Annotated in this window: 52 protein-coding genes, 2 tRNA genes and 1 rRNA gene (1 of these 55 running past the window's edge); 29 read left to right on the top strand and 26 right to left on the bottom strand. The window is 38.4% G+C overall.

The window, feature by feature from the left end; translation table 11 throughout:
• From LIX50_RS07155 to LIX50_RS07135, 6 genes are all read left to right on the top strand, one after another.
• A protein-coding gene (locus LIX50_RS07155; RefSeq protein ID WP_048952986.1) for a hypothetical protein crosses the window boundary here: on the top strand, positions 1-109 show its 3' portion. 344 nt of this gene lie to the left of the window's left edge; 109 of the gene's 453 nt are visible here — the last part of the coding sequence; the start codon falls outside the window, past its left edge; it ends in the stop codon at positions 107-109.
• Positions 110-111: 2 nt separating this feature from the next.
• Positions 112-234, top strand: a complete 123-nt coding sequence (locus LIX50_RS09510) for a hypothetical protein (protein WP_264177125.1) — start codon at positions 112-114, stop codon at positions 232-234.
• Between the two features lie 144 nt (positions 235-378).
• Entirely contained in the window at positions 379-846 is a 468-nt protein-coding gene (locus LIX50_RS07150) for a DUF551 domain-containing protein (RefSeq protein ID WP_048952985.1), read from the top strand.
• 57 nt (positions 847-903) lie between these two features.
• A complete protein-coding gene (locus LIX50_RS07145; protein ID WP_048952984.1) occupies positions 904-1,149 on the top strand; it encodes a DUF551 domain-containing protein in 246 nt (81 codons plus the stop codon).
• A gap of 50 nt (positions 1,150-1,199) precedes the next feature.
• Positions 1,200-1,442, top strand: coding sequence for a hypothetical protein (locus LIX50_RS07140; RefSeq protein WP_048952983.1), 243 nt, complete (start codon positions 1,200-1,202; stop codon positions 1,440-1,442).
• 13 nt (positions 1,443-1,455) lie between these two features.
• The gene (locus LIX50_RS07135) at positions 1,456-2,487 is read left to right on the top strand and encodes a tyrosine-type recombinase/integrase (protein ID WP_048952982.1); all 1,032 of its coding nucleotides are present in this window, start codon (positions 1,456-1,458) and stop codon (positions 2,485-2,487) included.
• A 150-nt stretch (positions 2,488-2,637) separates the two neighbouring features.
• Here the strand turns inward: LIX50_RS07135 and rplY are convergent, their stop codons facing one another.
• Positions 2,638-2,925 carry a 50S ribosomal protein L25 gene (rplY, locus tag LIX50_RS07130; RefSeq protein WP_005633680.1) on the bottom strand — a complete coding sequence of 96 codons (288 nt, stop codon included), beginning with the start codon at positions 2,923-2,925 and terminating at the stop codon, positions 2,638-2,640.
• Positions 2,926-3,149: 224 nt separating this feature from the next.
• On the opposite strand from rplY, the gene LIX50_RS07125 reads away from it, so the two are divergent.
• Positions 3,150-3,746 carry a DedA family protein gene (locus tag LIX50_RS07125; protein WP_048953044.1) on the top strand — a complete coding sequence of 199 codons (597 nt, stop codon included), beginning with the start codon at positions 3,150-3,152 and terminating at the stop codon, positions 3,744-3,746.
• 70 nt (positions 3,747-3,816) lie between these two features.
• On the opposite strand, the gene ribE is transcribed toward LIX50_RS07125, so the two are convergent.
• Positions 3,817-4,431, bottom strand: a complete 615-nt coding sequence (gene ribE, locus LIX50_RS07120) for a riboflavin synthase (protein WP_048953045.1) — start codon at positions 4,429-4,431, stop codon at positions 3,817-3,819.
• 42 nt (positions 4,432-4,473) lie between these two features.
• Here ribE and hmrM point away from each other — a divergent pair, with 42 nt between their 5' ends.
• The 5 genes from hmrM (at position 4,474) to LIX50_RS07095 (ending at position 10,535) form a co-directional block, all read left to right on the top strand.
• Positions 4,474-5,868: a sodium-coupled multidrug efflux MATE transporter HmrM gene (gene hmrM / locus LIX50_RS07115; RefSeq protein ID WP_048953046.1), complete on the top strand. Its 1,395-nt coding sequence runs from the start codon at positions 4,474-4,476 to the stop codon at positions 5,866-5,868.
• An 8-nt stretch (positions 5,869-5,876) separates the two neighbouring features.
• Positions 5,877-6,593 (top strand): DNA/RNA nuclease SfsA, encoded by a 717-nt coding sequence (gene sfsA / locus LIX50_RS07110; RefSeq protein WP_048953047.1) that lies wholly within the window; start codon positions 5,877-5,879, stop codon positions 6,591-6,593.
• A 225-nt stretch (positions 6,594-6,818) separates the two neighbouring features.
• Positions 6,819-8,006 carry a tyrosine--tRNA ligase gene (gene tyrS, locus LIX50_RS07105; protein ID WP_048953048.1) on the top strand — a complete coding sequence of 396 codons (1,188 nt, stop codon included), beginning with the start codon at positions 6,819-6,821 and terminating at the stop codon, positions 8,004-8,006.
• 69 nt (positions 8,007-8,075) lie between these two features.
• Positions 8,076-9,002, top strand: a complete 927-nt coding sequence (locus LIX50_RS07100) for an aminoimidazole riboside kinase (RefSeq protein WP_048953049.1) — start codon at positions 8,076-8,078, stop codon at positions 9,000-9,002.
• Positions 9,003-9,080: 78 nt separating this feature from the next.
• Positions 9,081-10,535, top strand: a complete 1,455-nt coding sequence (locus tag LIX50_RS07095) for a glycoside hydrolase family 32 protein (RefSeq protein ID WP_048953050.1) — start codon at positions 9,081-9,083, stop codon at positions 10,533-10,535.
• Positions 10,536-10,638: 103 nt separating this feature from the next.
• Here LIX50_RS07095 and hemA read toward each other — a convergent pair whose 3' ends face one another.
• Positions 10,639-11,955 (bottom strand): glutamyl-tRNA reductase, encoded by a 1,317-nt coding sequence (hemA, locus tag LIX50_RS07090; RefSeq protein WP_048953051.1) that lies wholly within the window; start codon positions 11,953-11,955, stop codon positions 10,639-10,641.
• A 186-nt stretch (positions 11,956-12,141) separates the two neighbouring features.
• Positions 12,142-12,858 (bottom strand): hydroxyacylglutathione hydrolase, encoded by a 717-nt coding sequence (gloB, locus tag LIX50_RS07085; protein ID WP_048953052.1) that lies wholly within the window; start codon positions 12,856-12,858, stop codon positions 12,142-12,144.
• 33 nt (positions 12,859-12,891) lie between these two features.
• On the opposite strand from gloB, the gene LIX50_RS07080 reads away from it, so the two are divergent.
• Complete coding sequence (locus tag LIX50_RS07080; RefSeq protein ID WP_048953053.1) at positions 12,892-13,590, top strand: methyltransferase domain-containing protein; 699 nt, start codon at positions 12,892-12,894, stop codon at positions 13,588-13,590.
• Here the strand turns inward: LIX50_RS07080 and LIX50_RS07075 are convergent.
• On the bottom strand, positions 13,587-14,393 hold the full coding sequence (locus LIX50_RS07075; protein WP_226385922.1) for a class I SAM-dependent methyltransferase: 807 nt from the start codon (positions 14,391-14,393) through the stop codon (positions 13,587-13,589). The two genes, LIX50_RS07080 and LIX50_RS07075, sit on opposite strands and share 4 nt — an antisense overlap.
• Positions 14,394-14,615: 222 nt before the next feature.
• Between LIX50_RS07075 and LIX50_RS07070 the strand changes: the two genes are divergently transcribed.
• The 3 genes from LIX50_RS07070 (at position 14,616) to gyrA (ending at position 20,203) form a co-directional block, all read left to right on the top strand.
• Positions 14,616-15,092, top strand: coding sequence for a hypothetical protein (locus LIX50_RS07070; RefSeq protein WP_048953055.1), 477 nt, complete (start codon positions 14,616-14,618; stop codon positions 15,090-15,092).
• Between the two features lie 136 nt (positions 15,093-15,228).
• Complete coding sequence (gene ycaO, locus LIX50_RS07065; protein ID WP_048953056.1) at positions 15,229-16,992, top strand: 30S ribosomal protein S12 methylthiotransferase accessory factor YcaO; 1,764 nt, start codon at positions 15,229-15,231, stop codon at positions 16,990-16,992.
• 568 nt (positions 16,993-17,560) lie between these two features.
• Positions 17,561-20,203 carry a DNA topoisomerase (ATP-hydrolyzing) subunit A gene (gene gyrA, locus LIX50_RS07060; protein ID WP_048953057.1) on the top strand — a complete coding sequence of 881 codons (2,643 nt, stop codon included), beginning with the start codon at positions 17,561-17,563 and terminating at the stop codon, positions 20,201-20,203.
• A 54-nt stretch (positions 20,204-20,257) separates the two neighbouring features.
• Here the strand turns inward: gyrA and metX are convergent, their stop codons facing one another.
• On the bottom strand, positions 20,258-21,334 hold the full coding sequence (gene metX, locus LIX50_RS07055) for a homoserine O-acetyltransferase MetX (protein WP_048953058.1): 1,077 nt from the start codon (positions 21,332-21,334) through the stop codon (positions 20,258-20,260).
• 157 nt (positions 21,335-21,491) lie between these two features.
• Between metX and LIX50_RS07050 the strand changes: the two genes are divergently transcribed.
• Positions 21,492-22,178: a vancomycin high temperature exclusion protein gene (locus tag LIX50_RS07050; protein WP_046950031.1), complete on the top strand. Its 687-nt coding sequence runs from the start codon at positions 21,492-21,494 to the stop codon at positions 22,176-22,178.
• 3 nt (positions 22,179-22,181) lie between these two features.
• Here LIX50_RS07050 and folC read toward each other — a convergent pair whose 3' ends face one another.
• Together folC and accD are read right to left on the bottom strand one after the other, a co-directional pair.
• On the bottom strand, positions 22,182-23,486 hold the full coding sequence (gene folC / locus LIX50_RS07045; protein WP_048953059.1) for a bifunctional tetrahydrofolate synthase/dihydrofolate synthase: 1,305 nt from the start codon (positions 23,484-23,486) through the stop codon (positions 22,182-22,184).
• 1 nt (position 23,487) lies between these two features.
• Positions 23,488-24,378, bottom strand: coding sequence for an acetyl-CoA carboxylase, carboxyltransferase subunit beta (accD, locus tag LIX50_RS07040; RefSeq protein ID WP_048953060.1), 891 nt, complete (start codon positions 24,376-24,378; stop codon positions 23,488-23,490).
• Between the two features lie 202 nt (positions 24,379-24,580).
• On the opposite strand from accD, the gene LIX50_RS07035 reads away from it, so the two are divergent.
• Complete coding sequence (locus LIX50_RS07035; RefSeq protein WP_048953061.1) at positions 24,581-25,972, top strand: DegQ family serine endoprotease; 1,392 nt, start codon at positions 24,581-24,583, stop codon at positions 25,970-25,972.
• Positions 25,973-26,026: 54 nt separating this feature from the next.
• Here LIX50_RS07035 and mfd read toward each other — a convergent pair whose 3' ends face one another.
• Positions 26,027-29,467: a transcription-repair coupling factor gene (gene mfd / locus LIX50_RS07030; protein ID WP_048953062.1), complete on the bottom strand. Its 3,441-nt coding sequence runs from the start codon at positions 29,465-29,467 to the stop codon at positions 26,027-26,029.
• Positions 29,468-29,658: 191 nt separating this feature from the next.
• On the opposite strand from mfd, the gene LIX50_RS07025 reads away from it, so the two are divergent.
• The gene (locus tag LIX50_RS07025) at positions 29,659-30,426 is read left to right on the top strand and encodes a TOBE domain-containing protein (RefSeq protein WP_048953063.1); all 768 of its coding nucleotides are present in this window, start codon (positions 29,659-29,661) and stop codon (positions 30,424-30,426) included.
• 95 nt (positions 30,427-30,521) lie between these two features.
• Here LIX50_RS07025 and LIX50_RS07020 read toward each other — a convergent pair whose 3' ends face one another.
• The 7 genes from LIX50_RS07020 to rsgA form a co-directional block, all read right to left on the bottom strand.
• Positions 30,522-30,977: an NfeD family protein gene (locus LIX50_RS07020; protein WP_048953064.1), complete on the bottom strand. Its 456-nt coding sequence runs from the start codon at positions 30,975-30,977 to the stop codon at positions 30,522-30,524.
• A gap of 83 nt (positions 30,978-31,060) precedes the next feature.
• On the bottom strand, positions 31,061-31,978 hold the full coding sequence (locus LIX50_RS07015; protein WP_005628412.1) for an SPFH domain-containing protein: 918 nt from the start codon (positions 31,976-31,978) through the stop codon (positions 31,061-31,063).
• Between the two features lie 79 nt (positions 31,979-32,057).
• On the bottom strand, positions 32,058-33,257 hold the full coding sequence (gene manA, locus LIX50_RS07010) for a mannose-6-phosphate isomerase, class I (protein WP_048953065.1): 1,200 nt from the start codon (positions 33,255-33,257) through the stop codon (positions 32,058-32,060).
• Between the two features lie 94 nt (positions 33,258-33,351).
• Positions 33,352-33,852, bottom strand: a complete 501-nt coding sequence (crr, locus tag LIX50_RS07005) for a PTS glucose transporter subunit IIA (RefSeq protein ID WP_048953066.1) — start codon at positions 33,850-33,852, stop codon at positions 33,352-33,354.
• 61 nt (positions 33,853-33,913) lie between these two features.
• Positions 33,914-35,641 (bottom strand): phosphoenolpyruvate-protein phosphotransferase PtsI, encoded by a 1,728-nt coding sequence (ptsI, locus tag LIX50_RS07000; protein WP_048953067.1) that lies wholly within the window; start codon positions 35,639-35,641, stop codon positions 33,914-33,916.
• Between the two features lie 79 nt (positions 35,642-35,720).
• Positions 35,721-35,978, bottom strand: a complete 258-nt coding sequence (ptsH, locus tag LIX50_RS06995; protein WP_005635899.1) for a phosphocarrier protein Hpr — start codon at positions 35,976-35,978, stop codon at positions 35,721-35,723.
• A 159-nt stretch (positions 35,979-36,137) separates the two neighbouring features.
• Positions 36,138-37,178 carry a small ribosomal subunit biogenesis GTPase RsgA gene (gene rsgA / locus LIX50_RS06990; RefSeq protein WP_048953068.1) on the bottom strand — a complete coding sequence of 347 codons (1,041 nt, stop codon included), beginning with the start codon at positions 37,176-37,178 and terminating at the stop codon, positions 36,138-36,140.
• Between the two features lie 70 nt (positions 37,179-37,248).
• Between rsgA and orn the strand changes: the two genes are divergently transcribed.
• The 3 genes from orn to LIX50_RS06975 all read left to right on the top strand — a co-directional run bounded on the left by orn (position 37,249) and on the right by LIX50_RS06975 (position 38,067).
• A complete protein-coding gene (gene orn / locus LIX50_RS06985; RefSeq protein ID WP_009500975.1) occupies positions 37,249-37,797 on the top strand; it encodes an oligoribonuclease in 549 nt (182 codons plus the stop codon).
• Positions 37,798-37,890: 93 nt separating this feature from the next.
• Positions 37,891-37,966, top strand: a tRNA-Gly gene (locus LIX50_RS06980).
• Positions 37,967-37,991: 25 nt separating this feature from the next.
• A tRNA-Gly gene (locus LIX50_RS06975) sits at positions 37,992-38,067 on the top strand.
• 129 nt (positions 38,068-38,196) lie between these two features.
• Here the strand turns inward: LIX50_RS06975 and wecA are convergent.
• Positions 38,197-39,264, bottom strand: a complete 1,068-nt coding sequence (gene wecA, locus LIX50_RS06970; protein ID WP_048952663.1) for a UDP-N-acetylglucosamine--undecaprenyl-phosphate N-acetylglucosaminephosphotransferase — start codon at positions 39,262-39,264, stop codon at positions 38,197-38,199.
• 122 nt (positions 39,265-39,386) lie between these two features.
• Between wecA and hemL the strand changes: the two genes are divergently transcribed.
• Positions 39,387-40,670, top strand: coding sequence for a glutamate-1-semialdehyde 2,1-aminomutase (gene hemL / locus LIX50_RS06965; protein WP_048952662.1), 1,284 nt, complete (start codon positions 39,387-39,389; stop codon positions 40,668-40,670).
• Positions 40,671-40,706: 36 nt separating this feature from the next.
• On the opposite strand, the gene glnD is transcribed toward hemL, so the two are convergent.
• Both glnD and map read right to left on the bottom strand, forming a co-directional pair.
• On the bottom strand, positions 40,707-43,301 hold the full coding sequence (glnD, locus tag LIX50_RS06960) for a bifunctional uridylyltransferase/uridylyl-removing protein GlnD (protein ID WP_048952661.1): 2,595 nt from the start codon (positions 43,299-43,301) through the stop codon (positions 40,707-40,709).
• A 93-nt stretch (positions 43,302-43,394) separates the two neighbouring features.
• A complete protein-coding gene (gene map / locus LIX50_RS06955; protein WP_005632605.1) occupies positions 43,395-44,201 on the bottom strand; it encodes a type I methionyl aminopeptidase in 807 nt (268 codons plus the stop codon).
• Positions 44,202-44,337: 136 nt separating this feature from the next.
• Here map and erpA point away from each other — a divergent pair, with 136 nt between their 5' ends.
• The 5 genes from erpA (at position 44,338) to argG (ending at position 49,952) form a co-directional block, all read left to right on the top strand.
• Positions 44,338-44,682, top strand: coding sequence for an iron-sulfur cluster insertion protein ErpA (gene erpA, locus LIX50_RS06950; RefSeq protein WP_005632606.1), 345 nt, complete (start codon positions 44,338-44,340; stop codon positions 44,680-44,682).
• A gap of 1 nt (position 44,683) precedes the next feature.
• A complete protein-coding gene (locus tag LIX50_RS06945; protein WP_048952660.1) occupies positions 44,684-45,037 on the top strand; it encodes a YacL family protein in 354 nt (117 codons plus the stop codon).
• A 6-nt stretch (positions 45,038-45,043) separates the two neighbouring features.
• Positions 45,044-47,401, top strand: coding sequence for a penicillin-binding protein 1B (gene mrcB / locus LIX50_RS06940; RefSeq protein WP_048952659.1), 2,358 nt, complete (start codon positions 45,044-45,046; stop codon positions 47,399-47,401).
• Positions 47,402-47,568: 167 nt separating this feature from the next.
• Positions 47,569-48,441 carry a phosphoribosylaminoimidazolesuccinocarboxamide synthase gene (locus LIX50_RS06935; protein ID WP_048952658.1) on the top strand — a complete coding sequence of 291 codons (873 nt, stop codon included), beginning with the start codon at positions 47,569-47,571 and terminating at the stop codon, positions 48,439-48,441.
• 176 nt (positions 48,442-48,617) lie between these two features.
• Positions 48,618-49,952: an argininosuccinate synthase gene (argG, locus tag LIX50_RS06930; RefSeq protein WP_048952657.1), complete on the top strand. Its 1,335-nt coding sequence runs from the start codon at positions 48,618-48,620 to the stop codon at positions 49,950-49,952.
• A 64-nt stretch (positions 49,953-50,016) separates the two neighbouring features.
• On the opposite strand, the gene rnb is transcribed toward argG, so the two are convergent.
• A complete protein-coding gene (rnb, locus tag LIX50_RS06925) occupies positions 50,017-51,996 on the bottom strand; it encodes an exoribonuclease II (RefSeq protein WP_048952656.1) in 1,980 nt (659 codons plus the stop codon).
• 66 nt (positions 51,997-52,062) lie between these two features.
• Complete coding sequence (locus LIX50_RS06920) at positions 52,063-52,851, bottom strand: SDR family oxidoreductase (RefSeq protein WP_048952655.1); 789 nt, start codon at positions 52,849-52,851, stop codon at positions 52,063-52,065.
• Between the two features lie 178 nt (positions 52,852-53,029).
• Here LIX50_RS06920 and prfC point away from each other — a divergent pair, with 178 nt between their 5' ends.
• Positions 53,030-54,613, top strand: a complete 1,584-nt coding sequence (gene prfC, locus LIX50_RS06915; protein ID WP_048952654.1) for a peptide chain release factor 3 — start codon at positions 53,030-53,032, stop codon at positions 54,611-54,613.
• Positions 54,614-54,689: 76 nt separating this feature from the next.
• Here the strand turns inward: prfC and LIX50_RS06910 are convergent, their stop codons facing one another.
• From LIX50_RS06910 to rrf, 5 genes are all read right to left on the bottom strand, one after another.
• Positions 54,690-54,923 carry a YgjV family protein gene (locus LIX50_RS06910; protein WP_005628380.1) on the bottom strand — a complete coding sequence of 78 codons (234 nt, stop codon included), beginning with the start codon at positions 54,921-54,923 and terminating at the stop codon, positions 54,690-54,692.
• A gap of 436 nt (positions 54,924-55,359) precedes the next feature.
• Complete coding sequence (locus LIX50_RS06905; RefSeq protein ID WP_046942776.1) at positions 55,360-55,689, bottom strand: branched-chain amino acid transporter permease; 330 nt, start codon at positions 55,687-55,689, stop codon at positions 55,360-55,362.
• Positions 55,686-56,420, bottom strand: a complete 735-nt coding sequence (gene azlC, locus LIX50_RS06900; RefSeq protein ID WP_048952653.1) for an azaleucine resistance protein AzlC — start codon at positions 56,418-56,420, stop codon at positions 55,686-55,688. The genes LIX50_RS06905 and azlC overlap by 4 nt, the downstream gene beginning before the upstream one ends.
• A gap of 9 nt (positions 56,421-56,429) precedes the next feature.
• Positions 56,430-57,359: a LysR family transcriptional regulator gene (locus tag LIX50_RS06895; RefSeq protein ID WP_005635860.1), complete on the bottom strand. Its 930-nt coding sequence runs from the start codon at positions 57,357-57,359 to the stop codon at positions 56,430-56,432.
• Between the two features lie 154 nt (positions 57,360-57,513).
• Positions 57,514-57,629, bottom strand: a 5S ribosomal RNA gene (gene rrf, locus LIX50_RS06890).
• Positions 57,630-57,671 lie beyond the last annotated feature (42 nt).

Here is a 57,671-nt window from a genome sequence, read left to right as displayed (position 1 = left end):
TTGTAATAACAACATTATTTCACGACAAAGAGCAATCAATGGGCAATGTTTTCGCACAAAAGAAGATGCTCAAAAATGGCTTGATTTTATGAAGAATATGATGGAGTGAGTATGAAAGCATTTATAGAATGCCTATTCTATCTATTGACTGGCGCTTTCATCATTGCGATGGCTGGAGCAGGAATAGGATTATTTCTTGGCGTTGCGTGGAAAATTATTCGATTGGTGGTGTGATATGAGCGAATGGATTAAATGTTCGGAGCGGTTGTCAGGGATAAGAATGAGATTGGGGAAGATATGAAAGTGCTAGATGAACATATCCTTGAGTATATTTGGGACGAAACATTAGACCGCATCTTACTAAGTAAGGATTAAAAAATGAAAAAATATTTTGCTTATGACGCGTTAGAGCGCGAATTTACAACACACGACACACTACAAGAAGCTAAATCACAAGCGCAAGACTGTGTTGATGAAATTTTTGATATTGGTGCTGATAATGGTTTCGAGGATGAAATCGAAGACGGCATAAAAGAAACGTATTTTGGGGTTGTATTAGGTGGGTTTGATTTACTGACCAGACCGCTCACCGAAGAGGAAAAAGAGCTCTATGCAGATAAGTTCACTCACATGGTTGAAAATCCAGTGCTTGTTGAGTATCCACAAAATGAGTGGATTAAGTGTTCGGAGAGATTGCCTAAACCAAATACAAGAGTATTGATTTGTAACCGAGACAAAGAAATTAGGTGCGCTTTATATCAAGAATTAATTGGGTTTGGTTACATCCCTCTTTATGGCGAAGTTACACATTGGCAACCACTTCCACGACCGCCAGAAGATTTATAATTAACGAGATTATTAAAGCATTGTGCTATCATATTCAAAAATTTTAAGGCGGTGAATATGAAAGATATAGAGATTAAAACAAATCACCCTCCATTATCTGCTTTACATGAAAGTAAATGGATTAGATGCGAGGATATGTTGCCGAGAGACAATAATGATGTATTGGTTGTAGTTATGGATAATGGCAACCAGGAAATCAGGATTGGTTTCTTAACCAATATTTGTTGGTATACATATACAGACGATGATAAGCTTGCGAAGGTAACTCATTGGATGCACTTGCCTGACTTACCAAAAGATTAAATGATAAATAACAAATAACCGCCTACGGGCGGTTTTTTATTGGAGTAAATATGGGAAGAGAATTTTTTGATGAATACTGCAGTCCAGAATTATTAGCGTTAATAACTGGATATGTTTGTCCTAAATATCAGATGAAAAGCTTAAATGAATTCGGAATTCCTTTCCTGCATCCAAAAGGAAATAGAAAATTCCCGCTTGTGTTACGATCTGATGGTGACAAAATTTTGAAAGGTGAGAAAGTGCAGCCGATTACACAAACAAAGGAAAGACGGCGGTCTGCAGTATTAAGTTAGTAAGGGGGATATTATGGCACGTCCAAGAAAACGAATTAATCAAGGATTGCCACAAGGTTTAGTGTGTCGGAATCGAAAAAGAGCGGATGGCTCAATCGTGGTTTATTATTACTACACGATGGCAGATAAAAAAGAAGTTGCTTTAGGTAAAGATAAGCACATTGCTATTCTGGAAGCAGCAAAGCTGAATATGCAGTATCTGACTAAAAAAGATAATATCCTTTTTATTGAAGTGCTTGAGCGATATGAAAAAGAAGTTGTGCCGCTTAAAAAAGCGAAGAACACTCGAAACTCAAACATTCAGGCAATAAAGAAATTACGCCAATACTTCCAAGATCCACCATTTACCCTTGATGAAATACAGCCTATACACATCCGTGAATATTTAGATTGGAGAAAAGACGTTAAACCAACCGCAAATATCGAAGTTGGGTTATTTGGCCACATTTGGAGCATGGCGAGAGAATGGGGTTACACTGAAAAGATCAGCCCATCAACAGGGGTTAAAAAATTCAAAGTGAATTACCGTGATGTGTACATTGAAGATTATATCTTGGATAAAATCTACGACTGCGCCACAGGTGATATGAAGGACATTATGGATGTGATGTATTTAACCGGACAACGCCCAATAGACGTGGTAAAAATCCATAGTTCACACATCTACAACGATTTACTGCATATTACACAGCAAAAAACAGGTAAACGTGTTTCGATTAAAGTTATAGGTAAACTAAAAGAGATTATCGATAAGCGGATCACTGAAGAAAATCAGTTCCTATTTACGAATAAATGGGGGCGAAAGCTCGAGCGTAGATCACTTACAGATTATTTCAAGGATACACGTAATGCGGCATCAAGAAAATATAAAGAGCTAGCCGAAGAGATCAACCAAGTGCAATTGAGAGATCTTCGCGCGAAAGCAGCAACAGACCTTTCATTAATGATTGATGATGAACGAGCAAGAAAACAACTTGGCCATACTTCTGCACGTACCACTCAACATTACATCAGAAAAGAAAAACCACTCAATCCAACCAAATAAAAAAGGCCCTTCATTTGAAGAGCCTTTTTTTTTGTCACAAATCACGTTCCGAAACGTTTTTAAAACCCATTGATTTTATTAAAGTTTAAAACCTAAAAATAAGAAAAGGTTTCGGAATTAAAATTGACTTTAGATAGCGTAAATACTGGATTATGCTCTTTTGAAGTCAATATGAACCAATTTTGGTTTGAATGGGTGACGTTGCATTGCTTGTACTTTAACTGCAACCTCTTTACCACCGATCACTAAAGTGATCACTTCAGAATAGAAAGATTCGTGTGCTTGCGCGTTGTTTAACTCATCATGGTTTAAGATGATTGAAACTGGCTCTTCGCTGCCACCATAAACGATTGCAGGGATTTGACCATTGTGACGCAGGCGGCGGCTCGCACCCTTACCTTGCGCTGTACGAACTTCAGCGTTAAATTTAAATGCCATTTTAATGTTCTCTTTAAATTAATGTTAAAAGAAAAAAATTGCAGGCGACCCAGCAATTTTCCAAATATTGCTCTCAAAGACAAGCATTGAGCTATGCTTTGAGACGGCGAATTATAGAATATCCCTCTTTTCAAAGCAAACTTTTTCTAGGCTTTTTACCCTGAAAAGATTAGAATGCTTAACAGTTTTTTACGATATTCATTAAAAAATAAAGTAGGAAGATTATGGAATTTCTGATTGGATTTTTTACTGAGTACGGCTATTGGGCTGTTCTTTTTGTTTTAATTATTTGTGGATTTGGTGTACCGATTCCTGAAGATATTACGTTAGTTTCTGGTGGTGTGATTGCGGGGCTTTATCCTGAAAGTGTTAATTCACATTTAATGTTGCTCGTCAGTATGATTGGTGTACTTGCGGGAGATTCGACCATGTATTGGCTTGGTCGTATTTATGGTACAAAAATTTTACGTTTCCGCCCAATGCGTAAAATCGTGACATTACAACGTTTAAGAATGGTGCGTGAAAAATTCAGCCAATATGGCAACCGTGTGTTATTTGTCGCACGTTTTTTACCCGGCTTGCGTGCTCCAATTTATATGGTCTCTGGCATTACTCGCCGTGTAAGTTACACACGTTTTGTCTTAATTGATTTCTGTGCTGCTATTATTTCTGTGCCAATTTGGGTTTATTTAGGCGAACTTGGTGCAAAAAATTTAGACTGGTTACATGCTCAAATCCAAAAAGGTCAAATGGTGATTTATATGCTCATCGCTTTACTTGCCCTATTTCTGTTCTGGAAATGGAAAAAATCGAAAAAATAAGCGAAGTCATCAAACAAAAGAGCGGTTAAAAAATTCTGTGTTTTTTAACCGCTCTTTTTATTTCAATAGACTATAAATTTCTCGCTTTTAAATAATTTTCCACGGTATCTACAATGGCCTGCGTTTGAGGATCGATTTCGATATTCACAATATCGCCCACTTTACGTTGCCCCATTAAGGTTCGTTGCAAAGTTTCGGGGATTAAATTCACACAAAATTGCGTGCCTTTTACTTCGCCAATAGTCAGGCTAATGCCATCTACCGCAACAAATCCTTTCGTTAAAATGTATTTCATTACATCTGCACTAGGCAGCTCAAACCAAATTTGTCGGTTATTTTCACTGGCGAGAATGTTTGAAATTTTTGCCGTACAATAGACATGACCAGATAATAAATGCCCGCCAATTTCTGTTCCCATTTGCATGGCTCGTTCGATATTGACATTATCGCCTACTTTCAACAAGCCAAGATTCGTAATTCTTAAAGTTTCTTGCATGAGATCAAAGCTAACGAGATCACCATTGACTTCAGTCACGGTTAAACATACACCGTTATTTGCCACCGATGCGCCAATTTCTAGGTCTTTACGCATTTCAGGTGGTAATTTTACCACTTGTGTTCTAAAATTAGCCTTTTCTGTAATTGAATGAATAAGCGCCGTGCCTTGTACAATTCCGGTAAACATATTTTCTCCTTTTCTAAAAATTTTTCTTAGTATATCAAATTTATGAATTTTCGTCTTTTGTCCCAATATCACGCTGATATTAAAAAATTAATTAAAATCTCTTTACCCATTTTATTAGCGCAAATCGCACAAAACTCAATGGGATTAGCGGATACCATTATGGCTGGTCGAGTGAGTTCCACTGATATGGCAGCGATTTCTGTTGGCGCATCGATTTGGATGCCGTTGGTGCTTTTCGGTCAAGGCTTATTATTGGCGCTACCACCGACTATTTCTTACCTAAACGGTTCAGGCCAACGCCATCGCATTGCCCATCAAGTTCGCCAAGGCATTTGGCTTGTGTTAGGCGTGAGTATTCCTTTAGGTTTGCTGATTTATTTCTGTGAAATTCCGCTGCAATATATGCAAATGGAAAGCAAAATGTCAGATTTAGCACGCGATTATTTACATGCGATGTTGTGGGGATTGCCTGCTTATTTGATCCTAATTAATTTTCGTTGTTTAAATGATGGGATTGCCAAAACTAAGCCAGCGATGGTCATTACCTTTTTAGGTTTACTGCTGAATATTCCGCTTAATTACATTTTTATTTATGGAAAATTTGGCATGCCTGCTTTTGGTGCGGTGGGCTGTGGCATTGCGACAGCTATTGTGAACTGGGCAATGTGCTTAATGATGATGTTCTATTCCTACACGAATGCTCAAGAACGCTCGCTAAAAGTATTTAGCCAATTAATTGAAATGCCGAATCCCAAAACGCTTAAAAAACTACTGCGTTTAGGCTTGCCAATTGCTATTGCACTTTGTTGTGAAGTGGCGTTATTTGCCCTCACTTCGTTAATGCTTTCTCCGCTAGGCTCAACCATTGTTGCGAGCCATCAAATTACATTGAATACCAGCTCTTTCATTTTTATGTTCCCTATGTCAATTGGTATGGCAACAACGATTTTAGTCGGACAAGCATTGGGAGCTGGCTCACCACAAAATGCGAAAAAAATGAGCTATGCCGCATTATTATTAGGGCTAACGGTGACAATCATTACCGCATTAATTACGATTTTTTTCCGTTATGAAATTGCCTCTATTTTCGTAACCGATGAAATTGTCATCGCTATGGCGGCAAATTTATTATTATTTGCCGCACTTTATCAATTTTCAGATACCATCCAAATGGTGGTTGGCGGCATTTTACGGGGCTATAAAGATACCAAAGTCATTTTATATATTACCCTTTTCTCTTATTGGGTAATTGGTGTGCCACTTGGTTATATACTGGGTCGTACAGATTGGCTTGTGCCACACATTGATGCGAAAGGTTTCTGGATTGCCTTTGTGGTCTCACTCACTTTCGCAGCGATCTTACTTTCTTTGAGAATGAAAAAAATGCAAGCTATGAGCGATAACGCCATTTTACAACGTTTAGAAAAACTCAAATAAGGAACTTTATGCAACTTCCAGCTTTACAATCAGCAAAGTTGATTCGTCGTTACAAACGCTTTCTTGCGGATATTGAACTACCCACGGGTGATATGATGACAATTCATTGCGCCAATACAGGCGCGATGACGGGGTGCGGTGAAAAAGGCGACACAATTTGGTATTCACATTCCGATAGCCAAACCCGCAAATATCCTCATACTTGGGAACTCACTCAACTTGAAAACGGGCAACTTTGCTGTATCAATACCCATCGTTCTAATCAACTTGTCTTTGAAGCACTGCAAAATAAGCAAATCAAAGAACTAGCAATGTATCACGAAATTTATCCTGAAGTGAAATACGGTGAAGAAAATAGCCGAATTGATTTCTTACTGAAAGCTGAAGGCTTACCCGATTGCTATGTGGAAGTAAAATCCATCACCTTAGTCAAAGGAAATTTAGGTATGTTTCCTGATGCGGTTACTACGCGTGGACAAAAACATGTCCGTGAATTACTCGTAATGAAAAAACAAGGTTATCGTTCAGTAGTGCTATTTGCTGGGTTACACAATGGTTTTGATCGTTTCAAGATCGCAGAATATATCGATCCCGAATATGATCGCTTATTAAAAGAAGCAATGGAACAAGGCGTTGAAGCCTATGCTTATGCGGGCAAATTTGAAATTTCTAATGGAATTCCTACCGCACTTTCCTTAACAGAATCGGTGCCTTATATAAAATAATATTTTTTGAGAATTATTTTCATTTTCTTGTTGACAAGATTATTGATAACGATTATCATCTAGTCATTCCAACAATAACAGAGCGTTTTCTTAATTTGAAGCGTTCAACAGATAATCACTCCAACATTCCCGCCTATTTCCCCACAAATAGGCGTTTTTTTTATTCACAAATCGCTAAGAATCCCTATAATAAAACCTTTCAAAAAACATAATTAGGAAATAATAATGACTGACATTAATACCGTTCTCGCGGAACTAAAGCGCGGTACTGATGAAATCCTTTCAGAAGCGGATTTAATCGAAAAACTGAAAGAAAATCGCCCATTAAAAGTAAAATTAGGCGCAGATCCAACCGCACCAGATATTCATTTAGGGCATACCGTTGTATTAAACAAACTACGTCAATTTCAACAACTCGGTCATGAAGTCTATTTCTTAATTGGTGATTTTACTGGAATGGTAGGCGATCCATCAGGTAAAAATGCCACACGTCCTCCACTCAGCCGTGAAGATGTATTGCGCAATGCTGAAACCTATAAAGAGCAAATTTATAAAATTCTCGATCCACAAAAAACCAAAATCGTCTTCAACTCTGAATGGTTAAGCAAACTTGGAACAGAAGGTATGATTCGTCTTGCAAGCAACTACACCGTTGCGCGTATGCTTGAACGCGATGACTTCAAAAAACGCTTTGGCAACAATCAACCTATTGCCATCCATGAATTTATTTATCCATTACTACAAGGCTATGATTCTGTTGCATTAGATGCTGATGTAGAACTAGGCGGTACAGACCAAAAATTCAACTTACTTGTTGGTCGTGAATTACAAAAATCAGCAGGAAAAAAACCACAGGTTGCGATTACACTTCCATTGCTCGTTGGCTTAGATGGCGAGAAAAAAATGTCCAAATCACTTGGCAACTATATCGGTGTAACAGAAGCACCAAACGATATGTTCGGTAAAGTGATGTCTATTTCAGATGAACTCATGTGGGATTGGTATAACCTTCTTTCATTCCGTCCATTAAGTGAAATTGCACAATTAAAATCGGAAGTAGAAAACGGCAAAAATCCTCGTGATGTAAAAATCTTATTAGCAAAAGAATTAATAGCCCGTTTCCACAATGAAGAGGCAGCAAACGCCGCAGAACAGGAATTCATTAATCGTTTCCAAAAAGGCGCAATGCCTGATGAAATGCCTGAATTTACGTTCTCTGGCGAAATGGGTTTAGCCACCTTATTAAAAGAAGCGGGACTTGTGCCTTCCACTTCAGAAGCGATTCGCTCTGCTCAACAAGGCGGTGTAAAAATCAATGGTGAAAAAGTCGATAACGTAAAAGACAATGCACCAAAAGGTACAAATGTTTACCAAGTGGGTAAACGAAAATTTGCTCGTATAACGGTAGAATAAAAACATAACATAACCGCGCTTTAAAGTGCGGTTATTTTTAATCAATTTTGTCGTATAAAGGAACGTAAAATGAATCAAAAAATTTGGGTAACCGGTGATGCTGTAGTCGATTTAATTCCAGACGGTGAAAATCACTATTTACGTTGTGCGGGTGGCGCACCTGCAAATGTGGCGGTGGGGGTTGCGCGTTTAGGTGGACAAAGTGCATTTATCGGAAGAGTGGGAAATGATCCTCTCGGTCAATTTATGCTAGAAACCCTTAATTCGGAAAACGTAGATACAACTCATATGATTCTCGATCCTCAACATCGTACATCAACGGTAGTAGTGGGATTAGACAATGGTGAACGTAGCTTCACTTTTATGGTTAATCCAAGTGCGGATCAGTTTTTACAAACCAATGATCTCCCTCATTTTAAATCTGGAGAATGGTTACACTGTTGTTCTATTGCTCTCATTAATAACCCATCACGTGAAGCAACTTTTGAAGCAATTCGCCGTATTAAAGTTGCAGGAGGATTTTTTTCCTTTGATCCCAATTTACGCGAATCACTATGGGCAAGCTTAGATGAAATGAAAAGCGTTGTGATGGATGCGGTAGCCCTCGCTGATGTATTGAAATTCTCCGAAGAAGAATTAACGCTTTTAACCAATACTGACAGCCTTGAAAAAGCATTTGAAAAAATCACCGCACTTTATCCTGAGAAATTGATTATTGTCACCTTAGGTAAAGATGGGGCATTGTATCACCTTGCAGGGGAAAAGGATGTCGTTGCAGGTAAGGCATTAAAACCAATTGATACTACCGGTGCAGGTGATGCTTTCGTGGGTGGTTTATTAGCAGGACTTTCTCAACATGAAAATTGGCGTGACAGTGATGTGCTAGTTCGTATTATTCGTCAGGCAAATGCTTGTGGCGCACTGGCAACCACAGCCAAAGGAGCGATGTCTGCCCTACCAAATAAAAATCAATTAACTGAATTTTTAGAAAATTAGTTGCTGAGTGTGTGAATAAAAGGTTCACACACTTTTTTTCACTGAATTCGCACATTTCAATTTAGGCACAACACCATAATGATCATTTTTAACAACGGTAAATACAAAAGTATTCTTGCAGCAGAACCAGATGAGCTCAACGCTATACGTCAAACGGTGGAAAGCGATAAAGATTTCTATCCGACCTATCACATTGCCCCACCAACAGGATTATTAAATGATCCGAATGGTTTAGTGTTTGATGGTGAAAAATATCATCTTTTTTATCAATGGTTTCCCTTTGATGCATTACATGGGATGAAGCACTGGAAACATTTTATTACAAATGACTTTCAAGTCTTCCAACATGCAGATGATTTAATCCCATGTGAGCCATTTGAATCTCATGGTTGTTATTCTGGAGGGGCATTAAAAGTCGATAATAAATTAGCAATATTCTATACGGGAAATACTCGCCGTTTGACTGATAATCAACGAATCCCCTACCAAAACCTTGCTATTTTTGATTGTAACGGCATGCTTATCAGTAAACGTCCGCTGATTGAAAAAGCGCCTAATGGTTATACAGAACATGTACGGGATCCTAAACCTTACTTGACTCCTGAAGGTAAAATTCGTTTTATCTGTGGTGCGCAACGGCAAAATCTCACAGGCACCGCTCTCCTGTTTGAAATGGATAATTTAGATGATACGCCTCGTTTACTGGGTGAACTTGACGTCCCTAAATTTAATAACCATCAGGTTTTTATGTGGGAATGCCCTGATTTGATGAAATTAGGCAATAAAGATATTTTTATTTGGTCACCACAAGGAAAAGCGCGTGAAACTCATCAGTTCCAAAATAACTATCATGCTACTTATGCTATCGGTCAATTAAATCAGCATACTTTTGATGCAGAATATATTGCAGAACTTGATCAAGGCTTTGATTTCTATGCACCGCAAACCTTTTCAGGTTTAGAAAATAAAGAGAATACTATTCTACTAGGCTGGATAGGCTTACCTGATTTAACTTATCCAACAAATCAATTCAAATGGCATTCAGCCCTTACCATGCCACGCGAAATTCAGTTAAAAAACAATCAGCTATTCCAGCGTCCGATTAAAAAAATCTATGAAAATATGACCGCACTTTCATCCCTCACATTAAAAGGAAAAATGGAAGTTGAACATTTAGATCGGGCTTATTTGAAATTTGATGCGCAAAATCGCTCCTTTACATTAGATTTCTTTTTCAATAAAGCTAAGGAAAAGCTAAGCTTATCTTATGAAAATGGCCTAATTTGCTTAGATCGTCATCAATCCACACAAACTGAGTTAATGATAAAATTTGGATCGCAACGTTACTGCAAAGTACACGAACTTCATACTATCGAAATTTTCTTTGATCGTTCTATTGTAGAAATTTTCTTAAATAATGGTGAAAAAACCATGACATCAAGATTTTTTATCGCAGATAGGGAAAACGTTATTGTGACAAACCGATCTTTAAATATTGAGATTGGTTTTCCGAAACATATTCAATATAGCTGAAATGAAGTGTTACTTGGAGGAAATCTACGTTCTTTTACATTATTAAAGAGAACGTAGGTAAGTTATCGCTGAGTGATATTGGTTTCTTCTTTGAATATTTACCTTATTTTTCATTCAACGGATGATCCAGATGTAAGGCGTTAGAAAATGCATGTAATCCTTCGGCATTACTACTTTTCATCATTGCTTGCATTGTCTGTGTTGGTACGTGAATCAATTTATTCATAAGTTTATAACTCAGCTCTTGCAAAATATCTTCGGCGAGCTCGCCATTTTGTAAACTTAATTGCGCTTTTTCAAGTAGCTCTTGGCGAATTCGCTCCGCATCTTGGCGATAATATTTAATTAAATTAGAGAATTGATGAACCTTTAACCACTCAAAGAAATCATGACATTCTTGCGAAATAATTTCTTGTGCTTGTTCAGAAGCTAGCTCTCGCTGATTCAAATTACGTTGAATGATATCTTGCAAATCATCTACGGTATAATGATATACACTATCAAGTTCTGCCACCGTTTCATCAATATCTCGAGGAACCGCAATATCTACCAATAACATTGGCGCATAATGACGCACTTTTTGAGATTGTTTCACCATGTCTTGAGTGATCAACACATTTGGACTACCTGTAGAGCTAATCACAATATCAGCCTGATGCAATGCATATTGCAATTCATCTAAACCAAATACATCTATCTGCGTCTCAGTTGCTAATTTCTCAACTAATTGCACGGCTCTTTCTCGAGTACGATTTGCAATCATTAATTTTTTCACACCATGACGCAATAAATGACGGCTGACGAGTTCAATCGTCTCCCCTGCACCAACCAGTAAAATATTTAGGTTTCGGAGTGATTCAAAAATCTGACGAGCAAGACTACAAGCAGCATAAGCCACTGATACCGCACTTTCGCCAATATTGGTTTCAGTTCGGACCCGTTTTGCCGTAGAAAATGTTTTTTGAAATAAACGAGAAAGCTCTGTTGATAGAGGTAAATTAGCAGCTTGATAATAATCTTCTGTAATTTGAAATGCTTGTTTTACCTGTCCTAAAATTTGTGGCTCACCTAAAATGAGTGAATCTAATCCACAAGCCACACGCATTAAGTGATTTGCCGCTTGCTGATTTTGATAGGTATAAATACTCGGATTCAGCTCTGCTAAAGAAAGTTGATGGATATCAGCAAACCATTGCGCTGCATTATGCAACCATTTTTCACATTCTTGTGGCGAAATTTGTCGATGATGAAAATACACTTCCGTGCGATTACACGTAGAAAGAATCACAGCACCTTCAGCAAGGTTTTGACGATAAATTTGTTGCAAGGCAAGCTCGCGTTTCTCATTTGAAAACGCGACTTTTTCACGCACTGAAACAGATGCGGTTTTGTGATTAATGCCGAGAACAAGAAGTGTCATAAAATAATTAAAAAATAATCTGTAGAAAGCAAAATTTCAAAAACATAGATATGATACTTTAAGCACCACACCTTATTTCCATCCAGCCTACATATTAATGATAAAAATACGGTGTATTATTCTAATGAATTGTGACGCATTGAGCAAATTCACACATCATAAATTTATTAGAATCATGCCAAATGATTAAAAAATATCTTTTGCTTTGCGAAGTGCGGTAAATTCTTCAAGTGTTTTTGCTTGTAAAAACGGATTAATTTCTCGCTCTAGTTTTAAGGTTGTTGGCAAGCTTGGTTTATTTTCAGCCCGTTGTGTTTCAACAAAAATACGTTGTTTTTCTACCGCACTTTTTTCTACCGCACTTTTCTCCACCAGCACAGTTTCCGCAAATGCTAAATTTCCCAAGGTATATTCATGAGCAGGGCAAACAATCGTCTCGTCAGGCAATGTATTCAAACGCTGTAGACCTTCAAACATCTGTGCGTAATTACCCGTGAAAACACGTCCGCAACCTGCAGAAAATAACGCATCACCACAAAATAAATGATTATCCACTAAAAAACTAACGTGCTGTTTAGTGTGTCCCCCCGTCGGAATGACATCAATTTGATAATGTTCGGTAAGGATCTTCCCTTCGTTCACAATTTGAGTCGCACCTTTGTTCTCACATTCTTTCGGCCCATAAATCGGCACCGTTGGATAACGTTTTTTAAATGCCGACACACCTTGTGTATGATCCTCATGTTCGTGAGTAAGCAACACCGCTTCAACCGTTGCGTTTTGCTTATCTAGCCATGCAAACAGCTTGTCCGTTTCAGGCAAATCGACAATAATAAGAGGCTGATTTTCTCGTTGATAAAGCCAAATGTAGTTATCATTCAGCGCAGGCAAAGCAAATAACATAATCGTCCTTTTCATTTGTGATGGAGGAATAAAATGATTGTAAACTGGAATGCCAAAGCGACCAAGCCTTTCATTCAGCCTGAAAGTTGGCAAAATTTGCCAAAGGGGGATAATTATTGCCAAGCCTTACGCCAAACGTTAATGCCTTGGATGCCCAAAATTTTAGGTCATCAGGTTTTGAAAATTGGTGGGTTAAGCGGTGAAGTTACGACAAATTTGCCTATGCACCACCAGATTATTTTGAGCGAAAAAATCACGCAAAATCTCACCGCACTTTGCAATGCTAAAGTTAGCTTAGTTCAAGCAAGCCTCACCGAATTGCCATGCCTTCAAAAAGAAATTAATGCCGTGTTTTTAATGAATACGCTTAATTTTGCACAAGATCCGCATCAAATTCTGCGTGAATCTCATCGCATACTGACAGACGATGGCTGGATTTTTATTGCTTTATTTAATCCATTAAGTCCGCTGATTTTCAAAAGAAAAATGGGGGATTATCCATTGCGTCACTACCCAGCTTGGCGAGTCATTGATTGGCTTTCATTGCTCAATTTTGAAGTGATTGAAAAATGCCCTATTGCAACCAAGAATAAACGCGCAACAATCTTTTCGCCGCTCACGTTAATCATTGCGCAAAAACGAACCTATCCACTGACGCTTAACCCAGAAAAAGTGCGGTCAAAAATACCGGTATTTTTAGAGCCAGTAAATGCATTCAAGCTTAAAAGCTAGGCGCGTTCCACATTCCACCAAATCAACGCCCATTTTTTCTGTCCGTGATAAATGGGTTCGTTGTTAGCTTGTTTACAATCGTAAAAGGCTTTTAAACCTTGTTTTTCTTTTTCAGAAAGTTCGCCTAAAGAAAATTCCACCGAAGCTAATAAATCCTCGTAGCTTTCACCTTGAAAACAACCCGATTCGGTTCCAATAAAATTCAAATTTGCCTGAATGCCTTTTTGATACAACCGATTGAGTAAATAAATATAAGTGGGGAAACCAATATCTTCACGGCCAATCGCCTCAAATACGCCCTCATCTAAAAAATGACCTTGTGTGACAGAAGTCAAAAACACACGTTTTTTCGCTTTCGCACAGAGTTTTTCGATCATATCGTCCAAATCGTCTACCAATGTGGAACGAGATGCCAACACCACATCAGCTTGCGGCACATCATCCCAATTATCCGCCCAAGATTTATGAAATGTCGTGAGATGATGCAAACCAAACTTCTGCTTGAATTGCGCCAAGCAATCTAACATTCCATTGCTATAATCTAAGGCATATACCGTTGAGCCTTGTTGTGCGAGAGGCACAGCCAAGGTACCGGGACCACAGCCAACATCCAATACTGTTTCATCGGCTTGCACATTCATAGCTTGCAATAATTGCTGATTATATGCAGAAGGCTTGCCGACTAAGTTCTCTGCCATTTTCACGGCTTTTTTATCCCATTTTGTTGGCGGCAAGTTGTAATGATTACAAGCGATTAAGTGTTGTTGATACAGTTCAGCAAAATTGATGTCGTAAATAGTCATAGTGATTTTTCAATGTAGTTATTCAAATGTTGATGTAAAAGTTCGGGCGAAGTGCGGTTAAAATAGTAAGAATTTTTTCATTTTAAAAATGAGACATTACAACGAATTCTACAGCATCGATATATTAATTCAAATATAGCGTAGTAAAATGAGATAAAAGGATTCTATAATATTAGGTGTTCTATATTTTCCTATGGTTATTTTGTAGAAAAGGACAATTCAATGAAATTTGAAGTGATTTATAAATTTTTCTTAGTGTGGGGATTAGCCTTAAGTTTGCTTTTCGTTGTTGTAAGTGGCATTTCAATGTGGCTAGGATTTCCTTTTACTCAAGCCTTAGACATTCATCTTTTCTTTGCTGGATTTACCGTATTTGGTTTGTTACTACATTTTTATAACCGCAAGAAGAAATGGGTAAAAATCAACACTCAATTTACCGATCTCATCACCCATAATCGCATGCCCTCTTATTGCAATTTGGATCGCTTGATGATGACTTTCGAACATTTTTCTATTCAACAAATCGCTGAGCAACTCAATCTTTCTCTCCCAATTTTATTAAATGAATTATCACAAGCTCAAATAAACATAACTGATTCCCACCGCACTTTACGTGAAAACTTTCCTCTCAACGATGAAAAAATTTTCGCTACCATTACGATTGCGTTGAAAGTGCGGTTCAATCCAACGTTACTTTAACGCCAATCAAATATACGTTAAAAGTGCGGTAAAAAACCCCGAAGTGTTTCGGGGTTTATTTTTGCCGAAAAAATCTTGCCCCGCTATTAAAACTCCCCTATTATTCACCGCACTTTTTTCTTATTTAGGAACAAAAATGACAGAACAAACGTTTATCCCTGGCAAAGATGCCGCATTAGAAGATAGCATTGCAAAATTTCAACAAAAATTGACCGCCCTTGGTTTTAATATTGAAGAGGCATCTTGGCTGAATCCCGTGCCAAATGTGTGGTCTGTGCATATTCGCGATAAAGACTGCCCGCAGTGTTTTTCTAATGGTAAAGGGGCAAGCAAAAAAGCGGCGTTAGCTTCTGCCCTTGGCGAATATTTTGAGCGTCTTTCCACTAATTATTTCTTTGCTGATTTCTATTTAGGACAAGAAATTGCAAACGGTAATTTTGTGCATTATCCCAATGAAAAATGGTTCCCGATTGAAGATGATGCCTTACTGCCTAATGGCATTTTAGATGATTATTTATTGGATTATTTTGATCCTAATGCTGAGCTGACGCCTGAATTATTGGTAGATTTACAATCTGGCAATTATGATCGCGGGATCGTAGCGATGCCTTATGTTCGTCAATCAGACGAACAAATCGTTTACATTCCACAAAGTATTATTGCCAACCTTTATGTCTCAAATGGCATGTCTGCAGGCAATACGAAATTTGAAGCACGTGTGCAAGGCTTGTCAGAAGTATTTGAGCGTTATGTGAAAAACAAAATTATCGCCGAAGCGATCAGTCTGCCAGAAATTCCAAAATCGGTGATGGATCGCTATCCATCTATTCAGGCTTCCATTGCAAAATTAGAGGAAGAAGGCTTCCCAATTTATGCTTTTGATGCTTCACTTGGCGGAAAATACCCTGTTATTTGCGTCGTATTATTAAATCCAAATAACGGCACGTGCTTTGCCTCTTTCGGCGCACATCCAAATTTCCAAGTAGCGTTAGAACGTACGGTGACTGAACTCTTACAAGGTCGTAGCTTGAAAGATTTAGATGTTTTCTCACCGCCATCTTTCAATAACGATGATGTGGCTGAACACGCTAATTTAGAAACCCACTTTATTGATTCGAGCGGTTTAATTTCTTGGGATTTATTCAAAGAAACGCCTGATTATGAATTTGCTGATTGGGATTTCAGTGGTACAACGCAAGAAGAATACAATAATTTAATGGCAATTTTCCGTGCGGATGAAAAAGAAGTTTACGTGATGGATTACAACCATTTGGATGTCTATGCGTGCCGTATTATTGTGCCAGGCATGTCTGATATTTATCCTGCAGACGATTTAATTTACGCTAACAACAATATGGGAATGGATTGGCGCGAAATTTTACTGGATTTACCAAATTGGCATCACGATGCAGAAACCTATCAAGAGTTATTAGAAGAATTAGATGGCCAAGATATTGACGATGCAACTCGCGTGCGTGAATTTATCGGTATCGTTGCACCTAAAAATAGCGGCTGGACAACCTTACGCATAGGTGAACTAAAATCAATGCTTCACCTTGCATTAGGCGAATTAGAACAAGCATTAGATTGGGCAAATTGGACGCTGAATATGAACAGCTCTGTATTCACCACAGAACGTGTGAATTATTACCGCGCATTAATTTCCATCATTGAATTACATTTAGATGAAAATCGCGAACCAGAGCAATATCGTTCAGTGTTTGAGAAAATGTATGGTAAAGATGCAGTTAAACAAGCTTGGGCAGCTGTATCTGAAGGTGGCAATCCGTTCTACAATCTTCCAGCAAGTGATGAGAATTTGGAAAACTTTAAGGAACATCAGGCGTTGCTGGGAGCGTATGGGAAGTTGCAGAAAGCAAAGCAAGTACATCAAAAATAAATTAGGCTTATTTCGTACTTTCAATTCTTGAAAGTACGACCTACTTTTCTTTGCTTCGCCAAAGAAAAGTAGGCAAAAGAAAAGCGCTCCTGCTTTTCCTTATTTCCTTTGTTCCATACAATTTGCTTAACGGAAATTTTCTGAACTCGCCGCAAACGGCTCAAACAGACGAAAATTTCCTACAAATTCTATGAAACAAAGGCGGAAAAGAAGGGGACCCATTTAATTCTACCAACAAATAAAACAACCTATAAAAACCTCTCTAAAACCAACCGCACTTTTTAAATGATCCTCCGATAAACTCGGGCCCCATATAAATCGCCTTTGCGACTTTCAATTTTTAGGCAATTTTCGTCTGTTTGAGCAACGTAGTTGCGAGTTTAGAAAATTGCCGTAAAGAAAATTGAAACAAAGCAAAGATCAGCGATTTAACTGGGGGTACTTTTCTTTGCTTACTTTCTTTTGTACAAGCAAAAGAAAGTAAGTCGCCATTAGGCGAAATCCTAATGTAAAAAACATACCTTTATGCTATAATCTGCCACAATTTTTGATCAAAAAAGGAATACCAATGACGGATTCAATCCAATCATCTATCACCCCTGTCAATATCGAAGAAGAACTCAAATCTTCCTACCTTGACTACGCGATGTCGGTTATCGTTGGGCGTGCATTACCTGACGTTCGAGATGGTTTAAAACCTGTTCACCGCCGCGTATTGTTCTCAATGGATCGCGAAGGTAATACCGCCAATAAAAAATACGTAAAATCAGCGCGTGTTGTAGGTGATGTAATCGGTAAATATCACCCGCATGGTGACTCAGCCGTGTACGATACTATCGTTCGTATGGCTCAACCATTCTCACTTCGTTATATGTTGGTTGATGGGCAAGGTAACTTCGGTTCAATTGATGGTGATGCGCCAGCTGCAATGCGTTATACCGAAGTTCGTATGCAAAAAATCACGCAAGCATTGCTCACAGATTTGGATAAAGAAACCGTCAATTTCTCGCCAAACTATGACGGCGAATTAATGATTCCAGATGTATTGCCGACTCGTATTCCAGCACTTTTAGCAAATGGTTCTTCTGGTATTGCAGTAGGGATGGCAACTAACATTCCTCCACACAACTTAAATGAAGTATTGAATGGTTGTTTGGCTTATATCGACAACAATGAAATTACCATTGATGAATTAATGCAACATATTCCGGGACCAGACTTCCCAACTGCGGCATTAATTAATGGTCGTAAAGGGATTGAAGAAGCCTATCGCACTGGTCGTGGTAAAGTTTATGTTCGTGCTCGTGCAACAGTAGAAACCAACGAAAAAGGACGCGAGCAAATTATCGTGTCTGAATTGCCATACCAAGTAAATAAAGCAAAATTAGTCGAGAAAATCGCCGAATTAATTCGCGAGAAAAAAATCGAAGGCATCAGCAATATTACTGACCTTTCAAACAAAGAAGGGATTCGTATTGAAATTGATATTAAACGTGATGCAGTAGGTGAAGTAGTATTAAACCATCTTTACTCGCTTACTCAAATGCAAGTGACCTTTGGTATCAATATGGTGGCATTGGATCACGGTCAGCCACGTTTATTTAATCTTAAAGAAATCATTGAATCCTTCGTTTTACACCGCCGTGAAGTGGTTACACGTCGTTCTATCTTTGAGCTTCGCAAAGCGCGTGAACGTACGCACATTTTGGAAGGTTTAGCGGTTGCTCGTTCTAATATCGATGAAATGATTGCGATCATTCGTAACTCTAAAAACCGTGAAGAGGCTGCAACAGCAATCAGCTCACGCTCTTGGACGTTACATAGCGATATTATTAATCTTCTTGATGTTTCTGCTCGTCCTGATGATTTAGAAGAAAATCTTGGTATTCAAGGTGAACAATATTACTTATCGCCAGCACAAGTAAACGCAATTCTAGAACTTCGCTTACATCGTTTAACAGGCATTGCCTTTGAAGAAGTTGTAAAAGAATATGAAGAATTATTAGTTAAAATTGCGGATCTTCTTCATATTTTAAGTAGCGCAGAACGCTTAATAGAAGTGATTCGTGAAGAATTAGAAGAAGTAAAAGCACAATTTGGTGATGATCGTTTAACTGAAATTACCGCAGCTTCTGGTGATATTGATTTAGAAGATTTAATCGCACAAGAAGATGTAGTTGTGACGCTTTCTCACGAAGGTTATGTGAAATACCAACCATTAACTGACTATGAGGCTCAACGCCGTGGCGGTAAAGGTAAATCTGCAACGAAGATGAAAGAAGAAGATTTCATCGAAAAATTACTGGTGGCAAATACTCACGATACGATCCTCTGTTTCTCTAGCCGTGGTCGTTTATATTGGTTGAAAGTATATCAACTTCCACAAGCAAGCCGTGGTGCACGCGGTCGTCCAATTGTGAATATTCTTCCGTTACAAGAAAACGAACGTATTACTGCAATCTTGCCAGTTTCTGCTTACGAAGAAGATAAATTCGTAGTTATGGCAACTGCTGGCGGTATTGTGAAGAAAATCGCCTTAACCGAATTTAGTCGTCCACGTTCAAACGGTATCATCGCATTGAATTTACGTGATGAAGATGAATTAATCGGTGTGGATATTACCGATGGTAGCAACGAAATTATGTTGTTCTCATCACAAGGTCGCGTGGTACGTTTTGCTGAAAATGCTGTGCGTGCAATGGGGCGTTTAGCAACTGGGGTTCGCGGTATCAAACTCGCTTTAACAAACGATATTTCTGACGATGAAAGTGCGGTAGAAATTGAAGAAATTTCTGATGACAACGCCGAAGCATCATTAGATTTAAATATCGATAAAGTGGTTTCTCTCGTTGTGCCAAAAGGTGAAGGTGCAATTTTAACTGCAACGCAAAACGGCTACGGAAAACGCACACAATTAAGTGAATACCCAACTAAATCACGTAATACAAAAGGTGTGATTTCGATTAAAGTGAGCGAACGCAATGGTAAAGTAGTTGCTGCAACTCAAGTAGAAGAAACAGACCAAATTATGTTGATTACCGATGCTGGAACCCTTGTTCGCACACGCGTAAGCGAAGTGAGCATCGTAGGTCGTAACACGCAAGGTGTTCGTTTAATTCGTACTGCCGATGATGAACACGTAGTAAGTTTAGAACGTGTTTGTGATGCAGATGAAGAAGATTCTTTGGAAGAAAGCGGTTCTGAAGAATAACCTATTATAAAAAAGAAGTGCGGTGAAATTTCACCGCACTTTTTTTATGACTCATTAATTACCCGCCAAACCATCTCTGATTCGTTTTTCAAACTGATCATAATCCACTAAAAACGCATCGTGTCCGTAATCTGATGGGAATTCGTAAAAATGTAGATCGACTCCACTTTGTTCTAAAAGTTGTTTACTTTTATAAAGGTCAACTGGCTTAAAGAGCTGGTCCGTTGTCACAGAAACCAATGTATAGCGTGCTTTAATGCGTGACAATGCCTCTTTGACATTTTCATACCCAATGCTTGGATCATACATATCCAACGCACGTAACAAATGCAAATAACTATTGGCATCAAAACGTTCTAAAAATTTTTTACCTTGGTAAGAAAGGTAGGATTCAACTTGAAAGTAGTCTCCCCAAAAGCTGCCATCTGATTTTGTAGCCCGTCCAAAGGCTTTTGCAAGCTGTAAATCAGTACGGTAAGTCAACATACCTAGCATACGAGCAATAGATAGCCCTTGATCTGGCGGTGTACCATCATAGTAATCGCCACCATTAAAATTAGGGTCATTAATTACCGCTTGACGCATAACATGGTTAAAGCCTATGGCTTCCGCACTAAAATAAATGGATGAGCAAAGATTCACGATATTATCCATAAAATCAGGATAATCAATCGCCCATTGATTCGCTTGCATACCGCCAAAAGATCCACCAATAATGGCTTTTAAATGGCTAATGCCAAGATGATCAAGCAAGGCTTTTTGTACTTTGACAATATCTTGCACGACAATATTAGGAAATTGGCTACCATAAGGTTTACCCGTTTGCGGATTAATTGATGAAGGCCCTGTTGTTCCCTTACAACCACCTAATACGTTCGAGCTAATAAAAAAATAACGATCCGTATCCAATACTAAACCTTTGCCCATAAAATTCTGCCACCAGCCATCGCGACCATCATCGAAATAAGGCTCAGCATCGCCAGTTAAAGCATGGCAAATTAATACCGCATTATTTTTTTCGGCATTAAGCGTACCATAAGTTTGATACGCGACATTGATATGGGAAAGCTTGCCACCAAGCGTCATGGTTAAAGGCTGTGTGTCAAAAAGCACTACATTTTGCACAGACATTGGAAACCTATTGTAATAATGAGAATGGCACTTAAACTATCAGTAAGTCGATTAGGTTGTCAAGAAATTTTAGCCGTCTAAACGGCTAAATTATCACACATCAATACAATTCATAAAATCCATCAAATTCTCCTTGAAGTGCGGGGAATTTTTCATTATGTTTACAGGCATGATAATAAAAAAATTACCATCAAAATTAACCGCACTTTTTCGTATATCGCTCTATACAATCTTTGCACTGATTATGCTTTGCTTGCTTGTCGATAAAGGCGTAAGTTTTTATGTGCATGATAAGGTATTCACGAATATTGATGAACTCCCCCCTCGTGCATATGCTCTTGTGCTGGGCACATCGAAATATATTATTGGTGGAAAACCTAATGCTTATTACGAGTATCGTTTAGCCGCCGCAAAAGAGTTGATCGATCATCAAAAAGTCAATTACCTTTTATTAAGTGGCGATAATCGCACTGTCCAATATAACGAACCAAGAGCAATGTTTCGTGATTTACGAAAAATGGGCGTATCTGAAGCCTCTATGTTCCGTGATTTTGCTGGTTTCCGTACGCTAGATTCCGTTATCCGCGCAGATAAAATTTTCCAAGTACAAGCATTTACGATTGTCAGCCAAAAATTTCATTGCGAACGTGCACTTTTAATTGCCAAAGCACATGATATTGATGCGATTTGTTTTGTAGCCAAACAACCTGAATTACATCTATCGACCCGAATAAGAGAAGTTTTTGCGCGTATAAAAGCGGTTTTGGATTTGATATTAGGCGTTGAGCCTTATTTTTTGGGAGAGCCAGAACCACTCCCCTCCCCAATAAATAAGGTCAATTGATGTTTACTCTACAACCGACCAAAATTCGGCTACGGTGTGGAAAGATCCAAAGACTAAAACAACATCATTTTTTACCGCACTTTTGAGCGCTGTGCGCACACCATCCATAACAGAATTATCAGATGTAGCCTGAACATGTGAGAAATGACTTTTCAATTTCTCTGCTAATTCATCACCTGACTGCCCGCGGTAGCCGCCTAAGGTGACACAATGCCATTCATCAATAATAGGCGTTAAATGCGCAAATACCCCATTTGCATCTTTGTCTTTGAGCATCCCACATACGGCAATAATTTTGCCCTCAATGTTGCATTTAAGTGCGGTTAATTTTTCAGATAAATATTTTGCAGCGTGAGGATTATGCCCCACGTCAACGATGATTGTTGGCAAGGTTTCAACTGATACGCCAAGATAATCTGCTAATTTTTCACGTTTATCTACTTTTATTGCTTGAAAACGACCAACCAGTTCTACCTCTTGCAAAGATTTTCGTAAAATCTGTTCTGAAATATCAAACGGCAAGTATTGAACGGCTGCAAGGGCTGTTGCCGCATTCGCCAATGGAATCTGACAAAACGGCAAATTTTTTAACCGCACTTTTTTATTTTGCCATTGCCAATTTTCAGCATTTTGCTCAAATGACCAATCCACATCACGTCGGGAAACTTGGCAATGTAATTTTCCAGCCTGATCTAACATTGTTTGTGGCACATTAGGTTCGCCAATCACGACAGGGCAATTTTTGCGGAAAATTCCTGCTTTTTCAAAAGCAATAGCCTCTCTGGTATCCCCAAGAAAATCGGTGTGATCAATATCGATGCTAGTAATCACAGCAAGATGGCTATCCACAATATTGGTCGCATCTAAACGACCACCCAACCCCACTTCTAAAATCACCACATCTAATTTCGCTTGCTTAAATAAATGCAAGGCAGAAAGGGTGCTAAATTCAAAATAAGTCAGCGATTCTGTTTTATTTTCATCAATAAAAGCAAAAGAGGCAGTATGTGCTTCATCGGGTAAATCTTGATTTTGAATGCGTACTCGCTCGTTATAACGTAGTAAATGAGGCGAAGAATACACGCCCACACGTAATCCGTGATTAAGCAGAATCGTTTCTAACAAACGGCAAGTCGTGCCTTTACCATTCGTCCCCCCCACCGTTATCACATAAGGGGCAGGATGAAGTAAATCCAATTTTTCTGCCACGGATTTAATACGATCTAAACCGAGATCGATGGGTTTAAAATGGCTTTTTTCTAAATAAGAAAGCCACTCAGCGAGTGGCGAAGTGGCTTTAAGTTGCATATTATTCATCTTCTGAAATGAGTTCAGGTTCTACAAAAGGAGAAGGTTGATTCGTTAATTTACTCAGTACACTTGCCAAAGTTTTACGCATTTCTGAACGTTTTACGATCATATCAATTGCCCCTTTCTCAAGTAGAAACTCACTACGTTGGAAACCTTCTGGGAGTTTTTCACGCACAGTTTGTTCAATAACACGTGGACCTGCAAAACCAATTAAAGCTTTTGGTTCAGCAATATTTAAATCCCCTAACATCGCAAAACTGGCTGATACGCCGCCTAAAGTCGGATCCGTTAATACCGAAATAAACGGCACACCTTTTTCACGCATTTGGGCAAGCACTGCACTAGTTTTTGCCATTTGCATTAAAGAGAACAATGCTTCTTGCATACGTGCACCACCACTCGCAGAGAAACACACAAATGGACAATTCATTTCCATAGCTTTTTCAGCCGCTTTAACAAATTTTGCACCAACTACAGAACCCATTGAACCGCCCATAAAAGCAAAGTTCGATGCAGCCACAACAATTGGCATATTATAAAGTGTACCAGTCATGGTAATTAACGCATCTTTTTCACCCGTTTCTTTTTGCGCCGCACTGATACGATCTTTATATTTCTTTAAATCTTTAAATTTTAAAATATCTTTTGGTTCTAAATCTGCCGAAATTTCTTGGCTTGAACCTTCGTCCAATAATTTTAATAAACGCTCACGTGCGTCAATACGCATATGATGACCGCATTTTGGGCAAACATAAAGATTACGTTTGAGTTCTTCACTATAAAGTACTTGTTCACAAGAAGTACATTTTGTCCACACGCCTTCCGGCACATTTGCTTTTCGAGTAGAAGAAGACGGACTTTTACTAAAAATTCGGTTAATCCAGCTCATTTTTTGACCTTTTTATTGACTAGAAAATTCTGCGTATTAGACCATAAATTTGCAGAATTTGCTACTTGTAAGGCGTTTTTGTACTGCTCCGATTTCCTTTAGAAACGTTCAATAAATACGAGAAATAAATCCATGATTGAACATTTTTTTTATTTCTTTGTCTCATAGACTACGTTATCTGAAATCTATTTTGGAGTATTTTATGAAAAAAACACGTTTTGTATTAAGCAGTATTGCGCTCGGATTAAGTGTCTTGAGTACACCATTTGTGGCTCAAGCCGATTTACCAAGCTTCATTTCAGAGCAAAATAGTTTGGCACCGATGTTAGAAAAAGTTCAACCTGCGGTGGTGACGCTTTCTGTTGAAGGAAAAGCAAAAGTTGATTCACGTTCTCCTTTTCAAGACGATATTCCTGAGGAATTTAAATTCTTCTTCGGCGATCGTTTTGCTGAACAATTTGGCGGACGGGGTGAATCAAAACGTAACTTCCGTGGTTTAGGTTCTGGCGTCATTATTAATGCAAATAAAGGCTATGTTTTAACAAATAACCATGTTATTGACGGGGCTGATAAAATTACCGTGCAATTACAAGATGGCCGAGAGTTTAAAGCCAAATTAGTGGGTAAAGATGAGCAATCAGATATTGCATTAGTTCAACTTGAAAAACCAAGTAATTTAACAGAAATCAAATTTGCTGATTCCGATAAATTACGCGTAGGCGATTTTACTGTTGCAATTGGTAATCCATTTGGTTTAGGTCAAACTGTTACATCAGGCATTGTTTCTGCATTAGGTCGCTCAACTGGCTCTGATAGCGGTGCTTATGAAAACTATATTCAAACTGATGCTGCTGTAAACCGCGGTAATTCAGGTGGTGCATTAGTCAACCTAAATGGTGAACTTATTGGTATCAACACCGCGATTATTTCTCCAAGCGGTGGCAATGCAGGAATTGCCTTTGCGATTCCAAGTAATCAAGCAAATAATTTAGTGCAACAAATTTTAGAATTTGGTGAAGTACGCCGAGGATTGCTTGGTATTAAAGGTGGAGAACTCAATGCTGATTTAGCCAAAGCCTTTAACGTGAGCGCACAACAAGGCGCATTTGTAAGTGAAGTATTACCTAAATCAGCCGCTGAAAAAGCTGGCATTAAAGCAGGGGATATTATCACGGCGATGAACGGTCAAAAAATCTCAAGCTTCGCAGAAATGCGTGCAAAAATTGCCACCTCTGGTGCAGGAAAAGAGATTAGTTTAACTTACTTACGCGATGGTAAATCTCACGATGTTAAAGTGAAATTACAGGCGGATGATGGAAACCAACTTTCCTCTAAAACGGAATTACCTGCGTTAGATGGCGCGACATTGAAAAACTATGATACAAAAGGCATCAAAGGGATTGAAATCACCAAGGTTCAACCGAACTCGCTTGCTGCACAACGTGGTTTAAAAGCTGGCGACATTATTATTGGTATAAACCGTCAACTGGTTGAAAACACATCTGAATTAAGTAAAGCGCTTGATGATGAACCATCGGCTGTAGCCTTAAATATTTTACGTGGAGACAACAATTTTTACTTATTAGTACAATAATTCTTCCACCAAAGATATAAACAAAAAGTCCGATCATGATGATCGGACTTCTTTTTATGAAGCAATTGCTTTCAACAAATCTACCACAAATTCTAAGCGCACTTTGTTATCAGATAAATCTTTCATGAACTTAAATTTCAATGGACCATCAAATCGATACACAATAGGTTCTTTTTGAATTAATTGAATAAATTTATCTGGATTCACTTGTGCTTTTGGTGAAAACTCAATAAAACCGCCTTGCATTCCTGCATCAATTCGCACAACTTTCAACGGCTCAACCAACAAACGCAATTCTGCAATTTGCAGTAGATTTTTTGTCGCATCAGGCAATAATCCGAATCGATCTATCAACTCAACTTTTAACTCATCCAATTCTGATTTACTCTCTGCTGCGGCAATTCGTTTATAAAAGGATAAACGCATATTCACATCACCTAGATAATCATCTGGCAATAAAGCAGGCACGCGCAATTCAATATCTGCTTGTTGTTGAGTCAATTCTTCTAATGATGGTTCACGCCCTTCTTTTAATGCTTTAACCGCCGCATCCAATAATTCCATATAAAGCGAAAAACCGATGCTTTCAATTTGTCCGCTTTGTTCATTTCCAAGTAATTCGCCTGCGCCACGAATCTCTAAATCATGAGTAGCCAAGATAAAACCAGCCCCAAGGTTATCAAGATTTTCTAACGCATCTAGGCGGCGTTCAGCATCTTTTGTCATCATTTTTGGCGGTGGCGTAAGCAAATAAGCATAAGCCTGATGATGTGAACGCCCGACTCGTCCACGTAATTGATGCAACTGAGCCAAACCAAAATGATCTGCTCGTTCAATAATAATGGTATTTGCCGTTGGCACATCAATACCCGTTTCGATAATGGTTGAACAAACTAAGACGTTATAACGCTGATGATAAAAATCACTCATCACACGTTCTAACTCACGTTCTCGCATTTGTCCGTGCCCCACAATCACTCGTGCTTCAGGTACAAGTGCGGTGAGTTTTTCTGCTGTATTTTCAATACTTGCGACATCATTATGGAGATAATAAACCTGCCCGCCACGTAAGATTTCACGCAAAATTGCTTCTCGTACAACAAGATCGTCATTCTGGCGGACAAAGGTTTTAATACTTAATCGGCGAGCAGGTGGCGTAGAAATAATGGAAAGATCACGAATACCATTCATCGCCATATTGAGCGTACGCGGAATTGGCGTTGCCGTTAGCGTAAGAATATCGATATTCGCACGGAGCTGTTTAATTTTCTCTTTTTGGCCCACACCGAAACGATGTTCTTCATCAATAATCAACAAACCAAGATCATTAAATTTTACATCTGATTGAATTAATTTATGGGTACCAATCAATATATCGACTTTGCCTTCTGCAAGATTTTCCAGAATTTGTTTTTGTTCTTTTGCAGTTTTAAAACGGGATAACACTTCTACGTTCACCGGCAAATTTGCAAAACGATCCTTAAAATTCTCATAATGCTGTTGGGCTAACAGTGTAGTTGGCACTAGCACTGTAACTTGCTTATGATTCATCACAGCCAAAAATGCGGCACGCATTGCCACTTCAGTTTTACCAAAACCTACATCACCGCAAACAAGGCGATCCATTGCTTTTGGCTGACACATATCAGAAATTACCGCATTAATTGCCATTTCCTGATCGTAGGTTTCTTCAAAAGGAAAAGTTGCGGCAAACTGTTGAAATTCTTCACGATCATATTTAAAGGCAAAGCCTTTCTTCGCTTCACGTTGTGCGTAAACATCTAGTAACTCGGCCGCAACATCACGAATTTTCTCCGCTGCTTTTTGGCGTGATTTCGCCCAAGCCTCGTTACCCAATTTATGTAATGGCGCACTTTCATCAGAACCACCGACATAACGGCTAATCAAATGTAATGAAGTGACTGGCACATAAAGTTTTGATTCATTTGCATAATTTAGCAGCAAATATTCTGCTTTAATGCCACCTGTATCTAAGGTGACCAAACCGCCATAACGCCCCACACCATGATCAAGATGCACAACGGGTTGCCCTATTTTCAGCTCGGCAAGATTGCGCACAAGCGTGTCAGGATTAATCGTTTTACGTTTATCTCTAGAACGTTGTTGAACACGTTCGCCAAGTAAATTAGCTTCGCCAAGAATCGCGACAGGAAGCGATTGTTCAATAATAAAACCTTGTTCAAGAGAGCTGACTAACAAGCTAAATTTTTCATTTTCAGCCTGTTCCAAGAATTGAATTTGTTTTGGCTTGAGTTTTAATGGTGAAAGCAAATCAAGCAAAGTCTCTCGGCGACCTTCCGTCTCCACAGAAAACAGTATATTTCCTTTAAAATGCTCAATAAATTGGCGTAATTGCCCCAATGGTTCTTTTTGCTGGGATTGAACGGTCACTTCTGGTAAAGCAGCAACAGGTAAATTTTTCTGGCGTACCGATGACCGCACTTTTTCCGCTTTAAATGTAATGCGTGGATAAGATTTCAATCGGCGATTGACTTCATCAACATTAAGCCATAATTTTTCAGGCGATAAAAGGGGACGCATCGGATCCACTTTACGTTGTTCATAACGCTGTTTTACATCTTGATAAAAACGTTCTCCTTGCGTTTGATTGTTTTCCATATCCACAAACAGCGTTTGTTCTGGCAAATAATCAAACAAAGTCGCCATTTCAGAAAAGAAAAGTGGTTGCCAATATTCAATGCCAGAAATCAAGGTACCTTTACTGATTTGCTGATAAATATGTTCGGGATCTCGGCGAATTTCACCAAAAGTTTCACGAAATTGCGCACGGAAAAATTCAATCCCTTTGTCATCCGTTGGAAATTCGTGAGCAGGCAAAAGATTAATTGAGTTAATTTCATCAAGAGTACGTTGCGTATCCACGTCAAAAGTGCGAATGGAATCAATTTCATCATCAAAAAAATCAAGACGAAAAGGCACCGCACTTCCCATTGGAAAAAGATCCAACAAGGCTCCACGAACCGCATATTCACCATGTTCCAATACTTGCTCCACAGCACGATAGCCCGCGGCTTCCAATTGTAAGCGCATTTTATCGATGACCAAACGATCGCCTTTTTTAATCAGAAGCACATTGTGTTGTAAATATTGTGGCGGGCAAAGGCGTTGCATTAATGTCGAAATCGGCAATAAGAAAATGCCTTTTTTCGCATTTTGTAAATGGAAAAGCGCACTTAAACGAGAGGAAATGATTTCTTGATGGGGAGAAAAGGTATCGTAAGGTAAGGTTTCCCAATCAGGAAAAAGGCATACATTTTGGCTGATTAATTCCGATAAAACACGTGATAAACGCACCGCACTTCGCGTATCTGGTGTCACCACTACTGTTAAATTTTGATTTTGCTCTGCAATTTCACTAATCGCCAATGCATCAGCGCCGGGTAATACATTGCCTAAAATTTTGTGATCATTGGGTTGGGTAGGAATATCAGGTTGGAAAAAAGCCGTTTTCATAAATATCAATAACGCATTAATGCTTGTTTAAAAACTGACGAACAGTTTACTGAAGTTCATAATATATTTCAACAATCAACTGTTTAAAAAAACAGTTAATTAATATTATTCAAAGATAGTTTATCCGCCAGAGCGTTTTATCTCATCTATTTTCATAGTAAAATGTCCGTATTGTGATAAGGAACAGAAAAATGAAAAATACCGAGATCTTACTCACCATTAAACTTCAACAAGAACTTTTTATCGATCCAAAACGAGTGCGTTTACTCAAAGAAATTCAACAATGCGGTTCGATTAATCAAGCAGCGAAAAATGCAAAAGTGAGCTATAAAAGTGCGTGGGATCATTTAGAAGCGATGAATAAAATCAGCCCTCGCCCATTGCTTGAACGAAATACAGGTGGAAAAAATGGCGGAGGTACGGCACTTACCTCTTATGCCGAGCGTTTGCTGCAGCTTTATGATTTATTAGAACGTACGCAAGAACACGCTTTTCATATTTTACAAGATGAATCTGTTCCGTTAGATAGTTTACTCACGGCAACTGCACGTTTTTCTTTACAAAGTAGCGCACGCAATCAATTTTTTGGACGAGTGGCACAACAACGAATCATTGACTCTCGTTGTGTTGTGGATGTGAATGTGCAAGGATTACCAACCCCATTGCAAGTTTCTATTACCACTAAAAGCTCGGCTCGTTTGAAACTCATTACGGAAAAAGAAGTGATGTTGATGTTCAAAGCACCTTGGGTGAAAATTAGTGAAAAACCACTAGAAAATCAGGCTAATCAGTTCCCTGTAAATATCAAATCACTAAATGAAGAAGAAGCCATCCTTCAATTTGCTGACAGCGACATTGAATTTTGTGCCACGCTCCACCAACCAAATCAATGGCAAATCGGGCAACAGGTTTGGATTCACATTGATCAAGAGCAAATTATTTTAGCTACGCTAGGTTAATCTCAAAGTGCGGTAAATTTTAGAAGAACATTTTAATCATACAAAAAAAGACAGGCCTAGCGCCTGTCTTGTTTATTATTAATTAAAATCCTAAACTAATTAGAAATATTTTTTACAATCAGCGTAATACCATCCACACGTTCAACTTCAATCAATGCTCCAACCGTGAGATTATCACCTTGAATGCGCCAAGTTGTGTCGCCAAACGCGCCTCGACCAATTCCATTCACGCCAAGTTCTTGAACAACACCTTGTTTACCAAGTAACGCATGATCTCGCTGATTTAATGTTGAATGATATTGATCATGGCGATCTTTACCATGTTGATATTTCCACCAAATCACTGAAAGTATGCAAGCTAATAGCGCGTAAAAAATAGCAAGTGAGGCAAGAGAAAGGCTGGGAAAAAGAAATTGTACAAATGCCGTCACTAAAGCTGCTAATCCCCACCATAGCAAAAATATCCCAGGTGTAAGCACTTCACCAATAAGCAAAATAAAACCTAAAATCAGCCAGTGCCAAAGCGTCCAATTTATTAACCAATCCGCCATAGATTCTCCTATTTGTTGTAAAGGCTTTTTATTACAAAAGTGCGGTGATAAACGATTAAAAAAATCACCGCACTTTATCTAAATTAAGATTTCTTATCGCCCTTTAATAACTCCGCAATACCAGCAACAGAACCAATTAAATTGCCAGCTTCTAATGGCATAAGCACGACTTTACTGTTTCCTGAACTTCCGATTTCTTTCAATGCTTCCGTATATTTTTGTGCAATAAAGTAGTTAATCGCTTTGGTGTCACCGCTGGTAATTGCTTCTGATACCATTTGCGTTGCTTTTGCTTCAGCTTCTGCTGCTCGTTCTCGAGCTTCAGCTTGTAAAAAGGCTTCTTGTCGCTCCCCTTCCGCTTTTAAAATTCTAGCTTGTTTTTCACCTTCAGCACGAAGAATCTGAGCCTGACGAATCCCCTCAGCCTCTAATACTTCAGCACGTTTATTTCGTTCCGCTTTCATTTGAGCATTCATAGAATCAATCAATTCACGAGGCGGACGAACATCACGAATTTCAATACGGGTTACTTTAATCCCCCATGGATTTGTCGCTTCATCCACAATAGCCAATAATCGACTATTAATAGAATCACGTTGGGAAAGCATTTCATCAAGCTCCATCGAGCCAAGCACGGTTCGAATATTTGTCATGGTTAAATTGATGATAGCTTGTTCCAAATGGTTTACTTCATAAGCCGCACTTCGGGCATCAATCACTTGGACAAAACAAACCGCGTCAATAGAAACATTGGCGTTATCTTTAGAAATCACTTCTTGGGAAGGAATGTCTAAAACTTGTTCCATCATATTAATTTTACGACCAATACGATCAACAAAAGGCACCACTAAATTTAGCCCTGGCATTAACGTTCTTGTGTAACGACCGAAACGTTCGATTGTCCAGTTATAGCCTTGTGGTACGGTTTTCACTGTAGAAAACAAAATTAATGCGACTAATATCACAAAAATTAATGTGGAAATAGCGAATCCATCAAGCATATTTTTCTCCTTTAGTGGATAGATTGTATAAAAAGTCTATCAAATCCACCCGCACTTTTATAGCCTATTTTGTATAAAATTAAGGCAATTTTGCTATCACTGCATAGCCTTCAATTAAACCTTCCACCTCATAAGAAGCATTCTCGGTAATGAAAGCTGCCTCGCCTTGTTTAAAAGAAAGTGCGGTCGTTTCTGAGCATAAATTTAATTGGCCATTCATCACCAATAAAATACTCGCACTTTGTGCTTTTAAATGATGAGTTTCACCACATTCATATTGAATATTTTGCAAAGCGAAATCTTGCGCAGGCGTAGCATAAGTAAATATACGCGCGTCCTGAGGTGCCGACGGGATAATTTTAGGCTCCACTTCACGACAATCTACAATTTTAAGCAATTCTGGAATATCCACATATTTAGGCGTTAAACCACCTCGAATCACATTATCTGAACAAGCCATCAGTTCAATATTTTGCCCACGCAAATAAGCGTGCGGAATGCCAGCATCTTGGTAAATTCCCTCACCTTTTTTGAGGTGCACAATATTAAACAAATAGAAGCAGATTAAACCTGCATCTAATTTATCTAAAGAAATATTCATCGCATCAATGGTGTAAAGCACCCAATAATCTGGATTAGTTAAATCCAGATTATTAGCCTCATAAGCAGTTTGATTTTCCAACAGAATTGGAGAAAGCCATTGGTGTAGCTGAGCTTGTTCTACTTGCATAATATCGGCATAGAAAGCATGTAAATCTTGTTTATGTAATTTTTTTGCAAGCGGGGCTAAAGATGATCGCGATGCTAAAGTTTCGATAATATCCGATTTATTTTTAAAACCATGCAACAACCAGAAATCAGATAAAGCAATCATCATTTCAGGTTTATGATTGTTATCTTTATAAGTTCGTGTTGATGCTTTTAAATCAATGCCTTTCTCATTTTCTTCCGCAAAACCTATCTCAGCTTGCGTTTTTGTTGGATGAAGTTGAATGGAAAGAGGTTGGGCGACATCAAGAATTTTTAATAAATACGGTAATTCATCACCAAAACTTGCTCGGCTTTGTGCGCCAAGTGCGGTAGGATTTTTCTGTAAAAATTCAGTAAGTAATACATTTTTACCATCGACTTCAATAGTTGAAGGCGCAGAATGATGTGCGCCTAACCACCATTCAGCATAATATTGATTTTCTTCTGTAGGAATATTCAGTAATTGAGGAATATATTGATGCCCTCCCCATACGTAGTGTTGGAGTGAGCCAGTAAGTTTATAGATCATTTTTAATTTTTCCGGTTGAATCCTATCTACACCACAGTTTTATTTGCATAAATAAAAAATCCGCACAAAGGCGGACTTTTTTATCGTAAAGAAATTATTTAGTTAAGCTTAATACCACTGACTCTCCAGCGACCACTTCACCTGATTTTTTCACGATGCAAGAAATTTCATCCATATTGGAAATAACAACGGGTGTTAATACAGATTTTGCTTTTGATTCTAATAAAGGAAGATCAAATTCAATCACAGTATCACCGCGCTTAACAGATTGACCTTCTTGCGCAATACGAGCAAAGCCTTCGCCTTTCAACTCAACGGTATCAATACCAAAGTGTACAAATAATTCTACACCTTCTTTTGATTCCATTGAGAAAGCATGATTGGTTTCAAAAATTTTACCAATCACACCATCCACTGGCGCAACGATTTTGTTACCGGTAGGACGAATAGCAACACCATCACCCACGATTTTTTCAGAGAAAACTACATCGGGAACATCTTCAATATTTACAATCTCACCAGAGATAGGTGCATAAATTTCAACTTCCACAGATTTGTTTTCTTTTGAACCGAATAATTTGTCAAATAAGCCCATTTTAATCTCCTATCAATTCATAGATTGGCTGTTATTTTAACGTAAAATCAAACAATTTTGTTTAATTTAATGCATTTTCCGCCAAAAATTCTTCGATTAACTGCTCAATTTCCGAAGCGGTCGGTTTTTGTAATGCGGCATTAGCAAGGGCTTTTGCATCTTGAAAATTCACATTACGGATTAATTTTTTAATTCGAGGTACGGAAATAGCACTCATACTAAATTCATCTAATCCCATACCAAGTAACAATAAGGTTGCACGTTCATCACCGGCTAATTCACCGCACATTCCCGTCCATTTGCCCTCTGCGTGAGAAGCATCAATTACTTGTTTTATTAAACCAAGTACAGATGGCTGCATCGGATTGTAAAGATGAGAAATTAACTCATTGCCTCGATCCACCGCCAAAGTATATTGGGTTAAATCGTTAGTACCGATACTGAAGAAATCTACTTCTTTTGCTAAGAATTTTGCATTTACAGCAGCAGATGGTGTTTCAACCATGACACCCACTTGGATATGCTCATCGAAAGCTTTTCCTTCTGCACGTAATTCCGCTTTTAATGTTTCAATAACCGCTTTTAATTCTCGAATTTCTTCTACAGAAATAATCATCGGGAACATCACGGCCAATTTACCAAACGCTGAAGCACGTAACACCGCGCGTAATTGTGCATTTAAAATTTCACGGCGATCTAACGCAATACGAATCGCACGCCATCCCAAGAATGGATTCATTTCTTTTGGTAAATCTAAATATGGAAGCTCTTTATCGCCACCAATATCCATGGTACGAAGCACGGTTAAACGCCCGTTCATTGCCTCTACGACTTCTTTATAGGCGATGAATTGTTCTTCTTCCGTCGGAAGCTGTTCACGATCCATAAATAAGAATTCAGTTCGGTATAAACCAATACCTTCCGCGCCATTGCGATCTGCTCCTTCACAATCACGGATTGTCCCAATATTCGCGACAACATCAACCTTGTGTCCATCCAATGTGATTGCAGGAAGATCTTTTAATTTAGCTAACTCGGCTTTTTCCTCAGAAATTTTAGCTTCAAGTGTTTTTAATTCATCAATCTGAGATTGCATTGGATTAATATAAACTTGATTATTTATGGCATCTAAGATTAAATAATCACCTGTATTGACTAATTCGGTCACATTATTTGTGCCCACAATCGCTGGTAATTCTAAAGAACGCGCCATAATAGAAGTATGAGACGTTCTACCACCAATATCAGTGACAACCCCTAATACTTTTTCAAGATTAAGTTGAGCAGTTTCTGAAGGAGTCAGATCATAAGCAACAAGAATTGATTCTTCTTGAATATCGCCAAGATCTACTATGTACATGCCCAAAATATTTTTAATTAAACGGTTACCAATATCACGAATATCTCCAGCACGCTCTTTCAAATATTCATCATCGATCTCCGACAACATTGTGACTTGTTGATCAATAATTTTGCTCGCTGCAACTGCGGCATTGACTTTATTTGAACGAAGATAATCAAGAATTTCTTCTTCTAATTCTTCATCCTCAAGAATCATCAAGTGACCTTCAAAGATCGCGGCTTTTTCTTCGCCTAAAGAAATTAATGCGCGCTCTCTGATTGAATTAAGTTGTTCCACCGCCAATGCCCGACCTTCATAAAATCGAGCAATTTCTGCGTCAATTTGATCATCAGTAATTTTTTGCGTATCAAGAACAATCTTTTCTTCTTTGAGAACAAGTGCCTTACCAAAGGCAATACCTGGGGATGCGAGAATGCCAGAAATCATAGATACCTTCCGAAATAATTAAAAAAGGGATAGATAAACAATAGCCATAAAATTTCTCAATTTTATGGCTAAGTCAGTATTATTCTAAGGTTGGAATTAAAGCAACTAAATGGTCTACAGCCTGTTGCTCATCTTCACCTTCTGCAGAAATGGTAATCACTGTTCCCTGTGTTAACCCTAATGTTTGTAGCTTAAACAAACTTTTTGCACTTGCGCTCTTACCAGCAGACGTTACTGTGATATCAGAAGAAAAGGCTTTAGCTTCTTTCACAAATTGCGCAGCTGGGCGAGTATGTAAGCCATTTGGCGCAGTGATTTCGACATCTTTTGAGTACATAATGCTACCTCTACTAAATAATAGTTAAAAAATAAAAACTAAGAAATCGCCTTAGTATCCTTGTTCAAAGCAAAATAATCAACAATAAACACAAAAAACTTAAACTAAATTGTGAAAAAGCAACAAATATGCCTATTTTTTAGCCACCTTACGCAATCGTTAAACTACTGAAAAATGACGTTGTGATTTTGTTTCACTTAAACTTTCAATTAATCGATGGTAATTATCATAACGCACTGGCGAAATTTTCCCTTGCTCGACCGCTTCACGTAATGCACATCCTGGATCGCTCAAATGTTTACAATCACGGAATTTACAAGTTCCCAAAACATATTGAAATTCTCGATACCCTTTTGTGATTTGCTCCGCATCTAAATGCCAAAGCCCAAATTCTCTAATTCCTGGCGAATCAATTAAATTACCACCTTGTGGCAAATGATAAAGACGCGATGATGTCGTCGTATGTTGCCCTAAGCCTGATGTTTCACTCACATCACCTACTTGAGCGTTTACGCTAGGCAAAATATGATTAATTAGACTCGATTTACCAACACCAGATTGCCCAACAAAAATCGCCGTGCCTTGTGCCAAAAGTGCGGTCAATTTTTCCATATTTTCACCACTCTTTGCTGAAATCATTAAAATTTCATAGCCAATATCTTGGTAAATTTTGAGTTGATCTTCAATTTCTTGACGCTGTTCTTGTGCCAATAAATCCACTTTATTCAAAACAATGAGAGGCGTGATTCCTGCAATTTCACACACAACAAGATAACGATCGATAATATTTAAGGAAAGCGTTGGCAATACTGCTGATACAATAATAATACGATCAATATTCGCCGCAATGGGTTTCAAACCATCATAATAGTCCGGACGGGAAATTTCATTTTCTCGAGGGTGAATTGCCTCAATCACGCCACTCACACCTTGTAATTGTTCATTGCCTTTACGCCAAACGACTTTATCTCCCACCACCAAACTCGACAAGGTACGGCGCAAATTACAACGATAAATTTCACCTTGTTCATTTTCTACATCAGCATGAATCGAATAACGCGTTACCACAACACCTTCTTGTGATTCGCCAAGCATTTCATCTGACCATTCAATCTCTTTTTTCTTATGGCGATGTAATGCTTTCGCATTATTCGATTGAATTCTTCTAGTTTGGTTTTGAGTTAATTTACGTTTAGCCATAAAAGTGCGGTCGTTTTTTCCCTTGTTTTTGGTAAAATGAAAAAAATTTTTGCATAGGATACCTGATATTATGCCATTCGATAAACAAAATCTTATTTGGATTGATTTAGAAATGACCGGTTTAGATCCGGAAAAAGAACGTATTATTGAAATTGCGACTATTGTGACAGATAAAAATTTGAATATTTTGGCAGAGGGCCCGGTATTAGCTGTTCATCAATCTGATGAATTACTCAATAAAATGAATGATTGGTGCCAAAAAACACATAGTGAAAACGGCTTAATTGAACGCGTAAAAGCCAGCAAACTCACCGAACGTGCAGCAGAATTACAAACCTTAGACTTTTTAAAAAAATGGGTTCCCAAAGGTGCGTCGCCAATTTGCGGTAACAGTATTGCGCAAGATAAACGCTTCTTAGTGAAATATATGCCTGATTTAGCTGATTATTTTCATTATCGTCATTTAGACGTTAGCACATTAAAAGAACTTGCAGCACGTTGGAAACCTGAAATTTTAGAAGGCTTTAAAAAAGAGAATACGCATTTGGCGCTAGATGACATTCGAGAATCGATTAAAGAGCTAGCTTATTATCGCGAACATTTCATGAAATTAGATTGACGAAAACTTCAACAAAAAATTTCTTTTTATGAAATTGCCCTTGCAAGCCCTAAAAATATTTGTATAATGCGGGCTCATTCACTGATGTGAACTGCGGGAATAGCTCAGTTGGTAGAGCACAACCTTGCCAAGGTTGGGGTCGCGAGTTCGAGCCTCGTTTCCCGCTCCAAATTTCACATTATAAAAGCATTATTGCGGGAATAGCTCAGTTGGTAGAGCACGACCTTGCCAAGGTCGGGGTCGCGAGTTCGAGCCTCGTTTCCCGCTCCAAATTTCAATCCCTAGCCAAAAGGCTAGGGATTTTTTCTATCTATAAAAATAGATCACCAAAATGTTAAAAGTGCGGTGAATTTTCTCAAAAAATAAAGGCTTGTGATTTAATAACACAAGCCTTTATTTTTATGCTTTCTTCAACCGTTTGGCTCGACGTTTCATTCTTCTTACCCAACGAGTAATTCGCCATGCACGCGTAATTGAATATACATAAAGGAAAAATAAAATGAAAAAGCCAATAAACATCGCCCACTCATTCACATAATAAATTTCCCCTAAAATACCAATCGTTGCACAAATTGCAGAAACAAATGTAATCAATAAAAAGGCTTGTCTTGATGTCAACCCAGCTCTCACCATTAAATGATGGACATGTAAACGATCTGGGCGGAATGGGCTCTTACCTTTACGAACTCGGCGATAAATAATCGCAACCATATCAATCAAAGGAATCGCAATAATCCAAAGTGCGGTGACTGGATTCATAGGATGCCCTTTTCCTTGTGTACTCAATAACAAAATCCAAATAATGGTAAAGCCAATTAATGTACTTCCCGCATCCCCCATAAACACCTTATATTTCGGGCCAAATGGAATCCCTAGATTTAGCATCAAATAAGGCAAAATCGACGCAATTAAAGCAAAACTCCAATGCGCCATATCCATTTGCCCATCTCGATACATCAAGAAACCAATCGCGGCAAAAGAAACGCAAGAAAGCCCACCGAGCAATCCATCAATACCATCAATCATATTAAAGGCATTAATAATCGCAATAGTGGCAAAGACGGTAATAATCAAACCAATTGAACCAAGCGTTAACTGGAAGGGCCCTAAAATCTGACCTAGATGATCCAGATAAACATTCCCAAGATCGATCATTAAAATCGCCAGAATTGCTTGAATTCCCGCTCTTAAGAAAGGACTGATATCAAAGCGATCATCTAAAATCCCAATCGCCAATAAAACAAAAATACTGAACAAATAGAGATACGGTAATCGAAGCTGATCCCATTCCATCAGGTAATAGCAAAGATTACCAACAAAAAGTGATACGCCACCAATTAGCGGAATTGCACCCTGGTGGCGTTTGCGATAATTTGGTTTATCAACTAATCCAATTTTATTTGCAATTGGACGCATTACGATAAGCGTAATAAATGCGCCTAAAAACGCAACTAAAAGACTCAACATAATTTGATCCTAAAAATTTTTTGTAAAGGATAACATAAGGGAAATTTACCAATAAAGATATTTTTAACAAAGAGTCTATTTTTCAGTACAATACCGTCATTTTTATAAGAAAGGAAAAAACAATGACAGATTCAACCGCACTTTTTTCTCGTGCTCAGTCCTTTATTCCAGGTGGAGTAAATTCCCCTGTACGCGCCTTTAAAGGCGTTGGTGGTACCCCCGTATTCATTCAAAAAGCGCAAGGTGCCTATATTTATGATACTAATGGAAAACAATATGTTGACTATGTTGGTTCTTGGGGGCCAATGATTTTAGGCCATAATCATCCATCGATCTTAAATGCTGTACTTAAAGCGGCTGAAAATGGTTTAAGTTTTGGTGCTCCCACCCCTTCTGAAATTGATTTAGCAGAACTGGTCTGTAATATTGTCCCTTCTATTGAAATGGTGCGTATGGTGAGTTCAGGCACCGAAGCAACGATGACGGCAATTCGCCTTGCTCGTGGTTATACTGGTCGTGATAAAATCTTAAAATTTGAAGGTTGTTACCATGGTCATTCAGACTCATTGCTTGTAAAAGCAGGCTCGGGGGCATTAACACTTGGTCAACCAAGCTCTCCAGGCGTACCTGAAGATTTTGCGAAATATACATTAACGGCAGAATACAATAATCTTGACTCAGTAAAAGCGCTATTTGAACAATATCCTGATAGTATTTCTTGTGTCATCATCGAGCCTGTAGCTGGCAATATGAATTGTGTTCCACCGAAATCGGGATTTTTACAAGGAATACGAGAACTTTGCGACAAATATGGCGCACTTTTCATCATTGATGAGGTTATGACAGGTTTTCGTGTGGCACTTGCTGGAGCACAATCTTATTATGGTGTAACACCTGATCTTACAACTCTAGGTAAAGTTATCGGTGGTGGAATGCCTGTCGGTGCGGTAGGGGGTAAAAAAGCTATCATGGAATATCTTGCTCCAACTGGTCCGGTATATCAAGCGGGTACACTTTCTGGTAATCCTATTGCAATGGCGGCGGGTTTAGCTTGCTTAAACGAATTGAAAAAACCAGGCAATGAACAACAACTTGCAATAAAAACAGAGAAACTTTGTCTAAGATTAAAATCTCTTGCCGAAAAACATCATGTACCTTTTGTCGTAAACTATGTAGGCGGTATGTTTGGTATTTTCTTCACTGAACAACAGGAAATAACATCCTATGCTGAAGTCATGAAATGCGACACCGAGAAATTTAAAATTTTCTTCCATAAAATGTTAGAACAGGGGATATACCTTGCGCCATCTGCTTTTGAGGCAGGATTTATGTCGCTCGCCCACACCGATGAAGATATAGAGAGAACGCTTTCGGCTGCAGATATTGCTTTTTCAGCGATTGCTTAGCGTTAAAAAATGCGGTGTGTTCCACCGCATTTTGGCTTATGATGTAACATCTTGGATAATCACATGGCGCAAGTTTTCTCGCTCCTCTCTTGCAAGAGCTTTCCCTAATTTATTCGTCAAAATAAAAAAGTCCTCGGCTTTCTCGCCCACAGTGGTAATTTTCGCATTCAATAAATTGAGATTTAACTCACTAAAAATCTGGCTCACTTGCGCTAATAACCCCGGTTTATCCAACGCAACCAGTTCCATTTCAGTATGCTCTTTTTTGTTTTCATGTAAAAAACGCACGTCTGTTTGCACAGTAAAATGTTGAAGCTGACGATTCGGTGTAATAGAAAGTGTGGGCAATTTTTCACTTTGAAGGGCTACTGTTAGGGCTTGCTCTAGTTCTCGGCGACGATCAAATTCCACTAATTCACCGTTAAGTTCCGTGATGATAAAGCTATCAAAAACATAACCATCTTGTGTCGTAATAATCTGTGCATCATGGATACTGAATTTTTTTGCTCCAATGGTAGTCACCACTTTATTAAATAAGTGCGGTTGATCTTGGCAATAAATAAATACTTCCGTGCCACCAAGTGAAAAGCGATTACTAATTTTCACTAATAATGCCTCAGCGAAATCCACCAGCAAACTTGTATGCCACGCAATTTGTTTTGGCGTATTACGCACAAAATAATCTTCAGGGCAACGATCCCATAATTGCTCAATCGAAATTGGCGTAATATCGGAATAATCCTGCGTTAAAATTTGTTGTGCAAGTTTTCGGTTTTCTGCTGATTTTTCTGAGTAATCAAGCAATTCTTTCATGCCTTGTGCAAATTGCTGTTCGGTAAATTCATATAAAGAGGCAAAAAGCGAACGTTTCCAGCTATTCCATAAATTACAATTGGTTGCACAAATATCCGCCACCGTTAAACAGGTGAGATAATCTAATCGAACTTGATTTTGCACGGCTTCCGCAAAATTCATGACGACTTCTGGATCATGAATATCACGGCGTTGCGCAGTAATTGACATCAGCAAATGGGATTTTACGAGCCAAGCAAGGGTATCAATTTCTCGACGATCTAAACCATGTAATTGCGCAAAGTCTGCTACGTCTTCTGCGCCAAGTTCTGCATGATCACCACCCCGCCCTTTTGCAATATCGTGGAATAACGCTGCAATATAAAGCAAAGTGCGGTCAGAAAGTTGACTAAAAATTCGATGAGCAATGGGATGTTCTTGCACACTTTCCTGTGACAGAAAACTTTCCAATTTCAACATCACGCGCAATGTATGCTCATCCACCGTATAAATATGGAACAAATCAAATTGCATTAAGCCCTCAATGGCTTGCCATTGCGGAAGATACGCAGTTAATACGCCATATTGGTGCATCAGCATAAACGCACGCTTAATCGCATTAGGTTGATTAAACAAACGCAGAAATTTTTCTCGAGCCTCAGGAATTTCGCATAATTTTTGTGGCAATTGATCTAAGGAAATTTGTAATTGACGTAAGGTATCAGAATGAATATTGACCTGTTCGTACTGAGTTAAATAAAAGAATAGATCTAAAATTCGCTCTGGTTTTTCTTGAAAAACAAGGCTATTGCGCAAACATAAGCATTGGTTAATCAGTTGGAAATCATCATCTAACTGATGAATCACACTGTCCTGATTTGATGAAAGCACATTTTCTCGATAATACTGAATCAGCAAATTACTAATCAGCGAAATTCGGTGCAAAGCTTGAAAAAAAGATTTCATCATTTTTTCCACAGCTTGATTGCCTTCCCCTCGGAAACCCAATAATTCACTGACTTTAATTTGGCGATCAAACAACAGACGATTATCGTAACGTTTCAAAATCAAATGCAAAGCGAACCGCACTTTAAATAAAAATGCACGACTTTCTTGTAGTTGCTGATATTCTTGAGGATAAATAAAACCACTTTGTAAAATGGCCTCAAGAGTCAGCGCCCCCGAATGGCGCAACGCCACCCAATACAACAAATGCAAATCACGCAAACCACCCGGGCTGTACTTAATATCTGGCTCAAGGTTATAAGCCGTATTGTGATAACGCTGATAACGTTCTATTTGCTCTTGCACTTTGGCATTAAAAAAATCTTCTTTCGACCAAAAATCAGCACGTTTTACCAATTCATTTAGCGCATCAAAGTGCGGTCGATTTCCAGTGAGAAATCTGGCTTCTAATAAATTGGTGGCAATCGTAATATCTTGTTTTCCTTCCGATTCGCATTGTTCTAAGGTTCGAACACTATTTCCCACCTCAAAGCCACAATCCCATAAAAATTGGATAAATTGGGTAATCTTTTCTTCAATCTTTGGGCTTGGGGTTTGCTCGACTAAAATCAAAAAATCTAAATCTGACAAAGGAAACATCTCACGCCGTCCATAACCGCCCACCGCAATTAAAGCAATCCCCTGTTGTTCACTTAATCCCATTTCCTGCCAAAATTGAATCAATAAGGCATCATAAAAATCACTGCGATTTTCAATAAGCTCAAAAATGGAATAACGAGAAAAATTCTCTAGCTCAAATTGCTTAAGATTTTCTCGCTCAATTTTGACCGCACTTGGTGTTAAGGGAGAAGATAGTGTCGGAGAAAACAGCATATTAATTGCCTTTTGTTAAATCAAAGTTGCTTTATTATAAAGAAAAACAAAAAGGGCGTATATCTACGCCCTTATCTTATAATTTTATGTCAATTACACATTCACCATAATCCGTGAAATTCGACCTTCTGCAATTTCTTCATCACGAATAGTCATTACTTCACAACCAGTTTCGGTGACAACAAGTTGATGCTCGTATTGTGCAGAATGACTACGATCCTTGGTTTTTACTGTCCAACCATCTCCCATCACGCGCACTTCTTTTTTGCCTGCATTAATCATTGGTTCAATGGTAAACACCATTCCGGGTTTTAAAATCACACCACCATCATCTGCGTAATAATGCAATACTTGAGGTTCGCAGTGAAATTCTGTACCGACGCCATGTCCACAATATTCACGCACAACACTGAAAGTTTGGCTTTCTGTATATTTTTGCACAGCTTTACCTACTTCATTTAAACGAATACCTGGTTTTACTGTGCGCAATCCCACGTATAGGGCTTCTTGTGCCGCTTCCACTAACTTTTTACTACGAATATTCGTTTCGCCACCCACGATATACATTTTTGAGTTATCGCCAAAATAACCGTCTTTAATCACGGTGACATCAATATTCACAATATCGCCATTTTTAAGCACTTTATCGTCACTTGGAATGCCGTGACATACAACTTCGTTAATGGAAATACAGGTAGCCTTTGGGAAACCGTGATAATTCAAACACGCAGGGATAACCTTTTGTTCATTCACCATATATTCATGGCAAATTCGATCAAGTTCACCAGTAGTTACACCTGCTTTTACGTAAGGCTCAATCATCACCAGCACATCCGAAGCCAATTTGCAGGCCTCACGTAGTTTTACAATTTCTTTTTCTGTTCTAATTGGAATAGCCATTTTATTTCACCTTTTTTGAAAAAAATTTTGCCAGATTATAGCACGATTTCTAGGAAAAAACTGGATTACACTTGAATGGAGTAAATGGTTATTAGATAATAACAGAATTCAAATTTTCGGGAAGCGGGAAATAATTATGACAGATAACATTGCAGTACCATTGACATTTACTGATGCGGCAGCGAATAAAGTAAAAAGCTTAATCAGCGAAGAAGAAAATACTAATTTGAAATTACGCGTATATATCACGGGTGGTGGCTGTAGCGGTTTCCAATATGGTTTTACTTTTGATGAAAAAGTGAATGAAGGCGATTTAACGATTGAAAAATCAGGGGTTCAACTTGTGATTGACCCAATGAGTTTACAGTATTTAATTGGTGGTACCGTCGATTACACCGAAGGTTTAGAAGGTTCACGATTTACTGTAAATAATCCAAATGCTACCAGCACTTGTGGCTGTGGTTCATCCTTTAGTATCTAAAATGGATTTTCAATTTACACATTATCAAGGCTATGTATCCGTAAAATGTTCGATGGAACACATTGCCCTTGCTAACTGGTTCAATACTGAAGTGCGGTCAAATCCAAAGGCGATTTTGACCGCACTTTCTACTGCGCAATCACTCTCTGAAAATCAAGAAGAGATCTTAATCAGCGCAGAATATACATTGTTTTTAGATGCTGATGAAGTAATGATACGAGCGAATAATCTCGCCATTGAAACAGATGAAATTTTGGAAGACGATTTTCATTATTATGATGAAGAAAGCATTGCTTTTTGTGGCACACAAGATTTTATCCATTTCCTCGAAGCTTATGTTGATTTTATCTCTTAACCGACTATGACCACCGAAAACGTTCAAAAAAATCCCGAAGAAAAAACACCTAAAAAACGCAGTTCTTTCAAAAGCTTTCTATTAAAAGTAGCGTTTACTAGTGCGGTATTAACTGTATTTTATGGCGGATATTTAGATTGGCAAATCCGTTCAAAAATGGACGGGCAAATTTGGCGTTTGCCCGCTGAAGTGTATAGCCGCATTGAAAGTGTGAAAATTTCAGATAATCTCGCTTTCGATGAAGTAATTCAAATTTTATTAGATAACGAATATCGCCAAACGACCATGGTAGCCGCACCTGGCGATTTTAAATTAGAAGATGATACCATTGTAGTTCTTCGTCGAGCTTTTCCTTTCCCTGATAAGCCGGAACCACAACGAGTTTTACGTTTACGTTTTGTCGATAACAAACTTAACCGAATTGAAGATCTCGTTGCACTAAAAGCAATCGATGAGTTTCGCCTTGCACCAAAATTGATTGCAATGTTGGAATCCGATAATGAAGATCGCCTTGCAATTCCTTTACAAAATTACCCGCGCTTATTGATTGATGCCCTAATTTTAACAGAAGATCGCCGTTTTTATGATCATCACGGTATAAACCCAGTGGGGATTATACGAGCATTAATTACTAATATCCGTGCAGGACAAACTGTACAAGGTGGTAGTACACTCACTCAGCAACTTGTGAAAAATTTATTTTTATCAAGCGAACGTACGATTACCCGTAAAGCGAACGAAGCCTTGATGTCATTGGTATTAGATTGGCGTTATGATAAAAACCGTATTCTCGAAACCTATCTCAATGAAATTTATCTCGGACAAAATGGCGATACGCAAATTCACGGTTTTGAATTAGCCAGCCAATTCTATTTTGGTCGTTCGATTCGTGAAATTAGCTTAGATCAAATTGCACTTTTAGTCGGAATGGTCAAAGGTCCTTCACTTTATAATCCTTGGCGTAATCCTCAGAATGCCTTAGAGCGTCGTAATGTTGTTTTAAAGCTCATGCTTGAACATAAAATGATCGGTGATGAACTTTACCAATTATTAAGCCAACGACCTTTAGGTGTTCAACAAAAAGGACAAATCTCCCGTAAATATCCGTCATTTATTCAAACTTTACAGGCGGATTTACGTCGTGAATTAGGCGAACATAAAATGTCCAGTTTACTTGGCGCGCGTATTTTCACCACTATGGATTTAAAACAGCAAGCCCAAGCAGAAAATGCAGTGGTGAATACAGTTTCACAACTACAACTGAAAACGAAAAATCCATATTTAGAAGGCGCCATGATTGTTGCGGATTACCGAGTGGGTGAAATTCGTGCGGTAGTGGGTGGTTTGCAAACGCAATATGCAGGCTTTAATCGTGCATTAATGGCAAAACGTCAGATTGGTTCTTTAGTCAAACCATCAATTTATTTGACCGCACTTTCGAATCCAGAACAGTTCCGTTTAAATACCCCAATTAATAACCAGCCAATTACGATTAATGTCAAAGGTAGCCCGCCGTGGCAGCCGCGCAACTATGACAAAAAATATAGTGGTTCAGTGATGTTAATGGATGCCTTAGCGCGTTCTTTAAATATTCCGACCGTGAATATTGGGATGAAAGTCGGCTTGAGCAAAGTCATTGATACACAAAAAGCGATGGGATGGGATAATGTAGAAATTCCAAAAGTGCCCGCCATGTTACTCGGAGCTTATACCATCTCACCTTATGATGTAACTAAACTTTATCAAACTATTGCGAATCAGGGAGGGCGAATCGAACTCACAACCGTCGATACCATTGCAGATCGTCAAGGAAATATCATTTATCAACATGATAAAACCGCAAAACAAGTGGTCCCACAAGAAGCAGCATTCCAAACGTTATTTGCGATGCAACAAACTGTTGAACGTGGTACAGCTCGTAGCTTGCAAAATGATTATGCGGATTTACGTTTAGCCGGTAAAACAGGGACAACAAATGATGCGCGTGATACTTGGTTTGTAGGTATCGATGGAAAAAATATCAGCACGGTTTGGCTTGGTCGCGATGATAATGGCGAAACCAAACTTACTGGCGCATCAGGTGCATTACAGATTTATAAAGATTATTTAAGCCATACTTATATTGAAAAATTGAAGCTAAATAAACCAGCGAATATGAAATGGGTTGGTATTACCCAACATGGCAGCTGGGATTGTGATAGTAATCGAGTAATCCCAGTTTGGGTGAATAATGGGCAGAATTTCTGCGGAGGAACATCAAATGCTTCTCCATCGCCAGCTACTCCACCAGCTGAAACAGAAATCTCCCCTCGACAAGAAAGTATCTGGGATGTATTGGATAACCCAAATCCACCCGCACAATAATTAATCGCGGTATATTTCTAATAGTAAGCAAATATTTTGAAGCGAAAAAACTACACATCCCCTGAATTTTCAGGGGATTTTTTATTTCTTTTAAAAAATAGCAAACGTTTGCTTTAAAAGTGCGGTACAATACGCGCCAGTTTTTACTTTCATACAGGTGCAAAACGATGACACAACAACTCCCCACTCTAAGTCTAAAAAAAATCTATTCTGGTAAAGTACGTGATCTCTATAAAATCGATGATAAACGCATGCTAATGGTTGCTTCTGACCGCTTATCCGCGTTTGATGTTATTTTAGATGATCCTATTCCACGAAAAGGCGAAATCCTAACCCAAATTTCCAATTTTTGGTTTAACAAACTTGCCCACATTATGCCGAATCATTTCACTGGCGAGAGTGTTTATGATGTGTTGCCAAAAGAAGAAGCTAATTTAATCAAAGAGCGCGCTGTAGTGTGTAAACGTTTGAATCCCATTAAAATTGAATCTATCGTGCGTGGCTATTTAACTGGTAGTGGTTTAAAAGATTACAAACAAACTGGTACCATCTGCGGATTAAAATTACCTGAAGGCTTAGTTGAAGCCAGTAAATTACCAGAACCTATTTTCACCCCATCAAGTAAAGAAGCTGTTGGCAATCACGATATAAATATCAGCTATGCAGAATGTGAAAAACTCATCGGGGCTGATTTAGCTGCTCAAGTAAAAGAAAAAGCTATCGCACTTTATACTGCAGCTGCAGAATATGCACTGACTAAAGGCATTATTATTTGCGACACAAAATTTGAATTTGGTTTAGATGAAAATGGCACGCTCACCTTAATGGATGAAGTATTAACCCCAGACTCTAGTCGTTTTTGGTCTATCAATACTTATCAAGAAGGGATTAATCCTCCATCATTCGATAAACAATTTGTACGCGATTGGTTAGAAAATAGCGGCTGGAATAAACAAGCGCCCGCCCCGAAAGTGCCCGCAAATATTATTCAGAAAACAGTTGATAAATATCAGGAAGCGCTGGATTTATTAACAAAATAGAGATCAAAATCCCTGCTATTTACAGCAGGGATTTTTATGCATGATGACAACTAAAGATTTTTAGTCTTAATACATAAAAGGCTAGACAAACATAAAAAGTGCGGTTATATTTAAATGACTTTTTATTCAAATAAAATGATTAATTATTCAATCTAAATTATAGACAAGGAAAAGATATGTCAAATACAATTCTACAACATTTACCTGAAGGGAAAAAAGTCGGTATCGCTTTCTCTGGAGGCTTAGACACCAGCGCGGCATTACTTTGGATGCGTCAAAAAGGTGCAGTGCCTTATGCCTACACCGCCAATTTAGGTCAACCTGATGAAGATGATTACAGCGCAATCCCTAAAAAAGCGATGGCGTATGGTGCAGAAAATGCTCGCTTAATTGATTGTCGTGCTCAGCTTGCTCATGAAGGAATTGCTGCAATTCAATGCGGTGCATTCCATATTTCTACAGGCGGAATTCCTTACTTCAATACGACTCCACTAGGTCGCGCAGTAACTGGCACAATGCTTGTTGCAGCAATGAAAGAAGACGATGTGAATATTTGGGGGGATGGCTCTACATTCAAAGGGAATGACATCGAACGTTTCTATCGTTATGGTTTATTAACAAACCCGAATTTAAAAATCTATAAACCTTGGTTAGATGCGCAATTTATTGAAGAACTTGGTGGCCGCTTTGAAATGTCTCAATTTCTTATCGAAAATGGTTTTGACTACAAAATGTCCGTTGAAAAAGCCTACTCGACCGATTCCAATATGCTGGGTGCAACCCATGAAGCAAAAGACTTGGAGCAATTAAGCACAGGCATGAAAATTGTTAAACCAATTATGGGTGTCGCATTTTGGGACGAGAATGTAGAAATTAAACCAGAAACAGTAACCGTCACTTTTGAAGAAGGCGTCCCTGTCGCATTAAATGGTAAACGTTTTGATAATGCAGTTGATATTATTCTAGAAGCCAATCGTATCGGTGGCCGTCATGGTTTAGGGATGTCTGACCAAATCGAAAATCGTATTATTGAAGCAAAATCTCGTGGTATTTATGAAGCGCCAGGGATGGCATTATTGCATATCGCTTACGAACGTTTAGTCACAGGTATTCACAATGAAGATACCATCGAACAATATCGTATTAATGGCATCCGTTTAGGCCGTTTGTTATATCAAGGTCGTTGGTTTGATCCGCAAGCATTAATGCTGCGTGAAACAGCACAACGTTGGGTGGCAAAAGCAATTACGGGCACAGTAACACTTGAACTTCGTCGTGGTAACGACTTCACTATCTTAAATACCGAATCACCAAACTTAACCTACGAAGCAGAGCGTTTAAGTATGGAAAAAGTGGAAGATGCGCCATTTGATCCAATTGATCGTATCGGTCAATTAACAATGCGCAATTTAGATGTATCTGACACCCGAGGCAAACTTGGCATCTATGCACAAACAGGCTTATTAAGCGCAATTAAAGATTCAGTATTGCCACAATTAGGTAAGAAATAAGAAGTTTTTAAAAAAGAAAAAACCGATTTTCAATCACTGAAAATCGGTTTAAAGAAGAACAATTTTATTGAACGATTTCGCCGACAATACTGCGAGTTACCTCTTTAACTTCCGTAAGTTTCACTTTCACAATATCACCTATTTTGTAAATACGCTCACCTTTAATATAAAGGGCAATCTCATCAGAATTCACCTGCATTTCTTCTTTATTATTATGTAAAGTTGAAGCAGGTATAAACATTGAGGCGCCATTTTCTAATAATTGCACACGTAATCCACCACGCATCACATCTTGCACTTCTGCCTCAAATTCGGCATTTGATGCAACTTTATCAGCAAGATAACGGCAATATAACCAATCTGCAATATCACGTTCTACTAGGCGATTTTGGCGACGAGCCTCTTGTAAACGGACCAGCACCTCATCCTGTGGCTTATTACAAGCTTGTTGTGTCAATACTGCTTTAATTAAACGATGGTTCACCATATCAGAATATTTACGAATTGGTGATGTCCATGTCGCGTACCCTTCTAAACCAAGACCAAAGTGCGGTGCTAATTCCGATTTAAATTCGGCAAAAGTTAAATAACGACGTAAACGGAATTCTAAATAGTCGCCTTCAATCGGTTCAATATCATGGCGCATTTGGCAATAACCTTTTAATGTCGCCAAATTTTCTACCGAATAACGCTGAGCAAGTTCAGCTTGGTTTTGTTCATTAGCTAAATTTGCCATTAAGAAATTGTGCGCATTCTCTAAGAATTTTTTATCAAAACCGCTATGCGTATTGAAAATACCAGTTTGAGCCTGCTCTGCTAAGAATTGTGCGGCACAAATGTTAGCAATAATCATCGATTCTTCGACAATTTGATTGGCTATACGACGATATTCAGCTTTTATTTCTGCCACTTTGCCATTTTCAGCGAGCACAAAAGAATAATCCGGTTTTTCTTTAAATAACAAAGAATGAGTCTTACGCCATTGAATACGAGCTTTAGTAAATTGATGTAACCAATCAATTTGCTGTGCAATTTCTGATGTTTCGGGTTGCCATGCATTGTCTGTCTGTTCTAAATAATCCGACACTTTGTTATAAGCCAATTTCGCTTTAGATTGAACATAAGCCGAAACAAAATGCGGTTTAGCCGTGATATTGCCTTCAAGATCCGTTTCGATATAACAAACAAGCGCTGGACGCGTTTCATTTGCGATTAACGAACATAATTCATCAGATAATTCACGTGGCAACATAGGAATGTTAAAGCCTGGCAAATAATTAGTGAAACAACGCTGTTTGGCATCTTTTTCAATTTGAGAATCTAATGCAATATAAGCAGTTGGATCCGCAATCGCTACAACTAATTTCCAACCTGTTTGTACACCATTTTGTTCAATAGGCTCAATATATAAGGCATCGTCCATATCCATTGTGCTTTCAGAGTCAATCGTCACAAAATGAAGTGCGGTCAAATCTTCACGAGTTTGTTGATCTAACATTTCATAACTTTCAGCGCCTTGTACAGGATAACGAGATTGTTCATGACGTGCCAATGTAACCCACCAAGGGGCTAATTCATCATCAGCACGGCAAATAAACTGATTAATAGTGGCATAGAAAAAGCGATCATCACGCAATGGGTGAGTTTTTAAATTAGCAACCACCCAATCTCCTTCTTGTAATTCTTCTTTGACGGATTTAGCTTGTTGTGCGCCGATTGGTTGATTGATACTTGGATGATCCACCAAAACTTGCAATTTCTTATCTTTATTGAACCGCACTTTTGCAATGAAACGTGTCAACATTGGCTCAATTAAGGATTCCGGCTCAGCTTGCTCTTTATCGCCTTGCTTTTCAATGGTGGCTTTGATTTTGTCACCGTGCATGACTTTTTTCATTGCAGGTGGGGCAATAAAGTAGCTTTTTTTATCGCACTCTAAAAAACCATAAGCTTTATCAGTACTTTTTACCACGCCTTCAACGTGTTCTTTGCTATCGTGGATTTGTTGCTTAAGTTGTGCGAGTAATGGATTATCTTGGAACATAGTTATATTTAAAAAAAGAGAAAAGGCAGACTGAAAAGCCTGCCTAAAAATAGATTGTACGAAAAATTATTCTTCGCCTAATTCGCCCATTGCAGTGATGCTGAAACCTGCATCTACGTGAACGATTTCACCTGTAATACCAGATGCTAAATCAGAGCATAAGAATGCTGCTGAGTTGCCCACATCTTCGATAGTAACAGTGCGGCGTAATGCTGCGGTTTTCTCAAATGCAGAAAGCATTTTCTTTAAGTTTTTAATGCCTGATGCTGCTAAGGTACGGATTGGACCAGCAGAGATTGCATTCACACGAATACCTTCTTTACCTAAATCCGCTGCCATTACGCGAGTTGCTGCTTCAAGAGACGCTTTCGCTAAACACATGACGTTGTAGTTAGGAATTGCGCGTTCTGCACCTAAGTAAGATAACGTTAATAATGCAGCATTTGGATTTAAGTAAGGGCGGGCTGCTTGTGCCATAGCTACAAAACTGTATGCGCTAATATCGTGAGCAATACGGTAACCTTCACGTGTCGCTGCGTTTACGTAATCCCCATCTAATTGGTCACCTGGCGCAAATGCGATTGCGTGAACAAAACCATCAAATTTTTCCCAACGTTTGCTTAATTCTGCAAAGCAGTTTTGGATGCTTTCATCGGTTGCCACATCTAAAGGAAGCACGATATCAGAACCAAATTCTTTGGCAAATTCTTCTACGCGCGGCTGTAATTTATCATTTAAATAAGTGAAAGCAAGTTCTGCACCTTGTTCTTTCATTGATTTTGCGATCCCGTAAGCGATAGAACGATTGCTTGCAAGACCAGTTACTAAAATGCGTTTACCTGTTAAGAAACCCATAATTTTTCCTATATTGTTAGCGTAAAAAACTTGCGTAGTATAAGCGAAAATTTGTCTTTGTACAAAGCAGACCAATTTTTCTAAGAAAACTAACCGCACTTTATTTACAAATTCGTTTGAGCAAAAACCTAAAATCAGCGAAAATAGCCCACATTTTTAATTGAATAAAGAAGAAACAATGAGTTATCCATTAGAAGAAGTTAATAAACGTCGCACTTTTGCAATTATTTCCCACCCCGATGCAGGTAAAACAACCATCACCGAAAAAGTACTTTTATACGGAAATGCGATTCAAACAGCTGGTTCTGTAAAAGGCAAAGGCTCGACTGCGCATGCCAAATCCGACTGGATGGAAATGGAAAAACAACGTGGAATTTCGATTACCACTTCCGTAATGCAATTTCCTTATAACGATTGCTTGGTGAACTTACTTGATACCCCGGGGCACGAAGATTTCTCTGAAGATACTTACCGCACTTTAACTGCTGTGGATAGCTGCTTAATGGTTATCGACTCCGCAAAAGGGGTTGAGGAACGCACAATTAAACTAATGGAAGTAACTCGCTTACGTGATACGCCAATCATCACCTTCATGAACAAACTCGACCGCGATATTCGCGATCCGATGGAATTATTAGATGAAGTGGAAAATATTCTGAAAATTCGTTGTGCGCCAATTACATGGCCGATTGGTTGCGGAAAATTATTTAAAGGTGTTTATCATATCGCTAAAGATGAAACCTATCTTTATCAATCCGGTCAAGGCTCAACCATTCAAGAAGTTCGCATTGTGAAAGGTTTAAATAGCCCTGAATTAGATGCCGCTGTTGGCGATGATTTAGCACAACAACTTCGCGATGAATTGGAATTAGTGCAAGGTGCAAGTAACGAATTTGAACATGATGCCTTTATTAAAGGTGAACTTACACCAGTATTTTTCGGGACAGCATTAGGCAACTTTGGCGTGGATCATTTCCTTGATGGTTTAACACAATGGGCACCAAAACCACAATCTCGTCAAGCAGATACAAGAATCGTTGAAAGTTCAGAAGAGAAATTCTCTGGTTTCGTATTTAAAATTCAAGCCAACATGGATCCCAAACACCGCGACCGAGTTGCCTTTATGCGTGTGGTTTCGGGCAAATATGAAAAAGGCATGAAATTAAAACATGTTCGAATTGGTAAAGATGTGGTGATTTCTGATGCACTTACCTTTATGGCTGGCGACCGTGCTCACGCCGAAGAAGCTTACGCAGGTGATATTATCGGTTTACATAATCACGGAACGATCCAAATTGGCGATACATTTACGCAAGGCGAAACCTTGAAATTTACCGGTATTCCAAACTTTGCGCCAGAGCTATTCCGTCGTATTCGCTTGAGAGATCCTCTCAAACAAAAGCAATTACTCAAAGGTTTAGTACAGCTTTCAGAAGAAGGTGCTGTTCAGGTATTCCGCCCATTAATGAATAACGATTTAATTGTGGGTGCAGTGGGTGTCTTGCAGTTTGATGTGGTGGTTTCTCGTCTAAAAACTGAATATAACGTGGAAGCGATTTATGAAAATGTGAACGTTGCAACCGCACGCTGGGTGGAATGTGTCGATGCGAAAAAATTCGAAGAATTTAAACGCAAAAATGAGCCAAATTTAGCTTTAGATGGTGGAGATAACTTAACCTATATTGCGCCAACAATGGTAAATCTGAATTTAGCTCAAGAACGTTATCCTGATGTCGTTTTTTACAAAACTCGTGAACATTAAAACGATAAAGTGCGGTGAAATTTCACCGCACTTTTCCAGAAAAAAAAGCGTTGAAATTTAATTCAACGCTTTTCTTTTATTTAGAGACTTTTTCTTGTCTTAATCGCCAAAGTTGATAAACATTCACCACGGCTAAAAATGCATTTAATAATGCTACAGGATAAGCGGCGATAATTACGCTATAGATGACAAATAAAATTGCACCAATGCTGTTCACTATGCGTAGATGTACGATAGATTTAAACAAAAATGATACTGCAACAAAAAAGGTTGCGATATAACCCAATAATTCAACTAAATTCAATTCCATAATTCTGTTCTCTTCGATTAAAAATAAAACGGGCGCCATAATAAAAGATTTTTAAAATAAGGAAAAGATCAGAAAAAAAAGCAACCGATTGCAAGATGAAATTATTTTATCTTACAAAGAATAAAGGTATTTTTATCATCATAAGCGCGTAAAAGCCGGGACGAGTGCGTACATCTAAAATCTTGGGAAGCTTATCCAATTTTGGGGAATTAGATAACATTAGCTCGCTCAATCCGCACTTTGTCACCGGCTAAACTCATTTAAGAAGCCTGATAGTAATGCTATGAACAATAAAGAAATTTAATAAAACGAGGTTCTATCTTTTGTAATAACTAAAATTCCAATTTCTACCATTCTAGAAATCAGGTTGATTATAAACTATGAAGTAACTTTAGATTCAAGAGAATTCTAGAGAAATGAACGTTATGATCTTATTCTAAATAAAGACAAGTTGTACTAAAACCATATAGAAAAGCGTACCAACAGCAATAGATAGAAACATATTTTTCTTCCAAAAATGCAGACCTAGCACCACTATGCCAGCAAGAAAATCAGGGATACCATGATAACCAGTTAAAACATCAATATTCTTATAACAATAAACTACAAGCATACCAAACATAGCTGGAGGTAAAACTTTCCCAAGATAGCGAATATATTGTGGAATCGGACGATTAGCTGGGAACACAAAAAATGGCAATAAGCGCGTAAATTGCACAGTAAGCACACAAATTCCAATCGTCATAATCTGTTCTGTGAGTGTCATTTTAGCGACTCCAATTTTGTGTCTAATTTAGGCCCACGCATAGTTAGAATTAACCAGATACCAATTAATGTTGGAATTAAGAAGTATTCTTTGCCTACAATCAGTAAAAAAGCTAATGCAATCCCTAAACCCAATAGAGAGCTTTCATGGGATTTTTCCTTTATCCAATTTTCTGCAAAAATGACTAAGAAAAGAGCGGTCATCGAGAATTCCACACCTTTTAAATCAAAAGGTAAAACAGAGCCAAATAAGTTACCAATTGCAGCGCCAACCACCCAATAAATATGCAAATATAAGCTGACAAAGAACATGTACCAACCTTTATCTAAGTGCTGTGGAATTTTGGCCATATAATTTAAAGAAAAAGATTCATCAACGAGGGTGGTAATTAAATACCAACGTTTATGACCAATATGTACGCCATATTTTTCTAACATTGATATGCCATAGAAAATCTGACGAATACTGATCATCAAGGTAATTAATAACACACTGATGGGAGAAAAAGGTGCGATAAGTGCTCCAGCAGCAATAAACTCAACCGAACCCGCATAAATAAGTAAAGCCATCAAAGTAGGATATAAAAATCCGAAACCCAGTGCCTTCATATAAATACCGTATGCCACACCAAGAAATAAAAATCCTGCAATCATTGGCGCACTATAAGGAAAAGCAGCTTTAGCCGCTGCACTAATCGGATGAGTCTGCTGATTTTGTTGAGAAAAATTCATTTATTACTTCTATAAATCTAAAACAGATAGCCCTGGTAAAGTTGAAAAACTTTGAGCTTTTACGGTTTGATAAAAATCTTCTAAATAAGAAAGGGATTCATCTTCTTTGCGAATAGCCGCATATAGATTGCTATATAAACCTTCTTTTGTGACTTTTCTTGCCACGACATAGCCCTTTTCTAAATAAGGCAATGCAGCCCAATAAGGGATAGTTGCAATGCCACGACGACTAGCAACTAATTGAATCATAGCAATAGTCAATTCTGTTGTGCGGCGAGTAGGATTAATTCCTTTTGGTTTAAGCACTTTACGCAATAGATCTAACATATCATCAGGAACCGGGTAAGTTACCCAGGTTTCATCTGCAAAATCTTCCGCATCCCAAATTTCTTTTTCTGCTAAAGGATGATCTTTTGAACAAATTCCAACCATCTCATAAGAAAAGAGCGGTTTAAAAATGACATCATCATTATGCTCTACTTCTGATACTATCGCCCAATCTGCTCGGTGAGAAAGCAATAAACCAACAGGATCCGTATGAAAACCAGATACAATATCCAACTCAACTAGCCCCCAATGCCGACGAAATTCGTCCATAGCAGGCATTAACCAATCAAAACAAGTATGACATTCCACAGCTATGCGAAGTTGCCCCGCATCCCCATGTTTAACCCGAGCAAGATCGCGTTCAGCATCAACAACTTTTGGCATTACTTCATTAGCAAGACGAATTAAACGCTCTCCCGCAGAAGTAAAACGAAGTGGATTACTTTTACGCTCAAACAAAGGTAAACCAAACTGTTCTTCTATTAATTTAATTTGGTGAGAAAGGGCTGATTGGGTTAGATATACTCGCTTTGCTGCCAAAGAAACGCTCCCCGTCTCTTTTAAGGCCAATAAAGTTTTAAGATGTCTAAATTCTAGAAAGGTTGGTTTCATTAAAAATATTCATACAAAATAGAAAATTAGATGATAGATATAATACCTTAAAATACGAAATATTCGAATTAATATTCTATAGAAAAAACAAAAACCCTATATCTTTCGACACAGGGTTTTTCTGTTTTTATTTAATTTAGCTTTGTATTTAGTAACCTGGCGGTGCCCTACTCTCACATGGGGATGCCCCACACTACCATCGGCATTACAGCGTTTCACTTCTGAGTTCGGTATGGTGTCAGGTGGTTCCACCGCACTATCGCCGCCAGGATAATTCTTTGATAACTTTTATTCTAACTTCTATCTATGTTC

This window comes from Haemophilus sp. Marseille-P9675, from assembly GCF_916862695.1.
Classification (GTDB): Bacteria; Pseudomonadota; Gammaproteobacteria; order Enterobacterales; family Pasteurellaceae; genus Haemophilus; species Haemophilus haemolyticus_K.
The sequence above is the reverse complement of the archived record's forward strand: the minus strand, read 5'-3'. Positions and strand labels throughout refer to the sequence as shown.

Bases quoted from the DNA above. Each gene is read 5' to 3' on its own strand.
- LIX50_RS09510 (WP_264177125.1), top strand. From the start codon at position 112: ATGAAAGCATTTATAGAATGCCTATTCTATCTATTGACTGGCGCTTTC.
- LIX50_RS07150 (WP_048952985.1), top strand. From the start codon at position 379: ATGAAAAAATATTTTGCTTATGACGCGTTAGAGCGCGAATTTACAACA.
- LIX50_RS07145 (WP_048952984.1), top strand. From the start codon at position 904: ATGAAAGATATAGAGATTAAAACAAATCACCCTCCATTATCTGCTTTA.
- LIX50_RS07140 (WP_048952983.1), top strand. From the start codon at position 1,200: ATGGGAAGAGAATTTTTTGATGAATACTGCAGTCCAGAATTATTAGCG.
- LIX50_RS07135 (WP_048952982.1), top strand. From the start codon at position 1,456: ATGGCACGTCCAAGAAAACGAATTAATCAAGGATTGCCACAAGGTTTA.
- rplY (WP_005633680.1), bottom strand. From the start codon at position 2,925: ATGGCATTTAAATTTAACGCTGAAGTTCGTACAGCGCAAGGTAAGGGT.
- LIX50_RS07125 (WP_048953044.1), top strand. From the start codon at position 3,150: ATGGAATTTCTGATTGGATTTTTTACTGAGTACGGCTATTGGGCTGTT.
- ribE (WP_048953045.1), bottom strand. From the start codon at position 4,431: ATGTTTACCGGAATTGTACAAGGCACGGCGCTTATTCATTCAATTACA.
- hmrM (WP_048953046.1), top strand. From the start codon at position 4,474: ATGAATTTTCGTCTTTTGTCCCAATATCACGCTGATATTAAAAAATTA.
- sfsA (WP_048953047.1), top strand. From the start codon at position 5,877: ATGCAACTTCCAGCTTTACAATCAGCAAAGTTGATTCGTCGTTACAAA.
- tyrS (WP_048953048.1), top strand. From the start codon at position 6,819: ATGACTGACATTAATACCGTTCTCGCGGAACTAAAGCGCGGTACTGAT.
- LIX50_RS07100 (WP_048953049.1), top strand. From the start codon at position 8,076: ATGAATCAAAAAATTTGGGTAACCGGTGATGCTGTAGTCGATTTAATT.
- LIX50_RS07095 (WP_048953050.1), top strand. From the start codon at position 9,081: ATGATCATTTTTAACAACGGTAAATACAAAAGTATTCTTGCAGCAGAA.
- hemA (WP_048953051.1), bottom strand. From the start codon at position 11,955: ATGACACTTCTTGTTCTCGGCATTAATCACAAAACCGCATCTGTTTCA.
- gloB (WP_048953052.1), bottom strand. From the start codon at position 12,858: ATGTTATTTGCTTTGCCTGCGCTGAATGATAACTACATTTGGCTTTAT.
- LIX50_RS07080 (WP_048953053.1), top strand. From the start codon at position 12,892: ATGATTGTAAACTGGAATGCCAAAGCGACCAAGCCTTTCATTCAGCCT.
- LIX50_RS07075 (WP_226385922.1), bottom strand. From the start codon at position 14,393: ATGACTATTTACGACATCAATTTTGCTGAACTGTATCAACAACACTTA.
- LIX50_RS07070 (WP_048953055.1), top strand. From the start codon at position 14,616: ATGAAATTTGAAGTGATTTATAAATTTTTCTTAGTGTGGGGATTAGCC.
- ycaO (WP_048953056.1), top strand. From the start codon at position 15,229: ATGACAGAACAAACGTTTATCCCTGGCAAAGATGCCGCATTAGAAGAT.
- gyrA (WP_048953057.1), top strand. From the start codon at position 17,561: ATGACGGATTCAATCCAATCATCTATCACCCCTGTCAATATCGAAGAA.
- metX (WP_048953058.1), bottom strand. From the start codon at position 21,334: ATGTCTGTGCAAAATGTAGTGCTTTTTGACACACAGCCTTTAACCATG.
- LIX50_RS07050 (WP_046950031.1), top strand. From the start codon at position 21,492: ATGTTTACAGGCATGATAATAAAAAAATTACCATCAAAATTAACCGCA.
- folC (WP_048953059.1), bottom strand. From the start codon at position 23,486: ATGCAACTTAAAGCCACTTCGCCACTCGCTGAGTGGCTTTCTTATTTA.
- accD (WP_048953060.1), bottom strand. From the start codon at position 24,378: ATGAGCTGGATTAACCGAATTTTTAGTAAAAGTCCGTCTTCTTCTACT.
- LIX50_RS07035 (WP_048953061.1), top strand. From the start codon at position 24,581: ATGAAAAAAACACGTTTTGTATTAAGCAGTATTGCGCTCGGATTAAGT.
- mfd (WP_048953062.1), bottom strand. From the start codon at position 29,467: ATGAAAACGGCTTTTTTCCAACCTGATATTCCTACCCAACCCAATGAT.
- LIX50_RS07025 (WP_048953063.1), top strand. From the start codon at position 29,659: ATGAAAAATACCGAGATCTTACTCACCATTAAACTTCAACAAGAACTT.
- LIX50_RS07020 (WP_048953064.1), bottom strand. From the start codon at position 30,977: ATGGCGGATTGGTTAATAAATTGGACGCTTTGGCACTGGCTGATTTTA.
- LIX50_RS07015 (WP_005628412.1), bottom strand. From the start codon at position 31,978: ATGCTTGATGGATTCGCTATTTCCACATTAATTTTTGTGATATTAGTC.
- manA (WP_048953065.1), bottom strand. From the start codon at position 33,257: ATGATCTATAAACTTACTGGCTCACTCCAACACTACGTATGGGGAGGG.
- crr (WP_048953066.1), bottom strand. From the start codon at position 33,852: ATGGGCTTATTTGACAAATTATTCGGTTCAAAAGAAAACAAATCTGTG.
- ptsI (WP_048953067.1), bottom strand. From the start codon at position 35,641: ATGATTTCTGGCATTCTCGCATCCCCAGGTATTGCCTTTGGTAAGGCA.
- ptsH (WP_005635899.1), bottom strand. From the start codon at position 35,978: ATGTACTCAAAAGATGTCGAAATCACTGCGCCAAATGGCTTACATACT.
- rsgA (WP_048953068.1), bottom strand. From the start codon at position 37,178: ATGGCTAAACGTAAATTAACTCAAAACCAAACTAGAAGAATTCAATCG.
- orn (WP_009500975.1), top strand. From the start codon at position 37,249: ATGCCATTCGATAAACAAAATCTTATTTGGATTGATTTAGAAATGACC.
- wecA (WP_048952663.1), bottom strand. From the start codon at position 39,264: ATGTTGAGTCTTTTAGTTGCGTTTTTAGGCGCATTTATTACGCTTATC.
- hemL (WP_048952662.1), top strand. From the start codon at position 39,387: ATGACAGATTCAACCGCACTTTTTTCTCGTGCTCAGTCCTTTATTCCA.
- glnD (WP_048952661.1), bottom strand. From the start codon at position 43,301: ATGCTGTTTTCTCCGACACTATCTTCTCCCTTAACACCAAGTGCGGTC.
- map (WP_005632605.1), bottom strand. From the start codon at position 44,201: ATGGCTATTCCAATTAGAACAGAAAAAGAAATTGTAAAACTACGTGAG.
- erpA (WP_005632606.1), top strand. From the start codon at position 44,338: ATGACAGATAACATTGCAGTACCATTGACATTTACTGATGCGGCAGCG.
- LIX50_RS06945 (WP_048952660.1), top strand. From the start codon at position 44,684: ATGGATTTTCAATTTACACATTATCAAGGCTATGTATCCGTAAAATGT.
- mrcB (WP_048952659.1), top strand. From the start codon at position 45,044: ATGACCACCGAAAACGTTCAAAAAAATCCCGAAGAAAAAACACCTAAA.
- LIX50_RS06935 (WP_048952658.1), top strand. From the start codon at position 47,569: ATGACACAACAACTCCCCACTCTAAGTCTAAAAAAAATCTATTCTGGT.
- argG (WP_048952657.1), top strand. From the start codon at position 48,618: ATGTCAAATACAATTCTACAACATTTACCTGAAGGGAAAAAAGTCGGT.
- rnb (WP_048952656.1), bottom strand. From the start codon at position 51,996: ATGTTCCAAGATAATCCATTACTCGCACAACTTAAGCAACAAATCCAC.
- LIX50_RS06920 (WP_048952655.1), bottom strand. From the start codon at position 52,851: ATGGGTTTCTTAACAGGTAAACGCATTTTAGTAACTGGTCTTGCAAGC.
- prfC (WP_048952654.1), top strand. From the start codon at position 53,030: ATGAGTTATCCATTAGAAGAAGTTAATAAACGTCGCACTTTTGCAATT.
- LIX50_RS06910 (WP_005628380.1), bottom strand. From the start codon at position 54,923: ATGGAATTGAATTTAGTTGAATTATTGGGTTATATCGCAACCTTTTTT.
- LIX50_RS06905 (WP_046942776.1), bottom strand. From the start codon at position 55,689: ATGACACTCACAGAACAGATTATGACGATTGGAATTTGTGTGCTTACT.
- azlC (WP_048952653.1), bottom strand. From the start codon at position 56,420: ATGAATTTTTCTCAACAAAATCAGCAGACTCATCCGATTAGTGCAGCG.
- LIX50_RS06895 (WP_005635860.1), bottom strand. From the start codon at position 57,359: ATGAAACCAACCTTTCTAGAATTTAGACATCTTAAAACTTTATTGGCC.